At 70.3% G+C, this 57,339-nt stretch carries 49 protein-coding genes and 5 tRNA genes (1 of these 54 only partly in view); 18 read left to right on the top strand and 36 right to left on the bottom strand.

Features of this window, described 5'->3' with window-relative positions; translation table 11 throughout:
* Positions 1-3,021 carry the 3' portion of a tetratricopeptide repeat protein gene (locus tag OHU89_RS34945; protein WP_405648942.1) on the top strand. The gene continues 357 nt to the left of window position 1, outside the view, so the window shows 3,021 of its 3,378 coding nt (coding positions 358-3,378); its start codon lies off the left edge, out of view; its stop codon occupies positions 3,019-3,021.
* A 3-nt stretch (positions 3,022-3,024) separates the two neighbouring features.
* Here the strand turns inward: OHU89_RS34945 and OHU89_RS34940 are convergent, their stop codons facing one another.
* Complete coding sequence (locus OHU89_RS34940) at positions 3,025-4,914, bottom strand: DAK2 domain-containing protein (protein WP_405648941.1); 1,890 nt, start codon at positions 4,912-4,914, stop codon at positions 3,025-3,027.
* A gap of 259 nt (positions 4,915-5,173) precedes the next feature.
* Between OHU89_RS34940 and rpmB the strand changes: the two genes are divergently transcribed.
* Positions 5,174-5,359 (top strand): 50S ribosomal protein L28, encoded by a 186-nt coding sequence (rpmB, locus tag OHU89_RS34935; RefSeq protein ID WP_003973430.1) that lies wholly within the window; start codon positions 5,174-5,176, stop codon positions 5,357-5,359.
* A gap of 115 nt (positions 5,360-5,474) precedes the next feature.
* On the opposite strand, the gene thiD is transcribed toward rpmB, so the two are convergent.
* Positions 5,475-6,293 (bottom strand): bifunctional hydroxymethylpyrimidine kinase/phosphomethylpyrimidine kinase, encoded by an 819-nt coding sequence (gene thiD, locus OHU89_RS34930; RefSeq protein WP_405648940.1) that lies wholly within the window; start codon positions 6,291-6,293, stop codon positions 5,475-5,477.
* Positions 6,290-7,255, bottom strand: a complete 966-nt coding sequence (locus OHU89_RS34925; protein ID WP_266887579.1) for a thiamine-phosphate kinase — start codon at positions 7,253-7,255, stop codon at positions 6,290-6,292. The genes thiD and OHU89_RS34925 overlap by 4 nt, the downstream gene beginning before the upstream one ends.
* Positions 7,256-7,461: 206 nt before the next feature.
* On the opposite strand from OHU89_RS34925, the gene OHU89_RS34920 reads away from it, so the two are divergent.
* On the top strand, positions 7,462-7,695 hold the full coding sequence (locus tag OHU89_RS34920; protein WP_020121007.1) for an Lrp/AsnC family transcriptional regulator: 234 nt from the start codon (positions 7,462-7,464) through the stop codon (positions 7,693-7,695).
* 20 nt (positions 7,696-7,715) lie between these two features.
* On the top strand, positions 7,716-8,219 hold the full coding sequence (locus tag OHU89_RS34915) for a DUF3515 domain-containing protein (protein WP_405648939.1): 504 nt from the start codon (positions 7,716-7,718) through the stop codon (positions 8,217-8,219).
* 25 nt (positions 8,220-8,244) lie between these two features.
* Here OHU89_RS34915 and OHU89_RS34910 read toward each other — a convergent pair whose 3' ends face one another.
* The 3 genes from OHU89_RS34910 to OHU89_RS34900 are packed head-to-tail and all read right to left on the bottom strand — an operon-like array spanning position 8,245 to position 11,245.
* Positions 8,245-9,402, bottom strand: coding sequence for a D-alanine--D-alanine ligase family protein (locus tag OHU89_RS34910; RefSeq protein WP_405648938.1), 1,158 nt, complete (start codon positions 9,400-9,402; stop codon positions 8,245-8,247).
* A 59-nt stretch (positions 9,403-9,461) separates the two neighbouring features.
* Positions 9,462-10,472 carry an NAD(P)H-dependent glycerol-3-phosphate dehydrogenase gene (locus tag OHU89_RS34905; protein ID WP_405648937.1) on the bottom strand — a complete coding sequence of 337 codons (1,011 nt, stop codon included), beginning with the start codon at positions 10,470-10,472 and terminating at the stop codon, positions 9,462-9,464.
* On the bottom strand, positions 10,469-11,245 hold the full coding sequence (locus OHU89_RS34900) for a lysophospholipid acyltransferase family protein (RefSeq protein ID WP_405648936.1): 777 nt from the start codon (positions 11,243-11,245) through the stop codon (positions 10,469-10,471). Before OHU89_RS34900 ends, OHU89_RS34905 begins: the two co-directional genes overlap by 4 nt.
* A gap of 154 nt (positions 11,246-11,399) precedes the next feature.
* Here OHU89_RS34900 and cofC point away from each other — a divergent pair, with 154 nt between their 5' ends.
* Together cofC and OHU89_RS34890 are read left to right on the top strand one after the other, a co-directional pair.
* Positions 11,400-12,038, top strand: a complete 639-nt coding sequence (cofC, locus tag OHU89_RS34895) for a 2-phospho-L-lactate guanylyltransferase (protein ID WP_405648935.1) — start codon at positions 11,400-11,402, stop codon at positions 12,036-12,038.
* Positions 12,039-12,132: 94 nt separating this feature from the next.
* Positions 12,133-12,336, top strand: a complete 204-nt coding sequence (locus tag OHU89_RS34890; RefSeq protein WP_405648934.1) for a hypothetical protein — start codon at positions 12,133-12,135, stop codon at positions 12,334-12,336.
* A gap of 75 nt (positions 12,337-12,411) precedes the next feature.
* On the opposite strand, the gene OHU89_RS34885 is transcribed toward OHU89_RS34890, so the two are convergent.
* The 4 genes from OHU89_RS34885 to leuC all read right to left on the bottom strand — a co-directional run bounded on the left by OHU89_RS34885 (position 12,412) and on the right by leuC (position 15,722).
* On the bottom strand, positions 12,412-13,065 hold the full coding sequence (locus tag OHU89_RS34885; protein WP_405648932.1) for an HU family DNA-binding protein: 654 nt from the start codon (positions 13,063-13,065) through the stop codon (positions 12,412-12,414).
* 137 nt (positions 13,066-13,202) lie between these two features.
* A complete protein-coding gene (locus OHU89_RS34880) occupies positions 13,203-13,433 on the bottom strand; it encodes a hypothetical protein (RefSeq protein ID WP_046258874.1) in 231 nt (76 codons plus the stop codon).
* A gap of 265 nt (positions 13,434-13,698) precedes the next feature.
* On the bottom strand, positions 13,699-14,292 hold the full coding sequence (leuD, locus tag OHU89_RS34875) for a 3-isopropylmalate dehydratase small subunit (RefSeq protein ID WP_266887598.1): 594 nt from the start codon (positions 14,290-14,292) through the stop codon (positions 13,699-13,701).
* A 5-nt stretch (positions 14,293-14,297) separates the two neighbouring features.
* The gene (leuC, locus tag OHU89_RS34870; protein ID WP_266887600.1) at positions 14,298-15,722 is read right to left on the bottom strand and encodes a 3-isopropylmalate dehydratase large subunit; all 1,425 of its coding nucleotides are present in this window, start codon (positions 15,720-15,722) and stop codon (positions 14,298-14,300) included.
* Between the two features lie 192 nt (positions 15,723-15,914).
* Here leuC and ndgR point away from each other — a divergent pair, with 192 nt between their 5' ends.
* Entirely contained in the window at positions 15,915-16,631 is a 717-nt protein-coding gene (ndgR, locus tag OHU89_RS34865) for an IclR family transcriptional regulator NdgR (protein ID WP_007384919.1), read from the top strand.
* 74 nt (positions 16,632-16,705) lie between these two features.
* On the opposite strand, the gene OHU89_RS34860 is transcribed toward ndgR, so the two are convergent.
* Positions 16,706-17,230: a DUF4188 domain-containing protein gene (locus OHU89_RS34860; RefSeq protein ID WP_365402598.1), complete on the bottom strand. Its 525-nt coding sequence runs from the start codon at positions 17,228-17,230 to the stop codon at positions 16,706-16,708.
* Positions 17,231-17,320: 90 nt separating this feature from the next.
* On the opposite strand from OHU89_RS34860, the gene OHU89_RS34855 reads away from it, so the two are divergent.
* Positions 17,321-17,965, top strand: coding sequence for a MerR family transcriptional regulator (locus OHU89_RS34855; protein WP_405648931.1), 645 nt, complete (start codon positions 17,321-17,323; stop codon positions 17,963-17,965).
* Between the two features lie 53 nt (positions 17,966-18,018).
* Here the strand turns inward: OHU89_RS34855 and OHU89_RS34850 are convergent.
* The 9 genes from OHU89_RS34850 to OHU89_RS34810 form a co-directional block, all read right to left on the bottom strand.
* Positions 18,019-18,091: transfer RNA gene (locus OHU89_RS34850), tRNA-Glu, on the bottom strand.
* A gap of 31 nt (positions 18,092-18,122) precedes the next feature.
* Positions 18,123-18,194: transfer RNA gene (locus OHU89_RS34845), tRNA-Gln, on the bottom strand.
* A 20-nt stretch (positions 18,195-18,214) separates the two neighbouring features.
* Positions 18,215-18,287, bottom strand: a tRNA-Glu gene (locus OHU89_RS34840).
* Positions 18,288-18,349: 62 nt separating this feature from the next.
* Positions 18,350-18,422: transfer RNA gene (locus OHU89_RS34835), tRNA-Glu, on the bottom strand.
* 40 nt (positions 18,423-18,462) lie between these two features.
* Positions 18,463-18,534, bottom strand: a tRNA-Gln gene (locus tag OHU89_RS34830).
* A 91-nt stretch (positions 18,535-18,625) separates the two neighbouring features.
* Entirely contained in the window at positions 18,626-19,357 is a 732-nt protein-coding gene (locus OHU89_RS34825) for an HAD family hydrolase (RefSeq protein ID WP_405648930.1), read from the bottom strand.
* 94 nt (positions 19,358-19,451) lie between these two features.
* Positions 19,452-20,936 (bottom strand): glutamate--tRNA ligase, encoded by a 1,485-nt coding sequence (gene gltX, locus OHU89_RS34820; protein WP_405648929.1) that lies wholly within the window; start codon positions 20,934-20,936, stop codon positions 19,452-19,454.
* Positions 20,920-21,696: a fumarylacetoacetate hydrolase family protein gene (locus tag OHU89_RS34815; RefSeq protein WP_266887611.1), complete on the bottom strand. Its 777-nt coding sequence runs from the start codon at positions 21,694-21,696 to the stop codon at positions 20,920-20,922. The genes gltX and OHU89_RS34815 overlap by 17 nt, the downstream gene beginning before the upstream one ends.
* Positions 21,697-21,811: 115 nt before the next feature.
* The gene (locus tag OHU89_RS34810; protein ID WP_405648928.1) at positions 21,812-22,006 is read right to left on the bottom strand and encodes a hypothetical protein; all 195 of its coding nucleotides are present in this window, start codon (positions 22,004-22,006) and stop codon (positions 21,812-21,814) included.
* 583 nt (positions 22,007-22,589) lie between these two features.
* Here OHU89_RS34810 and OHU89_RS34805 point away from each other — a divergent pair.
* From OHU89_RS34805 to OHU89_RS34770, 8 genes are all read left to right on the top strand, one after another.
* On the top strand, positions 22,590-26,426 hold the full coding sequence (locus OHU89_RS34805; protein WP_405648927.1) for a nitrate- and nitrite sensing domain-containing protein: 3,837 nt from the start codon (positions 22,590-22,592) through the stop codon (positions 26,424-26,426).
* 9 nt (positions 26,427-26,435) lie between these two features.
* Positions 26,436-26,849 (top strand): roadblock/LC7 domain-containing protein, encoded by a 414-nt coding sequence (locus OHU89_RS34800; protein WP_046258885.1) that lies wholly within the window; start codon positions 26,436-26,438, stop codon positions 26,847-26,849.
* A 111-nt stretch (positions 26,850-26,960) separates the two neighbouring features.
* The gene (locus OHU89_RS34795; protein WP_164334572.1) at positions 26,961-27,356 is read left to right on the top strand and encodes a DUF742 domain-containing protein; all 396 of its coding nucleotides are present in this window, start codon (positions 26,961-26,963) and stop codon (positions 27,354-27,356) included.
* Positions 27,337-27,912, top strand: a complete 576-nt coding sequence (locus OHU89_RS34790) for an ATP/GTP-binding protein (RefSeq protein ID WP_046258886.1) — start codon at positions 27,337-27,339, stop codon at positions 27,910-27,912. The genes OHU89_RS34795 and OHU89_RS34790 overlap by 20 nt, the downstream gene beginning before the upstream one ends.
* Before the next feature lie 379 nt (positions 27,913-28,291).
* Entirely contained in the window at positions 28,292-31,564 is a 3,273-nt protein-coding gene (locus OHU89_RS34785) for a nitrate- and nitrite sensing domain-containing protein (protein ID WP_405648925.1), read from the top strand.
* Between the two features lie 10 nt (positions 31,565-31,574).
* Positions 31,575-31,988, top strand: coding sequence for a roadblock/LC7 domain-containing protein (locus tag OHU89_RS34780; protein WP_005479603.1), 414 nt, complete (start codon positions 31,575-31,577; stop codon positions 31,986-31,988).
* A 97-nt stretch (positions 31,989-32,085) separates the two neighbouring features.
* Entirely contained in the window at positions 32,086-32,664 is a 579-nt protein-coding gene (locus OHU89_RS34775; protein WP_266887622.1) for a DUF742 domain-containing protein, read from the top strand.
* A complete protein-coding gene (locus OHU89_RS34770) occupies positions 32,645-33,226 on the top strand; it encodes an ATP/GTP-binding protein (RefSeq protein ID WP_026248371.1) in 582 nt (193 codons plus the stop codon). The genes OHU89_RS34775 and OHU89_RS34770 overlap by 20 nt, the downstream gene beginning before the upstream one ends.
* Positions 33,227-33,399: 173 nt before the next feature.
* Here the strand turns inward: OHU89_RS34770 and OHU89_RS34765 are convergent, their stop codons facing one another.
* From OHU89_RS34765 to OHU89_RS34755, 3 genes are all read right to left on the bottom strand, one after another.
* Positions 33,400-33,585 carry an acyl-CoA carboxylase subunit epsilon gene (locus OHU89_RS34765; RefSeq protein ID WP_405648922.1) on the bottom strand — a complete coding sequence of 62 codons (186 nt, stop codon included), beginning with the start codon at positions 33,583-33,585 and terminating at the stop codon, positions 33,400-33,402.
* 57 nt (positions 33,586-33,642) lie between these two features.
* Positions 33,643-35,226, bottom strand: a complete 1,584-nt coding sequence (locus tag OHU89_RS34760) for an acyl-CoA carboxylase subunit beta (RefSeq protein ID WP_405648920.1) — start codon at positions 35,224-35,226, stop codon at positions 33,643-33,645.
* Between the two features lie 154 nt (positions 35,227-35,380).
* Positions 35,381-37,726 (bottom strand): polysaccharide lyase 8 family protein, encoded by a 2,346-nt coding sequence (locus OHU89_RS34755; protein ID WP_405648918.1) that lies wholly within the window; start codon positions 37,724-37,726, stop codon positions 35,381-35,383.
* A gap of 135 nt (positions 37,727-37,861) precedes the next feature.
* Here OHU89_RS34755 and OHU89_RS34750 point away from each other — a divergent pair, with 135 nt between their 5' ends.
* A complete protein-coding gene (locus OHU89_RS34750; protein ID WP_266887630.1) occupies positions 37,862-38,416 on the top strand; it encodes a YceI family protein in 555 nt (184 codons plus the stop codon).
* Between the two features lie 58 nt (positions 38,417-38,474).
* On the opposite strand, the gene OHU89_RS34745 is transcribed toward OHU89_RS34750, so the two are convergent.
* The gene (locus tag OHU89_RS34745) at positions 38,475-39,056 is read right to left on the bottom strand and encodes a YdeI family protein (RefSeq protein WP_405648916.1); all 582 of its coding nucleotides are present in this window, start codon (positions 39,054-39,056) and stop codon (positions 38,475-38,477) included.
* Positions 39,057-39,267: 211 nt separating this feature from the next.
* On the opposite strand from OHU89_RS34745, the gene OHU89_RS34740 reads away from it, so the two are divergent.
* The gene (locus tag OHU89_RS34740) at positions 39,268-40,050 is read left to right on the top strand and encodes a serine protease (RefSeq protein WP_266887634.1); all 783 of its coding nucleotides are present in this window, start codon (positions 39,268-39,270) and stop codon (positions 40,048-40,050) included.
* Between the two features lie 316 nt (positions 40,051-40,366).
* On the opposite strand, the gene OHU89_RS34735 is transcribed toward OHU89_RS34740, so the two are convergent.
* From OHU89_RS34735 to OHU89_RS34680, 12 genes are all read right to left on the bottom strand, one after another.
* Positions 40,367-41,719 (bottom strand): hypothetical protein, encoded by a 1,353-nt coding sequence (locus OHU89_RS34735; RefSeq protein WP_405648913.1) that lies wholly within the window; start codon positions 41,717-41,719, stop codon positions 40,367-40,369.
* A gap of 64 nt (positions 41,720-41,783) precedes the next feature.
* Complete coding sequence (locus OHU89_RS34730; RefSeq protein WP_405648911.1) at positions 41,784-44,831, bottom strand: glycoside hydrolase family 3 N-terminal domain-containing protein; 3,048 nt, start codon at positions 44,829-44,831, stop codon at positions 41,784-41,786.
* Positions 44,832-45,030: 199 nt separating this feature from the next.
* Positions 45,031-46,635 carry a citramalate synthase gene (cimA, locus tag OHU89_RS34725; protein WP_405648909.1) on the bottom strand — a complete coding sequence of 535 codons (1,605 nt, stop codon included), beginning with the start codon at positions 46,633-46,635 and terminating at the stop codon, positions 45,031-45,033.
* Positions 46,636-46,951: 316 nt separating this feature from the next.
* Positions 46,952-48,235 carry a TolB family protein gene (locus OHU89_RS34720; RefSeq protein ID WP_405648907.1) on the bottom strand — a complete coding sequence of 428 codons (1,284 nt, stop codon included), beginning with the start codon at positions 48,233-48,235 and terminating at the stop codon, positions 46,952-46,954.
* Positions 48,232-50,283: a hypothetical protein gene (locus OHU89_RS34715; protein WP_405648905.1), complete on the bottom strand. Its 2,052-nt coding sequence runs from the start codon at positions 50,281-50,283 to the stop codon at positions 48,232-48,234. Before OHU89_RS34715 ends, OHU89_RS34720 begins: the two co-directional genes overlap by 4 nt.
* Complete coding sequence (locus OHU89_RS34710) at positions 50,283-51,332, bottom strand: protein TolB (RefSeq protein ID WP_405648903.1); 1,050 nt, start codon at positions 51,330-51,332, stop codon at positions 50,283-50,285. The genes OHU89_RS34715 and OHU89_RS34710 overlap by 1 nt, the downstream gene beginning before the upstream one ends.
* Positions 51,333-51,454: 122 nt before the next feature.
* On the bottom strand, positions 51,455-52,060 hold the full coding sequence (locus tag OHU89_RS34705; RefSeq protein ID WP_405648901.1) for a TetR/AcrR family transcriptional regulator: 606 nt from the start codon (positions 52,058-52,060) through the stop codon (positions 51,455-51,457).
* Positions 52,057-52,557, bottom strand: coding sequence for a hypothetical protein (locus tag OHU89_RS34700; RefSeq protein ID WP_405648899.1), 501 nt, complete (start codon positions 52,555-52,557; stop codon positions 52,057-52,059). Before OHU89_RS34700 ends, OHU89_RS34705 begins: the two co-directional genes overlap by 4 nt.
* Before the next feature lie 9 nt (positions 52,558-52,566).
* Positions 52,567-53,592, bottom strand: coding sequence for an agmatine/peptidylarginine deiminase (locus tag OHU89_RS34695; RefSeq protein WP_405648897.1), 1,026 nt, complete (start codon positions 53,590-53,592; stop codon positions 52,567-52,569).
* A gap of 17 nt (positions 53,593-53,609) precedes the next feature.
* A complete protein-coding gene (locus OHU89_RS34690) occupies positions 53,610-55,322 on the bottom strand; it encodes an urease subunit alpha (RefSeq protein ID WP_405648895.1) in 1,713 nt (570 codons plus the stop codon).
* Entirely contained in the window at positions 55,319-56,014 is a 696-nt protein-coding gene (gene ureA / locus OHU89_RS34685) for an urease subunit gamma (RefSeq protein ID WP_405648893.1), read from the bottom strand. The genes OHU89_RS34690 and ureA overlap by 4 nt, the downstream gene beginning before the upstream one ends.
* Before the next feature lie 200 nt (positions 56,015-56,214).
* Complete coding sequence (locus OHU89_RS34680) at positions 56,215-57,303, bottom strand: branched-chain amino acid aminotransferase (RefSeq protein ID WP_405648891.1); 1,089 nt, start codon at positions 57,301-57,303, stop codon at positions 56,215-56,217.
* Positions 57,304-57,339 lie beyond the last annotated feature (36 nt).

The following is a 57,339-nucleotide window of genomic DNA, read 5'->3' as shown; positions in this document are numbered from 1 at the left end:
GAGATGGAGCACCGCTACCGGCTCGCCGGTCACTCCGAACGAGCCGTGCGCAGCGCCGAGTTCAACGTCGCCGCGCACATCGGGGACCTGCCGCGCGCGGAGCGGGCGTACGCCGCGTGGCTCGTCGCCGACCGGGACCGCATGGCCGACTGCCACGCGTGCGAGCTGCACGGGCAGGGCTGGTGGCAGAGCGAGCGGAGCCGGGACGCGGAGGCGCTCGAGCTGTGGGCGCCGGTCCTGGAGGGCGAGCTCAGTTGCGCGCACGAGCCGCACACCTCCCTCGCGGCCTCCCTGCTGCCCCTGCTGCGCCTCGGCCGCGTCGACGAGGCGCGCGCGAACCATCTGCGGGGCTTCCGGCTCGTACGGGCCATGGAGAGCATGCGCGGTGCCTACGCGGACCACGTCGAGTTCTGTGCCCTGAGCGGCAACGAGGCGCGCGGTCTGGAGCTGCTCGCGGAGCGGCCCGCGTACTTCACGGACACCGGGCATCCGCGCAGCGGGCTGGAGTTCCTGAGCGTGGTGGCGCTGCTCATGGACCGGCTGACCGGGCTGGGCCTCGGCGACCGTCAGGTGCCGGGACCGGCCGGCCGTTCGTGGACGGCCCGCGAACTCGCCACGCACGCGCGTGCGGAGGCCCTCGACCTGGCCGGCCGCTTCGACGCGCGCAACGGCACGGCACACGTCAGCGAGCGGGCACGCGCGCGTATGGCACAGGAGCCGCTGGTGGAGCGATTGCCGCTGGGGGTGCGGTCGGTAAGGACGGCCGCCCCGGTGGTCGCGTCCCCCGTGGTCGCGCCGGAGGCCGCGGAGCCGGATCTGGCGGCTCTGATCGCCGAGGCGCGGCGGCTGTCGGACGGTCTGCTGCCGAACGCCGTCGAGGCATGGGTGGCGGTCTCGCGGGCGGCGCAGGACGTCGAACTGGACCCGCGCGACCGGGCGGAGATCGCCGACCATCAGGCCATGGACCTCGGCCCCGAGGGCATCGAGCTGTTCGAGCGTGCCGCCGAGCTGTACACGGAGGCGGGCGATCCTGGCGAGGCGCTGGCCGCACGCGCGCGTGGGGCGTTCGTCCGCTCACTCGCGGGCGACATGGCCGCGGCGCTCACGGCGATCGCCGGCCCGTACGACGAGATCCTCGCGCTCTACGCCGAGGACGGCACCGGCGTACGCCAGACGGCGTCGGTGCTGATGGCGCGGGCGCGGATCCTGATGCGGCGGGTGCAGGAGGCCGGGGAGGCGCCGGAGGGGAACGGCGACGGGATGCCGGGCGAGCAGGCGGGCACCGACGGGGTGAGTCCCGTCGGGGAGGACCCTGCCGGGGACGGGGCGCCGACATCGGCCGAGACTCCCGTGGACGGCCCTGTCAGGGACGGCCTCCCGTCGAGTGGCGCCCTTGGTGGCGCTGCCCGCCAGGGTGAGATGCCGGGCGACGGTTCGGCGGACGGCGGGGTTTCGGGCGACGACTCGACGGCAGCGGGGGCCCCGAACGGCGCCGCGACGGCTGCCAGGGGCTCGGACGGCGACCCGAAGACTGCCGAGGTCCCGAACAGCGACCCGACAACAGCCACGGCCCCAGAAGACAACCCGACGCCAACCACGGCCCCGGGCGGCAACCTGACAGCAGCCGGGGTCTCGGGCGGTAACCCGACAGCAGCCGAGGTCTCAGGCCGCCGTCCCTCCATGGCCTCCCTCCAAGCCGACGCCGACGCCGCCGTACGGGAGGTGCTCGCGCTCGTCGACGGGCGGGCCGGGGACGATGTGCAGCTCGGGTCGCGGGCCGCCGAGGCGTGGGCGATGTTCGCGGAGCTGGCCGTCGGCGCCGGGGAGCTGAGGACCGGGGCGGACCTGTTCCGGCATGCCGCGGAGGGGTTCGTGGCGGCCGGGCTGCCGTGGTTCGCCGTGGAGTCCGAGGCCCGGCTGGCGCAGCTCGCCCACCATATGGGCGACGTCGCGGAGGCGGAGCGGGCACTGCGGGCCGCGTTGGAGCACGGCGGGCCGTATCTGGAGGCGGTCGGACGGGCCCAGCTGCACCTCCAGCTCGCCGAGGTGCTTGGCGGCAGAGGGCTGGTCGAGGAGGCCGCCGAGCATGCCCTGGAGGCGGCGCACTGGGCCGACGGGGCCGGTGAGGGGCCGGCGCTGGGCGCGTGGGCGCGGCAGCTGCTCGGCGGGTTCCTGCTGCGGCAGGGACGGTGGGCCGAGGCCGCGGAGGTGCTGGAGTCGACGCTGCCCGACCTGGCCGCCGAGACGCATGGCGACGGCGCGGTCGTCCAGGTGCAGTGGTGGCTCGGCGACTGTCTGAGCGAGCTCGGCGAGCACCGCGCGGCGGCCGAACGGCGGCTGCAGGCGGCCGAGATCGCCAGGCTCTGGCCCGAGCAGCACGACCACGCGACGCTCGCCCATCTCGCCGGCGAGTCCCTCGGCCAGGCCGGGCTGTCCGCCGAGGCGGACCAGGCCTACACCCGCGCGGGTGAGCTGTGGCGCTCGCTCGGCGACGTCCACGGCCTGGTCCGTTCCCTGCGCGCCCGCGCGTGGCTCGCGCTGGGCACGGAGGACGGACAGGGCGACGCCCGGGAGCTGATGGCGGCCGCGGTCCGGGAGTGCGAGGAGGCGCTGGGTGCGGACGCCGCCGACGAGGAGGCCCGGCAGCGGCTCGTCGCCGAGCTCGGGCACACGCACCGGCAGTTCGGCGACCTGCTCGCCCGTTCCGCCGCCGAGGACGACGATGACGACTCCATCCGGGCCGCGATGGAGGACGCCCTGTCCCAGGTGACGGAGGCCATCGTGGTGTTCGCCTCGCTCGGCGACGACGCCCTGCACAGCCGTACCGGCGCCGAGCTCGCCGCGGGCTGGCTGGAGGCCGACCTGAGCCGCCCCGACCGGGCGGCGGCACGCGCGCGTGCGGTGCTGGCGGCGTACCAGGCATACGAGGCGCACGAGGCGTACGACGGGAGCGATGCCGACGAGACGGCGCCGGCCCGGCGGGCGGAGGCGCAGCAGATGCTCGACGTCCTGGAGGACTAGCGGCTACTCGACACCGATGAGCAGCAGGGCGCCTTGGCGTCCGCCCCGGTAGACCACCGTGTCGACGCCGAGGTGTCCCTCACGCACGCGTGCTTCGAGGTGGTCGGCGATGGACTCGGGTGCCTCGTCGCCGAGGACGAGGGTGACGAGTTCGCCGCCCGCCGAGAGCATGCGGTCCAGGACGGTCTCGGCGGCGGCGGTGACATCCGAGCCGATGACGGACACGTCGCCGTCGATGAGGCCGAGGACGTCGCCGGCCTGGCAGATGCCGGCCATGGTCCAGGACTGGCGCTCGGCGACGGCGACCTCGGCGTAGCGGGTCGCGCCGGCCGCCGAGGTCATCGACACGACGTCCTCGTCGAAGCGGCGCTCGGGCTCGTGCACGGCGAGCGCCGCGATGCCCTGGACGGCGGAGCGGGTCGGGATGAGGGCGACGCGGATGCCCTCCGCGCGGGCCTGCTCGGCCGCTGCGGCGGCGGTGTGGCGCAGGTCGGCGTCGTTGGGCAGCAGGACGACCTCGCGCGCGTGGGCCCGTCGTACGGCTTCGACCATCTCCCCGCTGGCGGGCGGCTCTCCGGGACGCGCGAGCACGGTGGTCGCGCCGGCCTCCATGTACAGCCCTGCCAGTCCCTCGCCGGGCACGACGGCGACGACGGCCCGCTGCACCCGCTCCCGCGGCGGCCACTCACCGCCCCGCGTGTGCACGTCCCCGAGCCCGAAGTGCGTGATCCGGATCCGGTACGGCCGCCCGGCCTCGACTCCCGCCTCCACCGCGGCGCCCGCGTCGTCGACGTGCACATGGACGTTCCACAGCCCGTCGCCGCCCACCACGACGAGCGAGTCCCCGAGACCGTCGAGCCGCATCCGCAGCCGGTCCACGGCGTCGTCCTCGGCCTCCAGGAGATAGATCACCTCGAAGGCGGGCCCGCCCCGTTCAAGGGGGCTGTCGGCGCACTCGTCGACGTCACCGGGGCCTACCGCCCCCGCCGTATGGGCATCGGCCCGAGCCGCTGAGCCCGAGTCGAAGGCCGCCTCGCCCCCGCCGAGGGACAGGGAGCCTCCGCGCGGATCGCCGTAGCCCGCAGAAGTGCCATCGCCAGGTGCCGCGACACCGTCGGCCGTCTCCGCGCCACCGGCGTCCACGCGCGCGTGGACAGTCCCTGAGCCCTCGTGGCCCACCCGCGCGAGCCGCCCGGGGACCGCCCCCGGCGCCTCCCCCGTGAACGTCTCCACCAACGCCCCGAGCACCACCACCAGTCCCCGTCCCCCGGCGTCGACCACCCCGGCGCGCTCCAGCACGGGCAGCTGGCCCGGAGTCGCCGCGAGAGCCTCCCGTGCCCCCTCGTAGGCGGCCCGCGCGACCACCCCGCAGCCGCCGTCGGTCGTCTCGGCCGCGTCGGCCGCCGCCGAGGCGACCGAGAGGACCGTTCCCTCGACGGGGTGAGCCACGGCCTGGCGGGCGGAGTCGGCGGCGTGCCGGAAGGCGAGCCGCAGGCCGGCCCCGTCGGTGTGAACCGTCTCACTGTCGGCGGCGAGCACCTGGGCCATGCCGCGCAGCAGCTGCGCGAGGATCGTGCCGGAGTTGCCCCGGGCGCCTATGAGGGCGCCGTGCGCCATCGCGCGCGCCGCGTCGGCCGGCGACGGCTTCCCAGCACCCCGCGCGCCGCTCAGGTGGCGTCCGGGTCCGACCTCGTGGCCCTCGAACACGGCCTCGACGGCCGCGACGGCGGACTCCATGGTCAGGTACAGGTTCGTGCCGGTGTCCCCGTCGGCGACGGGGTAGACATTGATCGCGTCGATCTCCTCGCGCGCCCGCCCCAGCGCCGTCAGCGCGAGGCCGCACCAGGTGCGTACCGCGAGAGCATCGAAGAATGTCTGCGGCACCTGCGCCACCTGCGCCTCCCTGAGCTGCCCGGATGTGGACGCAGCGTAGACCCCGGAGAGGTGTCCGCCGGAAGAGGGCCTGGAGCAGGCCCATGACCAGCCATGGTAGTTTCGTTCTACTGGCGCAGTCGTTGTATGCTGCTCCGGTTGCCCGATCCTGATCGGGCCATTTCCCCCGGCAGCGCCACTCAGATCTCTGATCCTACGATCTCGATCCCGGCACGCCGGGATCTATCCGTAAGTGCATCTGAAGTCTTTGGAGTGACCCGTGGCTGCCAACTGCGACGTCTGCGGCAAGGGGCCGGGCTTCGGCAACAACATCTCGCACTCGCACCGCCGTACGTCCCGTCGCTGGAACCCGAACATCCAGCGCGTCCGTACCGTGGTCAGCGGGACGCCGAAGCGCGTGAACGCTTGCACCTCGTGCATCAAGGCCGGCAAGGTCTCGCGCTGACGCACAGTTAAGCGCGCGGCCACTGCTGGTTCGCTGTAAGTAGCCGGTCCACCGTCAGGTGGGTCGGCTTCTTGCTGTGCCCGAGAAGCGCCCGACGGGCAGAAGGCCACGGCCGTCAGGCGGAGGCAGTGCCCGGCCCTGCCGGAGACCTGAGGGCCCACCCGTGATCCACGGGCCCGATGCCCCCGCCCAGCGCGAACCCGCTCCGGATCGCCCCGGTGACGTACTCCTTGGCCGCCGCCACCGCCTCCGGCACCGACTGCCCCTTGGCGAGGTGCGAGGCGATCGCCGAGGCGAGCGTGCAGCCCGTGCCGTGCGTGTGCCGGTTGTCGTAGCGGGGCGAGCGCAGCCAGTGCTCCTGCGAGCCGTCGGTGAGCAGATCGACGGCGTCGCCGGTGAGATGGCCGCCCTTGATGAGGGCCCACTTCGGCCCGTACGACAGGACGGCGGCCGCGGCCCGGCGCAGGTCCTCCTCGGTCTCCACCCGCACGCCGGTGAGTTGCGCCACCTCGTCGAGGTTCGGTGTCGCCACCGTGGCCACCGGCAGCAGCTTCGTGCGTACGGAGTCCAGCGCGGACGCGGCCAGCAGCGAGTCGCCGTGCTTGGAGATGCCGACCGGGTCGACGACGGCCGGGGCGTCCGTGCCGCCGATCAATTCGGCCACCGCCTCGACGAGTTCCGCCGAGGCCAGCATGCCGGTCTTCACGGCCTGTACGCCGATGTCGTCGACGACACTGCGGTACTGGGCCCGCACGGCCGCCACCGGCAGCTCCCAAGCCCCCTGCACGCCGAGGGAGTTCTGCGCGGTGACGGCCGTGACGACGCTCATGCCGTGCACGCCGAGCGCGAGCATCGTCTTCAGGTCGGCCTGGATCCCGGCGCCTCCGCCGGAGTCGGAGCCCGCGACCGTCAGCACCCTCGGCGGTGCGCTCACGACTCGATGTCCCCGAAGTGGTCCCAGCCGCCCTTGCTGGTCCAAGGCGCCCCGTCGACGGTCACCTGGGGCAGCGCCGAGGGGTTGAGGACCTCGCCGATGACCTTCCAGCGGGCCGGCAGCTTCACGTCCGGCGGGAAGGTCGCCACGATCGCGTGGTCCTCTCCCCCGGTGAGCACCCACTGCATGGGGTCGACGCCGACGGCCTGCCCGATGTCGTTCATCTGGGACGGGATGTCGATCGCGCCGGAACGGATGTCGATACGGACCTTGCTGGCCTCGGCGATGTGCCCGAGGTCGGCGATCAGCCCGTCGCTCACGTCGCACATCGCGGTCGCGCCGAGCCCGGCTGCCGCGGGGCCCGCGTGGTACGGCGGTTCGGGGCGCCGGTGCGCCTCCACGAAGGCGCGCGGCGAGCGGAAGCCGCGGGAGAGCACCGCGAACCCGGCCGCGGACCAGCCCAGCCAGCCGGTCACCGCGACGAGGTCGCCGGGCTGTGCGCCGCCGCGCGTCACGGGCTCCTGGTTGCGCAGATCGCCGAGCGCGGTGATGGAGACCATGATCGTGTCTCCTCGTACGACATCCCCGCCCACGACCGACGCGCCCGCCACCTGGCACTCGTCCCGCAGCCCGTCCATCAGCTCGCTCGCCCAGGTGACCGGGAGTTCGGCCGGTACGACCAGACCGAGCAGGAGAGCCGTCGGTACGGCGCCCATGGCGGCGATGTCCGCGAGGTTCTGTGCGGCGGCCTTGCGGCCCACGTCGTAGGCCGTGGACCAGTCGCGGCGGAAGTGCCGTCCCTCGAGGAGGATGTCGGTGCTGGCCACGACCCGGCGGTCGGGAGCGGCCACCACCGCGGCGTCGTCGCCGGGGCCGACCCGGACCGCCGGGGTGGTGGTGAGACGGGAGGTGAGCTCCCTGATGAGCCCGAACTCCCCGAGCTCACCAACAGTGCCCTTCATTGCCCTTTCGCCCCTTCTGTCCCTTGTTGTGCCCGGTCGCGCGTGACCAGTGTCCTCGATACGGTCGAAGAGACCGTCAACTTCTGTCATTGCCTGCCCCCGGCGCGGAGGCCGCCTGCCCCGCAGGTCTCCCCGCGGCGAGCGGCGACGCGATACCGTGGCGTTCCTTTTCCCCACATGATCCTCGTGGCCGCCCTGGAGGTTCCGTGGTACAGGCGTACATCCTGATCCAGACGGAGGTCGGCAAAGCGTCGACCGTCGCCGAGACGATCAGCAAGATTCCTGGGGTGATCCAGGCCGAGGACGTGACAGGACCCTATGACGTGATCGTGCGGGCGCAGGCCGACACCGTGGACGACCTGGGCCGCTTGGTGGTCGCGAAGGTCCAGCAAGTGGACGGCATCACTCGCACCCTGACCTGCCCGGTCGTCCATCTGTAGCCCCCGTCTACCCTTGGCCGGTGAACTTCTTCCGTCATCGGCACCGCACTGTCCTCGGGCTGCCCGCCCTGGCCCTGCTGATCGTCACCACAGGGTGCTCCTCAGCAGACGACAGTGACTCGGTGACGGTTCCCAGCCCCACGGCGAAGGTCGCGAAGCTGTGCCGAAACCTGGACAGTGTCCTGCCGGACAAGGTCGACGGTCTCGACCGGCATGATCCCGAGCCCGCGTCCGCGCTGACGGCGGGCTGGGGAAGCCCGGCGATCATACTGCGCTGCGGTGTCGTCCGGCCGCCGAAGATGGTCGACCCCAAGGTCGCGACCGGAAGCGACCCCAAGGCGATAGCGGGCGAGGTGAACGGCGTCGAGTGGCTCATGGAGAAGCAGGACGACGGATCGACCCGCTTCACCACGGCCAACCGCCAGGCGTACGTCGAGGTGACGGTGCCCGAGGGGCGGAACACCGCGGGGATGCTGACCGACATGGCTTCGTCGGTCAAGAAAGCGATCCCCTTCGGGAAGTGAGCCCCACGGCTTCCCGGAGGGGCTGCTAACGCAGGCCCGTGGAACGCCGGAGCGCCGCCTGGATCAGGAGGTCCACCAGCTCCGGGTAGCTGATCCCGGTCGCCTGCCACATCTGCGGGTACATCGAGATCGGGGTGAAGCCCGGCATCGTGTTGATCTCGTTGATGACGAACTCCCCGTCCTCCGTGAGGAAGAAGTCCGCGCGCACCAGGCCCTCGCAGGACGCCGCGTCGAAGGCCGCCACGGCGAGGCGCTGGACCTCCGCCGTCTCCTCGGGGGTCAGCGGGGCCGGGACGATGCCCGGGGTGGAGTCGATGTACTTGGCCTCGAAGTCGTAGTACGCGTGCGCGTCCGGCGGCGGGATCTCCGCGGGGACCGAGGCCCGCGGGCCATCCTCGAACTCCAGGACACCGCACTCGATCTCACGGCCGCGCAGCGCCGCCTCGACGAGGATCTTCGGGTCGTGCCGCTGGGCCTCGGCGATCGCCTCGTCCAGCCCGGACAGGTCGTCGACCTTGGTGATGCCGATCGACGAACCCGCACGCGCGGGCTTCACGAACAGCGGCCAGCCGTGCTCGCCGGCCAGGTCGACGATCTTCTTGCGGGCGGCCGACTCGTCCTGCTCCCACTCACGGGGCCGAATCACCACGTACGGGCCGACCTTGAGCCCGAAGGAGGTGAACACCCGCTTCATGTACTCCTTGTCCTGGCCGACGGCCGAGGCGAGCACGCCCGAGCCGACGTACGGGACACCGGAGAGCTCGAGCAGGCCCTGGAGGGTGCCGTCCTCGCCGTAGGGGCCGTGCAGGACGGGGAAGACGACGTCGACCTCGCCGAGTGCCTTGGGCACCGATCCCGGCTCGCTGTAGACGACTTCACGGTTCGCGGGGTCGACGGGGAGCACCACGCCGCCCTCCGGCGACTCGGCGAGCTCCTCGATGTCCGGCGTACGGCGGTCGGTGATCGCCATGCGTTCCGGTTCGTCGGCGATGAGGGCCCAACGCCCGTCCCTGGTGATGCCGATCGGCAGGACCTCGTACTTGGTCCGGTCGATGGCCTTGAGGACGGCGCCGCCGGTGACCACGGAGATCCCGTGTTCGGAGCTGCGCCCGCCGGACACGACGGCCACGCGCGGCTTGCGAGGCGGCTGCTCGGGGCTCTGGGAGAGGTTCTCGGTGCTCATATCGCGTTGAGAGTACCCGTTGGTAGAGCCCCGATACAGCGTGACTCAGGGGGCGTCGCTCAGCGTCGTTCGGGCTTCGCGCTGCGCGACATCAGCTCCTTGACGGCGACCACCGGAGGCTTGCCCTCGTGCACGATGGCGACGACCGTCTCGGTGATCGGCATGTCGACGCCATGCCTGCGCGCCAGATCCAGCACGGACTCACAGGACTTGACGCCCTCGGCGGTCTGCTTGGTGACCGCGATGGTCTCCTGCAGGGTCATGCCCTTGCCGAGGTTGGTGCCGAAGGTGTGGTTGCGGGACAGCGGCGAGGAGCAGGTCGCCACCAGGTCGCCCAGACCGGCGAGTCCGGAGAACGTCAGCGGGTCGGCGCCCATCGCCAGCCCCAGGCGCATCGTCTCGGCGAGACCGCGCGTGATGAGCGAGCCCTTGGTGTTGTCGCCGAGCCCCATGCCGTCCGCGATGCCGACGGCGAGCCCGATGACGTTCTTGACGGCACCGCCCAGCTCGCAACCGACCACGTCCGTCTCGGTGTACGGCCTGAAGTACGGCGTGTGGCAGGCCGACTGGAGCCGCCGGGCCACCGTCTCGTCCGCGCACGCGACCACCGCGGCGGCCGGCATGCGGGCCGCGATCTCGCGGGCGAGGTTGGGTCCGGTGACTACGGCGATGCGGTTCGGGCCGACCTTGGCGACATCCTCGATGACCTCGCTCATCCGCATGGCGGAGCCGAGTTCGACGCCCTTCATGAGGGAGACGAGGACCGTGTCGGGCGCGAGCAGCGGCACCCACTCGGCGAGGTTGCCGCGCAACGTCTGTGAGGGGACGGCGAGTACGGTGAAGTCGGCGTCGCGCGCGGCCTCGGCGGCGTCCGTCGTCGCCCGTAGATTTTCCGGGAGTTCGACGCCGGGCAGGTAGTCCGGGTTGGTGTGCGTGGAGTTGACCGCTTCCGCGAGTTCGGCGCGGCGGCCCCACAGGGTGACCTCGCAGCCCGCGTCGGCCAGCACCATGCCGAAGGCGGTGCCCCACGATCCGGTGCCGAAGACGGCCGCCTTGACCGGCTTGCTCACGTGCTCTGCCCCTCTTCCTGCTCGACCTTCGGCTGAGTCTGCGCGGAGGTGCTGCGCCGCTGCTCGATCCGCTCCTGGCGCGGGTCGTAGGGTGACTCGGGCGCCCTCTCGCCGCGGATCTCCTCCAGTTGGCGGGTGACCGCGGCCATGATGACCTCGGTCGCCTCCTTCAGGAGTTCCGGGCTCATCTCCTTGTCGTAGAAGCGCGAGAGGTCCACGGGGGGACCCGCGAGGACGTGCGAGGTCTTGCGGGGACGGAGGTTGAGCTTCTTGGCGTACGGCGGCAGCAGTTCGTTGGCGCCCCACTGCGCGACCGGGATCACCGGGCACTTGGTCTGCAGGGCCACGCGCGCGGCGCCGGTCTTGCCGGTCATGGGCCACTGGGCGGGGTCCCGGGTGATGGTGCCCTCGGGATAGAAGGCCACGCACTCACCGCGTTCCACGGCATCGATCGCGGCCCGGAAGGCGCTCAGCGCGTCGGTGGTCTCGCGATAGACGGGGATCTGTCCGGTGCCGCGCATGAAGGCACCGATGAAACCCTTCTTGAAAAGACCGCTCTTCGCGAGGAATCGCGGAACGCGGCCGGTGTTGTACTGAAAGTGTGCGTAGGCGAAGGGATCGACGTGCGAATTGTGGTTCACCGCGGTGATAAATCCGCCGTCGGCCGGAATGTTCTCCATTCCGCGCCAGTCCCGGTTGATCAGAACCACCAGAGGCGGTTTGGCGATCACCGCTGCGAGGCGGTACCAGAAGCCGATTCTGCGGCGGGGCACGCGGACACCTTCCTCTAGGGCCTGAGGGCCGGACAAGTGTCGCCCCAGGCCGCCCGTCTGTCGAGAACACCGTACGCCTAGCGGCGACGGCCGCCAGATGGCCCAGGTGACGGCTGAGTGACAATGCTCGCGACAAGAGAGGGACGGAACGCCCGTGCAGTGGATCTTGGTCATACCCCTGAAGCCCCTGGCGCGCGCCAAGAGCAGGCTCTCGGACACCGCCACCGACGAGTTGCGTCCGGGCCTGGCTCTCGCCTTCGCCCAGGACACGGTGGCAGCCGCGCTGGCCAGCCCTGCCGTCGGGGATGTGGCGGTCGTCACGGACGACGCCCTGGCGACGCGGGAGCTGATCGCCCTGGGCGCCCGGGTCATCCCCGACGAGCCGCGCGCGGGCCTGAACGCGGCGTTGGCGCACGGGGCCGCGACCGTACGCGCTCGGCACCCCGAAAGCGCCGTGGCAGCCCTGAATGCCGATCTGCCGGCACTGCGCCCGCTGGAATTGGCCCGGGTACTGGATGCGGCCGCCGAATTCCCCCGTGCTTTTCTCCCGGATGCGGCAGCAATCGGTACGACACTGCTGGCCGCGGGGAAGGGCCACGAATTGCGTCCCGCTTTCGGCACTGATTCCAGGGCCCGCCATCGCGCGTCAGGGGCGGTGGAGCTGTGTCTCACCGAGGTGGATTCCGTACGCCAGGACGTGGACACCGGCGAGGACCTGCGTGTGGCACTGACGCTGGGAGTGGGGCCGCGGACGGCGACTGTGTCGGCGGGGCTGTTGATTCCCGACCTCTAGGGGCGCGGGGCCGTATCGATATACGGCTCCGCCGCGTGGGCGCGACCAGCCACAACGAGCCCGCACCCGACAACGAACCACTACCCTGACGACCATGCACGCCACCGCTTACACGTACGACGCCGAAACCCGCACCGGCAGCGTGCTGCTGGACGACGGCACCCCCGTCCCCTTCGACGCCCCGGCGTTCGACGCGGGCGGGCTGAGGCTGCTGCGGCCCGGACAGCGGGTGCGGATCGAACTGGAGGGCACGAAGGACACCGCCCGCATCACCCTGGTGACCTTGCAGACCTTCTGAGAAAGCCCTTCCGAACACGCCGCGGGCCGGACTCCGACACGGAGTCCGGCCCGGCGCGTGAGTACCCCTGTGCCCCTACCTCTTGCGGGCGGTGGTCTTCTTGGCGGTGGTCGTGCGAGCCGTCGACTTCTTGGCGGGGGCCTTCTTGGCCGTCGCCTTCTTCGCCGGGGCCTTCTTGGCCGTCGCCTTCTTGGCGGCGGTCTTCTTCGCAGCGGTGGTCTTGGCGGCGCCCGTGGTCTTCTTGGCCGTCGTCTTCTTCGCCGTGGCCTTCTTCGCGGTCGCCGTGGTCTTCTTGGCGGCCGTCTTCTTCGCCGTGGTCTTCTTCGCGGCGGCCGTCGCCTTCTTCGCCGGGGCGGCCTTCTTCGCGGCGGCCTTCTTGACCGTCGCCGAAGCCCCGCCGGTCAGGCTGCCCTTGGGCGCCTTCTTGACCGCGACGTCGTTCTTCGGGAGCTTCTTCGTGCCGCTCACCAGGTCCTTGAAGCCCTGGCCCGCACGGAAGCGCGGAACGGAGGTCTTCTTGACCCGAACCCGCTCGCCCGTCTGGGGGTTGCGGGCGTAACGAGCCGGGCGGTCGACCTTCTCGAACGAACCGAAGCCGGTGACCGAGACCCGGTCCCCCGCCACGGTCGCGCGGACGATGGCGTCCAGGACCGCGTCGACCGCGTCGGCGGCCTGCTGACGGCCACCAACCTTGTCGGCAATCGCTTCTACGAGCTGCGCCTTGTTCACGTCTTCCCCTTCGGAGACATTGCCCGAACGAAACTGTTCAGGCTTTTTCGCACGTTAGGCAGATATATACCGCAAATCAAACACGAAACGGGCTTATCACCCTTGTGCCGCAACGGGTTCGACTGTCTCGGACTTGTTCAGCGTTCCTCTTCGGGGAATCGACCCGCGTCGAGGTCCGCCGTGAAGGCCTCCAGACGCCTTGCCGCATCGGCGAGATCGTGCTTGGCCGCGGCCGTAATGACCAGCAGCTTCCGGGTCAGCGCCATCCGTACGCCCTCCGGGACTTGCAGTGCACGCACTCTTGTGTGCGCTTCCTTGAGTTGGTCCGCGACTGCCGCATAGAGCTTGAGTTGGCCGTCGTGTTCCATGCACAGATTGTGCCATCTGGGGCGAGTTGTCGCCTGCTCAGGGTGCAACTGCCGCCTCAAACGGCCTTCCGGGCGCTTGCGGAAGCCGCGGCTGTACAAGTCGCGTACCCCGACAACACCCCTCCTAACGTGGGAAGTTGAGGACAGTCACGAGCGCGTGCAGGGCCGTTCGGGTGCGGACACAGCCGTACCCCCGATCGGGCTGATCGGGGGTACGGCGGGGGTGTTGCGGTGGCCGAAAGTCGACCTGTTGGACGGCTCCGGATCAGACCTCGATCGTCCGCGGCTTGTACGAGGGCCGCTTGGCCTCGTAGGTGGCGATGTCTTCCTCGTTCTGGAGGGTGATGGAGATGTCGTCCAGCCCGTTCAGCAGCCGCCAGCGGGAGTTCTCGTCCAGCTCGAAGCTCGCGGTGATGCCCTCGGCGCGCACCTCGCGGGCCTCCAGGTCGACCGTGACCTCGGTCTGGGGGTCGTTCTCCGTGAGCTCCTGGAGCGCATCCACGATCTTCTGCTCCAGAACCACCGTGAGCAGGCCGTTCTTGAGCGAGTTGCCGCGGAAGATGTCGGCGAACCGGGAGGAGATGACGGCCTTGAAGCCGTAGTTCTGCAGCGCCCACACGGCGTGCTCACGGGAGGAGCCGGTGCCGAAGTCGGGGCCGGCGACCAGAACGGTCGCGCCCTCGCGCTCGGGCTGGTTGAGGATGAATTTCTCGTCCTTGCGCCAGGCCTCGAACAGACCGTCCTCGAACCCGTCCCTGGTCACCTTCTTGAGCCAGTGAGCAGGGATGATCTGGTCGGTGTCGACGTTGGAGCGGCGCAGCGGGACGGCCCGGCCGGTGTGCGTGGTGAATGCTTCCATGACTCTCAGACTCCAGCGGGCACAGGGGCGTCGGACAGGTCGGCGGGCGAGGCCAGGTGGCCCAGCACGGCGGTCGCGGCGGCGACCTGCGGCGAGACCAGGTGCGTACGGCCACCCTTGCCCTGCCGGCCCTCGAAGTTGCGGTTGGAGGTGGACGCTGAGCGCTCACCCGGGGCCAGCTGGTCCGGGTTCATGCCCAGACACATCGAGCAGCCCGCGTGCCGCCATTCGGCGCCGGCGTCCTTGAAGACGACGTCCAGGCCCTCGGAGACGGCCTGCAGACCGACCCGCGCGGAGCCGGGGACGACCAGCATCCGTACGCCGTCGGCGACTTTGCGGCCCTTGACGAGCTCGGCGGCGGCGCGCAGGTCCTCGATGCGGCCGTTGGTGCACGAACCTACGAAGACGGTGTCCACCTTGATGGAGCGCAGCGGCTGTCCGGCCTCCAACCCCATGTATTCCAGGGCCTTTTCGGCGGCGTGGCGCTCCGAAGCGTCTTCGTACGAAGCAGGATCGGGGACGTCCGCCGAAAGCGGCGCGCCCTGGCCGGGGTTGGTGCCCCAGGTGACGAACGGCGACAGCTCGTCGGCCTTGATGACGACCTCGGCGTCGAACTCCGCGTCCTCGTCCGACTTCAGCGTCTTCCAGTACGCGACGGCCGCGTCCCAGTCCTCGCCCTTGGGGGCGTGCACACGGCCCTCGAGGTAGTCGAAGGTGGTCTGGTCGGGGGCGATCATGCCCGCGCGGGCGCCGGCCTCGATCGACATGTTGCAGATGGTCATCCGGGCCTCCATCGAGAGCTTCTCGATGGCGGAGCCGCGGTACTCCAGGACATAGCCCTGGCCGCCGCCGGTGCCGATCCGCGCGATGATCGCCAGGATCAGGTCCTTGGCGGTGACGCCGTCGGGCAGTTCGCCGTCGACCGTGATGGCCATGGTCTTCGGGCGGACCAGCGGCAGCGTCTGGGTGGCCAGCACATGCTCCACCTGGGAGGTGCCGATGCCGAACGCCAGACCGCCGAAGGCGCCGTGCGTGGAGGTGTGGGAGTCGCCGCAGACGACCGTCATGCCGGGCTGGGTCAGACCCAGCTGCGGGCCCACGACGTGGACGACACCCTGCTCGACGTCGCCCAGCGAGTGCAGGCGCACACCGAAATCGGCGGCGTTCTTGCGCAGCGTCTCCAGCTGGACCCGGGAGACCGGGTCGGCGATGGGCTTGTCGATGTCGAGGGTCGGGGTGTTGTGATCCTCGGTGGCGATGGTCAGGTCGAGCCTGCGCACCGGGCGACCGCTCTTGCGAAGGCCGTCGAAGGCCTGCGGGCTGGTCACTTCGTGCAGCAGGTGCAGATCGATGAAGAGGAGGTCGGGCTCGCCCTCGGCGCGCCGGACGACATGGTCGTCCCAGACCTTCTCCGCGAGTGTCCTACCCATCGCTTTCCCTCCGGCCGGCAAATGGTGCGCCGGCCCAACTAGAGATCTTCAGGAAGCGGCGCCCGCACCCCCTGGTTTCCCGGGCAGCCGCCACCAGGCCCGTTGGTCCGCGGGCCGCTGTGTATCCAAGGGTTGCGCGTCTCACGAAAAAAGGAACTTGCGTTTCACAGAGTGAGACGTGAGTATCGTTTCATGGACAACAGTAGCGGCGTCGGCGTTCTGGACAAGGCAGCCCTTGTCCTCAGCGCCCTGGAGTCCGGTCCGGCCACCCTCGCAGGTCTTGTGGCGGCCACCGGACTGGCACGACCCACGGCCCACCGGCTGGCCGTGGCCTTGGAACACCACCGTATGGTGGCGCGCGACATGCAGGGTCGTTTCATTCTCGGCCCCCGGCTGGCGGAGCTGGCCGCGGCCGCGGGCGAGGACCGCCTTCTCGCCACCGCGGGCCCGGTGCTCACGCATCTCCGTGACATCACGGGCGAGAGCGCGCAGCTCTACCGCCGCCAGGGCGACATGCGCATCTGCGTCGCCGCGGCCGAGCGGCTGTCCGGACTTCGGGACACCGTCCCGGTCGGCTCGACGCTCACGATGAAGGCCGGCTCCTCGGCCCAGATCCTGATGGCCTGGGAGGAGCCCGAGCGCCTCCACCGCGGCCTGCAGGGCGCCCGTTTCACGGCCACCGCACTCTCCGGCGTACGACGCCGAGGCTGGGCCCAGTCCATCGGTGAGCGCGAGCCGGGCGTGGCGTCCGTCTCCGCGCCCGTACGCGGTCCCTCCAACCGTGTCGTGGCCGCCGTCTCGGTCTCCGGCCCCATCGAGCGCCTGACGCGCCACCCGGGCCGTATGCACGCCCAGGCGGTCATCGACGCCGCCGCCCGCCTCTCCGAGGCCCTGCGCCGCACCGGCTGACGAACCCGGGACACCACAGCGGGAAGGACCTGCCCCAACGCCGCGGCAAGCCCTCCCCGTCCCCCGATCCCCCGTCACTTGGCCTCTTCAGCCACCTTCGCCTTCGCCGACCGGTGCGCGAAGCGGTCCTTGCCGGTACGCCCCCGCCGCTCCAGCGGCACCTGGCCGTGTGCCGCCGCGAGTCCGAAGGCAGGCATGTCGGCGTAGATCGACTCGTACGATCCCTCGGGCACGACATAGGTCTCGTGCCACAGCCCGACGTGCTGCCTGGCCTTCCCCGCCTTCTCCTTGCGGTTGATGATCGCCCACGCCCGGCGGTGGAACATGTCCGGTGCCTGCGCGTAGGCGTAGAGCTTCTCCTTGGACTCCCAGTACTGGACGACGTAGTACGTCCGCGGGTTGGCCGTCAGCAGGACATGGCTGAGCAGTCCCCGCTCGGGCGCCCTCCCCAGCTCGCGCAGCATCCGCGGCATGGCCAGGAGCACCGGGAACCAGTGGTGCACGGCCCAGAAGTGGTTGATGCGCATGCCGATCAGCAGGACGACCACATCGCCCTCGGTGTCGGCGGTGGTGCGACCCGGTACCGGCTTGGCGAACATGACGAGCCCCCGTTTTCCCCTGTCGGATAGCGGCACTATCCTCCTGAGTGATGCTTGGATAGTGACACTCGCCAATGAAGGGCGCAAGACATGCGGCTGGCCGAACTGAGCGAGCGCAGTGGGGTGTCCACGGCGACGATCAAGTACTACCTGCGCGAAGGGCTGTTGGCCCCCGGCAGCCAGATCAACACGACGACGGCCGAGTACGACGAGGAGCACCTGCGCCGGCTGAAGCTGATCCGCGCGATGATCCAGGTCGGCCGGGTGCCGGTGGCCACGGTCCGGGAGGTGCTGGGGCATGTCGACGACGAGTCGCTGCCCCGCGCGATGCGGCTGGGCGCGGCGGTGTGGGCCATGCCGCAGGTGCCGGAGCCGGCCGCGGACGACGAGTTCGTGCAGGGCGCGCGGGTCGCGATGGAGGAGCTGCTCCGGACGCTGGGGTGGTCCAACGCCCAGGCCATGACGACGATCTCGCCCTCTTTCCGCTCCCTCGTGGTGGCGACGGCCGCCCTGCGCCGCCTCGGCTACGACTGGGACCCCGAAACTCTCGTGCCCTACGCCCGGCTCATGCACCAAGTGGCCGAACTGGACATGGAGTTCATGGAGTCGCATGTCTCGGAGGCCGAGAAGGCGGAGGTCGCGGTGCTGGGTGTGGTGCTCGTCGAGCCGATGCTCCAGGCGCTGCACCGGCTGGCGCAGGAGGAGGAGTCGACGCGGAGGTACGGCTACGAGTAGGGCGCCGGGAACGGCGAAGGCCCCCCACCGAAGTGGAGGGCCTTCACTCTGCGTACCCCCGACCGGATTCGAACCGGCGCTACCGCCTTGAGAGGGCGGCGTGCTAGGCCGCTACACAACGGGGGCCCTAGCGATCCTGCGTTTCCGCAGTTCCGAGCTGGTCTACCTGGACTCGAACCAAGAATGACGGTACCAGAAACCGTAGTGTTGCCAATTACACCATAGACCAATATGGTTTAAAGCTTTTCGTACCCCCGACCGGATTCGAACCGGCGCTACCGCCTTGAGAGGGCGGCGTGCTAGGCCGCTACACAACGGGGGCCCTAGCGATCCTGCATCGAGATCGGCGGGAGCTACCCTGACCATCCTCGCGGGAAGGATCTGTACCCCCGACCGGATTCGAACCGGCGCTACTGCCTTGAGAGGGCAGCGTGCTAGGCCGCTACACAACGGGGGCTTTGCGGAATCGATCTCCGCCTGCAGATGAGCTCTGCGAGCTGGCCTACCTGGACTCGAACCAAGACTAACTGAACCAGAATCAGTCGTGCTGCCAATTACACCATAGGCCACTGGAACGCAAGCCCCGAAGGGGATCTTGTTCTAGTTTGCTCCGTCGGTCCCGGCCCTTTCGGCCCGCTCTCCGGCGGCGCAGGAAGAACATTACCCGAAGGTGGACGGGGCTCCAAAACGGGTATCCGCGCCGAGGAGCGCGGGGAGTTCGGCGAGGGTGGCGATCCGGTGGGGGCCCACGGGTGCGGTGCCGGTCGCGTACACACCGTCGCGGTCGATCCAGAAGGAACGCAGGCCGGCCTCGACGGCACCGCGTCCGTCGATCTCCGGATGGTCACCGACGTAGGCCACCTGCTCCGGGGCGAGTTCCAGGGCCTCGCATGCCGCGTGGAAGGCACCGGCCTGCGGCTTGGAGACGCCGAGTTCGGCCGCACAGAGGACGGCCTCGAAGCGGTCGTACACGCCGAGGGCGCGCAGTTTGCGGTCCTGGACGTGGATGCTGGAGTTGGAGAGCACCGCGTGCCGGTGGCTGGCGGCGAGGGCGTCCAAGACGGGCAGGACGTCCGGGAAGAGGGCCCAGACCGTCTCGTAGTGCGCGACGTACCGCTGGAACCAGGCGTCGGCCTCCGCGTCGCTCAGCGCCTCGCCCAGGAAGGCCCGCACCCGGTCCCGGCGCTGTCCCTGGAAGTCGACCTCCCCCGCCGAGAACCGCGCCCACTGGACGTCGGTGATCTCCCGCCAGCTCACGATGGCCTGCTCGGCGCTCTCGTACGCCTCCAACAGCCCCTCGGCCGCGAGGTGCAGGCGCATTCCGGCGCGGTCGGCACCGGTGTAGTCGAAGAGGGTGTCGTCCACGTCCCAGACCACGGCGCGAATGCTCATGATCCGACCGTAACCCGGGAGTTGCCGCCCTGTCCGGGGTACGGCGAAGGGGCGGCACCCGGTGACCCGGTGCCGCCCCTCACGTGCGCGTGCGTCACGCCGTCAGCTTCACCAGGGCCGCGTCGACGCGGGCCAGGGTCGTCTCCTTGCCCAGCACTTCCAGGGACTCGAAGAGGGGCAGGCCGACCGTGCGGCCGGTGACGGCGACCCGGACCGGGGCCTGGGCCTTGCCGAGCTTGAGGCCGTGGGCCTCGCCCGCCGCCAGGACGGCCTCCTTGAGGGACTCGGCGGACGTCCAGTCCGCCGACTCCAGCTTCGCGCGAGCCGTGCGGAGCAGGGCGTCGGAGCCGTCCTTCATCGCCTTGGTCCAGGACGGCTCGTCGAAGACCGGCTCCGCCAGGAACAGGAAGTCGACGTTGTCCGTGATCTCCGAGAGGACCTTCAGACGGGTCTGGGCGTGCGGGGCGATCGCGTGCCACTTCGACTCGTCGAAGTCCTCCGGCGCCCAGGGGGCGAACGGGGCCCGCAGCCAGGGGGCGCAGCGCTCGGTGAAGTCCTTCACGTCCAGCAGGCGGATGTGGTCGCCGTTGATCGACTCGCACTTCTTGAGGTCGAAGCGGGCCGGGTTGGGCTGGACGTCCGCGATGTCGAAGGCCGCGACCATCTCGTCCATCGTGAAGATGTCCTGGTCGGCCGAGAGCGACCAGCCGAGGAGGGAGAGGTAGTTGAGCAGCCCCTCGGGCAGGAAGCCGCGCTCGCGGTACAGGTTGAGCGAGGACTCCGGGTCGCGCTTGGAGAGCTTCTTGTTGCCCTCGCCCATCACGTACGGCAGGTGGCCGAAGGACGGGGTCTGCTTGGCGATGCCCAGCTCGGTCAGCGCCTTGTACAGGGCGATCTGGCGCGGGGTGGAGGAGAGCAGGTCCTCGCCGCGCAGGACGTGGGTGATCTCCATCAGGGCGTCGTCGACCGGGTTCACGAGCGTGTAGAGGGGTGCCCCGTTGGCTCGGACGATCCCGTAGTCCGGCACGTTCTCCGGGGTGAACGTCAGCTCGCCGCGGACCAGGTCCGTGAAGGTGATCGTCTCGTCGGGCATGCGGAAGCGGACGATGGGCGCACGGCCCTGCGCCTTGTACTCCTGGACCTGCGCCTCGGTCAGCTCGCGGCAGTGGCCGTCGTAGCCGGAGGGCTTGCCGGCGGCGCGGGCGGCCTCGCGGCGGGTGTCCAGCTCCTCCTGGGAGCAGTAGCAGCGGTAGGCGTGACCGGCGTCCAGGAGCTTGCCCGCGACCTCCTTGTAGAGGTCCATGCGCTGCGACTGGCGGTACGGCGCGTGCGGGCCGCCGATCTCGGGGCCCTCGTCCCAGTCGAAGCCCAGCCAGCGCATCGAGTCGAGCAGCTGGTCGTAGGACTCCTCGGAGTCACGGGCCGCGTCGGTGTCCTCGATGCGGAAGACGAGCGTGCCCTGGTGGTGCTTGGCGAACGCCCAGTTGAACAGGGCGGTGCGGACCAGGCCCACATGGGGGTTACCGGTGGGCGAGGGGCAGAAACGTACGCGGACGGGTGCGCTAGCCACGCTTGACAACCTTGTTGGTGAGAGTGCCGATGCCTTCGATGGTGACGGCGACCTCGTCGCCGACGGTGAGCGGCCCGACGCCTGCCGGGGTGCCCGTGAGGATCACGTCGCCGGGGAGCAGCGTCATGGCCTCGGAGATGTTGACGATCAGATCCTCGATCGGGTGGATCATCTCGCTGGTGCGGCCGAGCTGGCGCTGTTGGCCGTTGACCGTGAGCTGGATCGTGAGATCGGCGGGGTCGAGGTCCGTCTCCACCCAGGGGCCCAGCGGGCAGGAGGTGTCGAAGCCCTTGGCCCGGGCCCACTGCTTCTCGCGCTTCTGGACGTCGCGGGCGGTGATGTCGTTGGCGCAGGTGTAGCCGAGGATGACGTCCTTGACGCGGTCGCGCGGGACCTCGCGGCACATACGGCCGATGACCACGGCCAGCTCGGCCTCGTGGTGGAGGTCCTCGGAAAAGGACGGGTACTGGATCTCGTCGCCGGAGCCGATCACCGAGGTGGACGGCTTGAAGAAGGCGAACGGGGCGTCGGGCACCTCGTTGCCCAGTTCCCGCGCGTGCTCGGCGTAGTTGCGGCCGTAGGCCACGACCTTGTTGGGGAGCACCGGCGGCAGCAGCCGGACCTTGCTCAGCGGGACCTTCGTACCGGAGAGCTCGAAGTCCGCGAACGGGATGCCCTTGATGATGTCGAGGACGAGCTCGTCAGGCTTGTCGCCCTCGACCGCGCCGAAGGCGACGTTCCCGTCGATGGAGAATCTGGCGATGCGCACGGGATCCTTGCGCCCCTCACTTGAGCCGTCTGGAGTCTGACGCTCCAGGCTAACGCGGCAAAGGGCCGGCGCCTCGCGCATTACGCGGGCGCCCCGACGGTCGTACGAGCGTGATCTACTCGGCGGTGGCGGGGACCGGGACGTCCATCAGGATCGTGCGGCGCGGGTTGGCGGTCTGGGCCGGGAGGTCGACGGAGTGCTCCGGGAGCTCCGGGAGCTCCGGGGTCTGCAGGTCGTCGGCGTCCTCGAGGTGCGCCAGCGTCGTGCGCCGCGGGTTGGCTATGTTGCGGAACATCATCGTCGTCTTCACGGTTGTACGAGACCTTGTCGTCTTAGGGCGCCGGACGGGCGCGGGTTGTCAAAGTGTTACGTCATGTAAAGCGTCAGGCTAAACATGCGATTCCCCTCCGAAGGCGTGAAGACCCCATGATCCGCATGTGAGTTTGCTCACGGGGTGAGACGCAAAGCGGTCAATTCAGGCCTGCAATCCACCCCAACGAAACGGACATTGACCCCCTGAAGCCACCATTCCGCTCCTGATCATGGCGACTGGGACACCCTTGTCCCACAAGGGATCCGTTCGGGTACGTCCACTTTTGAGTGGATCACTTTCTACGTCTCGTAACCCGTCCCTCACGTGGTGTCACGGAAGTCACAGCCTGGCCTACGGCCCTTGTTGGAGATCCTGCACTGTGCTGGAATCTCACGAACCGCCGCAGGAACGAGCCGGCGCACAGGGGGCGCACCGCGCGCCGGGTGGCGGCGAGTAAGGGGGAGCCAGCGCCGGTCACTCACGACCATCGGGGGGCGTAATTCAGGGCGCCCCCCAGTACGCCGACACCGTGTCCTTCCGTTCACGCGGAGGGGTGCCTGGTCCAGAGGTTGCGACGCTAGTGCAGGGACGTTTCAAGAGGGATGGCAGCGCTTCGGCGGAGCCGGAGCCGCACGGCGGGACTGGCCCGAAAGGCGGCTCCGCGCCCCAGCACGCCCAGAACCCGGGCCAGGCGGCCACGTCCGGCGACGGGGGCGAGCGCTCCGGTCGACCCGGCGCGGCGTCCTCCGGACCCGCGAACCCAGCCGCCCCGACGGTGAAGGCGCCGAAGGGCCCGACCGGCCCCGGCTCGCGAATAGCGCTGCGCAACTGGCGTATCTCCACGCGCCTGGTGTCGCTGCTCGCGCTGCCCGTGGTCGCGGCCACCTCGCTGGGCGCCCTGCGCATCAGCGACAACATGGACGACATCCAGCAGCTCGAGAACATGAAGCTGCTGACGGACATGACCAAGCAGGCGACCGCGCTGGCCGACGCGCTCCAGAAGGAACGCGACCTGTCCGCCGGTCCGCTGGCGCACGGCTCCAGCGCGACCGAGTACACGATCAAGGGTCTGCGCGACAAGACGGACCGCGCCCTCGAGGACTTCGTCGACTCCTCTGAGGAGATCGACGCCGAGGGCGGCAGCCTCCAGGGCGTCCGCGACAACGTGGTGCTCCTGGTCAGCAACCTGCGCGGTATCGAGAAGATCCGCAACACCGCGTACGAGCAGAAGGACAACTCCACCCAGACGGTGGAGGCCTACCACCGCCTCGTGACGCAGCTGCTCGACCTCTCGCGCGACATGGCGCAGGCGACCAGCAACCCCGAGATGATCCAGCGCACGCGTGCCCTGGCGGCCTTCTCCGCCGCCAAGGAGTACTCCTCCGTGCAGCGCGCGGTCCTCGCGGCGGCCCTGCCTGCGAACAAGACGACGTTCGGCGACCTCTCCGAGAACGACCGGCTCTACGGCCAGTCGGCTCTCACCAACGAAGAGGCCGACATCAAGAGCTTCCAGGTCATCTACGGCAAGACCAGCGCCGTGGAGCTCATGGATCCCATCAGCGACAACAACTCGACCATCCAGTCCGCCGACACCTACGCCAGCCGTGCCCTGAACGCCCAGGACGGTCTGGAGAACCTGGACAAGCGGTCCTACCAGGACTGGGTGGACGACAGCTCCTCCAAGATCGACCAGATGGGCAAGATCGAGCACACGCTGCTCGAGGAGATGGAGCAGAAGGCCCGCGAGCTGCGCAACGAGTCGGAGCAGGAAGCGATCATCTCCGGTGCGCTGATCCTGCTCGTGCTCGGCATCTCGCTCGTCGGCGCCTTCGTCGTGGCCCGGTCCATGATCCGCTCGCTGCGCCGGCTGGAGGAGACCGCCACCAAGGTCGCCACGGACCGGCTGCCCGAGCTGGTCAAGGCGCTGTCCGAGTCCGACCCGCAGGACGTCGACACGTCCGTGGAGTCGGTCGGTGTGCACTCCCGGGACGAGATCGGCAAGGTGGCCGCGGCCTTCGACGACGTGCACCGCGAGGCGGTCCGCCTCGCCGCCGAGCAGGCCCTTCTCCGGGGCAACGTCAACGCGATGTTCACCAACCTCTCGCGCCGCTCCCAGGGTCTTATCCAGCGCCAGCTGTCGCTGATCTCCGAGCTCGAGTCCCGTGAGGCCGACCCGGACCAGCTGTCCTCGCTGTTCAAGCTGGACCACCTCGCGACCCGTATGCGCCGTAACGGTGAAAACCTTCTGGTTCTCGCCGGTGAAGAGCCCGGCCGCCGCTGGACCCGCCCGGTCCCGCTGGTCGACGTGCTGCGCGCCGCCGCCTCCGAGGTGGAGCAGTACGAGCGCATCGAGCTGGCCTCGGTGCCGACCACCGAAGTCGCCGGCCGCGTGGTCAACGACCTCGTGCACCTCCTCGCCGAGCTGCTCGAGAACGCGACCTCCTTCTCCTCGCCGCAGACCAAGGTCAAGGTCACCGGTCACGCGCTGCCCGACGGCCGCGTGCTGATCGAGATTCACGACACCGGCATCGGCCTCTCCCCCGAGGACCTCGCCGCGATCAACGAGCGGCTCGCCTCGCCGCCCACCGTGGACGTCTCGGTCTCCCGACGCATGGGTCTGTTCGTGGTCGGCCGGCTGTCGCAGCGTCACGGCATCCGCATCCAGCTGCGCCCGTCCGATTCCGGTGGTACGACCGCGCTGGTCATGCTGCCCGTCGATGTCGCCCAGGGCGGCAAGAAGCCGCAGCCCAAGCCCGGTCAGGGTGCCGGTGGCGCCCCGTCCGCCGCACAGGCGGCCGCCGGTGTGGCCGCGGCCCGTCGTGGCCCCGGTCAGCAGGGCGGCTCTCTCGGTGCGGGTGCGGCCTTCGGTGGCGGTGCCCTCGGTGCCGGCGCTCAGCCCGGTGGCCGGCTCAATGCCGGTCAGGGGCCGCGGGCCGCGCTGCCGGGCACGGGCAACAGTGGTCGTCCGGGTGCGCCGGGTGGCGCGCGCGGACCTCAGGCTCCCTCGGCTCCTCCGCAGGGCCGGCCTTCCCCGGCCGGTGCGGGCGCCGGGTTCGGCGGTCAGGCGCCGGGTGCTCCGCAGGGTCTGCAGGCCGCGGGTACCACCGCGCCGCAGGACGCCTTCGGTGGCGGCCGTGGTCCCGTACCGCCGCAGCAGTCCGCTCCCGCGGGCAACTCGGGCAACGAGCAGCAGGGCCGTCGCCGTGGGCGTCAGCTCCCGGGCCGTGGCGGTCCGCGGGCCGAGCTGCCCGGCGGCAACCCGCAGCAGCCCCGGACGCCCAGCTGGAGCGACGAGAACGCGCAGCCGCAGATCTCGCACACCTCGCTCGACACCCCGCGCGGCCATGACGAGCAGGACGCCGCGCAGACGTCCCGTATGCCGCGGATCGACGACCGGCACGGCCCGGGCGCGACCACGGAGATGCCCGCGATCCCCCGGTCCGACAGCCGCCAGGGGCCCGGCGCCACCTCCGAGTTCGCCCGCCCGGACTTCGACGCCCCGCAGAACACCGGTCAGTTCGCCCGCTCCGAGTACGACGCCCCGCAGAACACCGGTCAGTTCGCCCGCTCCGAGTACGACGCCCCGCAGAACACGGGCCAGTTCGCCCGCCCCGGTACCGAGGCTCCGCAGAGCGGCACGGGTTCGTTCGTCCGCCCGGACGTCTTCGGCGCCCCGGGGCAGACCAGCCCCTCGGCGACGGGCCAGTTCACGACTCCGCAGGGGTACGACAACGGCTCCACGGGCCAGTTCCCGATGCCGGGCCAGGACAGCAGCTCCACCGGCCAGCACGCCCTGCCGGGTCACCAGAACCCGCAGCACACCGGCCAGTTCGAGCGACCGCAGACGAACGGCGGACGTGGTCCGGCCGACTTCGGCGCCCCGCGTCCCCCGGTCCCGCCACGTCCGCAGCGTCCCGCCCGTCAGGAGCCCGAGGCGCTGCCTCCGGCGACGAGCGCCGGCGACGGACGGACGCCGCTGTACGACACCCTGGAGACCAACTGGTTCCATGGTCAGCAGGGCGGCCAGCAGGATCAGCAGGGCAGCGCTCCGGCCCCGCAGCAGCCGCAGACTCCCGCGGCACCCCAGTCCCCCGCATCCGCTCCCCAGCGGACCGCGGCCAACGCCTCCTGGCGCAGCTCGCCGAACGACGACCTCGTCCGGCAGGCCGAGCGGGTCAGGCAGCCGGCCGCGGGCGGGGTCACCACCTCCGGCCTCCCGCGCCGGGTGCCCCGGGCGAACCTCGTCCCGGGCACGGCTCAGCAGCAACAGCACCAATCCGGTCCGGCAGTCTCGCGTGCGCCTGATGACGTACGCGGCCGTCTGACCAATCTCCGTCGGGGTATCCAGCAAGGTCGTCAGGCCGGCACCGGCCAGACGGGCAGCTTCCCGAGCCCCACTCACCAGCAGGAGCGTTAGTTGAGCCCGATGAGCCAGGCGGCACAGAACTTGAACTGGTTGATCACCAACTTCGTGGACAACACCCCCGGGGTGTCCCACACCGTCGTCGTGTCCGCCGACGGACTCCTTCTGGCGATGTCCGAGGGTTTCCCGCGTGACCGCGCCGACCAGCTTGCGGCCGTCGCGTCGGGTCTCACCTCGCTGACGGCCGGGGCCTCCCGGATCTTCGAGGGCGGCAACGTGGCACAGACGGTCGTCGAGATGGAGCGGGGTTTCCTGTTCCTGATGTCCGTCTCGGACGGCTCGTCCCTGGCCGTGCTCGCGCACCCCGACTGCGACATCGGCCTGGTGGGCTACGAGATGGCCTTGCTCGTCGACCGCGCGGGGGCGGTCCTCACGCCTGATCTCCGCGCCGAACTACAGGGCAGTCTGCTTCACTGACCGGCCCCGGATCCACCTGTCTCACCAAATCACCGTCCGGCCGCCACAATCCCCCCACCGGCCATGTCAGACGGCTTGACTGACCGACTTGCTGTCCCGTCCGGAGGATTCATGACCCCGCCCACCGCCTCTCATGATCCGTACGCGGAGCCGTACGAGGATGAGGGCGACCAGCCGCTGGTACGTCCGTACGCGATGACCGGCGGCCGGACCCGGCCGCGCTACCAGCTCGCCATTGAGGCCCTGATCAGCACCACGGCCGACCCGGCGGCACTGATGGGCCTGCTCCCCGAGCACCAGCGCATCTGCCACCTGTGCCGTGAGGTGAAGTCGGTGGCCGAGGTGTCGGCGCTGCTCAACATGCCGCTCGGTGTGGCCCGCATTCTCGTCGCGGACCTCGCCGAGGCGGGTCTCGTCGCCATCCACCAGCCGGGCGGCGACGAGAGCACCGGCGCTCCGGACGTGACACTGCTCGAAAGGGTGCTCAGTGGACTTCGCAAGCTCTGACGGAGGCCGGGCGACCACCTCCGCGAAGATCGTGGTGGCCGGCGGCTTCGGCGTCGGCAAGACCACGTTCGTGGGCGCCGTCTCCGAGATCAACCCGCTGCGCACCGAGGCCGTCATGACCTCGGCGAGCGCGGGGATCGACGACCTCACGCACACCGGGGGCAAGACGACCACCACGGTCGCCATGGACTTCGGACGCATCACCCTGGACCAGGACCTGATCCTGTACCTCTTCGGTACGCCGGGCCAGGACCGCTTCTGGTTCATGTGGGACGACCTGGTGCGCGGCGCCATCGGCGCGATCGTGCTGGTGGACACCCGCCGTCTCGCCGACTGCTTCCCCGCGGTCGACTACTTCGAGAACTCGGGTCTCCCCTTCGTCGTCGCGCTCAACGGCTTCGAGGGGCACCAGCCCTACGCACCCGAGGAGGTGCGCGAGGCGCTGCAGATCGGTCCGGACACCCCGATCATCACGACGGACGCCCGCCACCGCTCGGATGCGAAGAGTGCCCTGATCACACTGGTCGAGCACGCTTTGATGGCACGGCTGCGGTAGCACTCAAATCGTCCGTGTCCTACGGAAGTTGTCGTAGACGCCCCGGAGCCGGCTGTGTCCTTTGACACGGTCGGCCCTGGTGTTCATAACGTTTCGGCAGAGGAATCGGGTGGTACGGCCACGCGTCGTTGTCAACCGGTCTCACTGCGCTCACAAAAGCCCCGTCATTTGACGGGGCTCGCTCTTTATGACCGTTTTATCTAGGGCTTACATCACTCGGAATCCTCGCCCTCCCATGTTTGGAGGACCGTAGGCCGACATGCTGGAATGCCTGAACTGCCCAATAGTCAAAGACGTACTCACTAGTCGATGGCGCACTGGGCTCTGAGAGACTGCGGCACAACGTTGGTGCCGACCCCGCCGGAAGGTTGTTGGTCGAGTGAGGCGAAGCAAGAACGGTCCCGAGCCGTCGGCCCGGGGCAACTTCACCCCGCCGCCGCGCGGAGCGGCGCCCGCCCCTGTGCCAGGTTCGGAACCGACGGCAGCGCCGGCTCCGAGCGGCAGCCGTCTCTCCCCGCGCAACTGGCGCGTGCCGACGCGGCTGAACGCGATCCTGCTCATACCCGTGCTGGTCGGCCTCGTCATGGGCGGCTTCCAGGTGAAGAGCTCGATCGACACCTGGCAGCAGGCCGAGGACGCGGAGAAGACCGCACGTCTGGTCCGGGCCGCCCTGACCTACGGCGACGCCCTCTACACCGAGCGCGACTCCACCGCCGCCCCGCTGCTCCAGGGCCTGGGCGAGGACGACAAGACGGTCGTCGCCGCCCGCAAGGCCACTGACACCGCCGCCGACGCCTTCGACGAGGCCGCGCAGAACATGCCGCAGACGGCGGGCCTCCAGCGCCGCCTCGACATCTTCCGCAAGGTCGAGCCGAAGCTCCAGAATCTGCGTGCGACGGCGTACACCGCCAAGCGCACCGGTGTGCAGACCGAAGAGGGCTACGTCGAGGTCGCGCACCCCTTGATGGAGTTCTCCAACGAGCTCGGTCTCGGCACCGGAAACATCACCAGCTACGGCCGTACCGTCTACGCGATCGCGCTGACCAAGGCCTCGCTGTCGCTCGAGCGCTCCATCGGCATGCACCTGCTGATCAAGCCGGGCACCGATCCCAAGAGCTTCGCCTCCCAGCGCACCGCGCTCACCTCGTACGCCTACCTCGAGGGCATCGCCATCGAGGAGTACATCGGTGGTGGCACCGAGGCCGACGCCCAGAAGCTGGACACCCTGCAGAAGCAGGCCCTGGCCGACGGCGCGACGGCGGCCAAGGAAGCCAAGCAGAAGAACTCCGCCTATGTGCCGCCGCCGTCCGACCCGGTCGACATGGTCCGGGCCATCGGCGGTCTGACCTCCACGGACAAGTCCGAGCGTGACGTGCTCGCCACGAAGGGCATCACCGCCGAGAACTGGTGGGCGGTCAACACCCTCAAGTACAACGTCTACCGGACGATCGAGTCCGACATGGCCGACAAGGCCGTGGACGAGGCCGCCAGCATCGCCGACGACGCCCAGCGCGACGCCTTCATCACCGGTGCCGCCGTCGTGGTCGCCCTGCTCGCCGCGTTCATCCTGGCCGGCATGGTGGCCCGCCAGATGTCCCGCTCGATGCGCCAGCTGCGCAACGCCGCCTTCGGTATCGCCGAGCAGCGCCTGCCGATGCTGGTCGACCAGCTCTCCCGCACCGACCCCGGCCGGGTCGACACCCGGGTCACGCCGATCCCGATCACCACGACCGACGAGATCGGCGAAGTCGCCCGCGCCTTCGACCAGGTCCACCGCGAGGCCGTCCGGCTCGCCGCCGAGCAGGCCCTCCTGCGGGGCAACATCAACGCGATCTTCACCAACCTGTCGCGCCGCAACCAGTCCCTGATCGAGGGCCAGCTGACCCTCATCACCGAGCTGGAGAACAACGAGGCCGACCCGGACCAGCTGGAGAACCTCTTCCGCCTGGACCACCTCGCGACCCGTATGCGCCGCAACGGCGAGAACCTCCTGGTCCTCGCCGGCGAGGAGCCCGGCCGCCGCTGGGACCAGCCGGTCCCGCTGGTCGACGTGCTCCGCGCCGCCTCCTCCGAGGTGGAGCAGTACGAGCGCATCGAGCTCTCGGGCGTCCCGGAGGCCGAGATCCACGGCCGCGCCGTGACCGACCTCGTGCACCTGCTCGCCGAGCTCCTGGAGAACGCCACCACGTTCTCCTCCCCGCAGACCAAGGTCCGCGTGACCGCGACCCGTCTCCCCGACGGCCGCGTGATGATCGAGATCCACGACAAGGGCATCGGCCTCACCGCCGAGGACTTCGCGGACATCAACCACAAGCTGGCCAACCCGCCGACCGTGGACGCCGCGATCTCGCAGCGCATGGGTCTGTTCGTGGTCGGCCGGCTGTCCGACCGGCACGGCATCCGCGTCCAGCTGCGTCCCTCGGGCGAGCAGGCCGGTACGACCTCGCTGGTCATGCTGCCGGACGCGATCACCCACGGTGGTGGTGGCGAGCAGCAGCAGCCGTCCCAGGACGAGTTCACCGTCTCGCAGATCATCCCGGAGCAGAGCTTCGGCGGCGAGAACTTCAACAACGGCCTGCCGATGCGCACGGCCGCCGAGCTCGGCTTCGACGACAGCCGCTACACCGAGGTCCCGGACGACATACGCGAGCTGGACCCCGTGGGCCGCTCCCTCATGCGTGAGGAGCGCCGCGCGGCCCTGGAGGCCCAGCACGGCCAGCCGTCCCTGGAGGGCGCGAACCCGTCGTACGCCGACGAGTTCGACGCGCAGCAGGCCGCCTACGAAAACGGCCACGGCGGCTTCCAGCAGCCCTCCGGCTACGAGGAGCAGCAGCAGTCGCCCTACGCCGAGCCGCAGCAGCGCGCCGCGTACGAGGAGCCGCAGCAGGCGTCGTACGACGAGCAGTACTACGCGCCGAACGGCGGTGTGCCGCAGAGCGACGCCTTCTCGCCGAACGGCGGCTACCCCGAGCCCACGTATGCGGAGCCTGCCCAGGCGGACACGTCGGTACCGGAATCCATCCCGGCCTTCGAGGAGCGCCGCTACCAGGACGACTGGCCGCAGCAGGACGGGTACCAGAACGGGTACCAGGGCCAGTACGCTCCCGAAGCGGAACCCGTGCAGGCCGCTGACGTCGGTGAGCGCGACCACGTAGGCTTCGACCGTCCGGGTCCGGCCCCGTCGGCCGCTCACGACCTGACCGAGGCGGGGCTTCCCCGCCGCGGATCCGGCGGGGGCGGAGCGAACGGCACGGCCCGTGCGAACGGAACGAACGGCACGGGCAGCACGACCGACATGTTCGGCTCGCGGCACGTGGCCCAGGAACCGCCGGCCTCCGCACCGGAGAGCAACGGCAACGGTGACTGGCGCTCGGCCAACGACGAGCGCTGGCAGCAGGCTTCGGCGCTCAAGAAGCCCAAGGCGGGCGGGGTCACCTCCTCCGGTCTGCCGAGGCGGGTGCCCAAGGCCAACCTGGTCGAGGGAGCCGCCGAGACCACCCCCCAGGGCGGCCCACAGGTCTCCCGCGCTCCCGAGGACGTCCGGGGCAGGTTGAGCAACCTGCGCCGCGGTGTCGAGCGGGGTCGCAGCGCAAGCAGTGAAACGAACGGTCAGGGCTTCGGTCCTGACAGCACCTACAACCAGGAGCGTTAGTGTGAGCCCGATGAGCCAGGCGGCACAGAACCTGAACTGGTTGATCACCAACTTCGTGGACAACACCCCCGGGGTGTCCCACACGGTGGTGGTCTCCGCCGACGGACTCCTTCTGGCGATGTCCGAGGGTTTTCCGCGTGACCGCGCCGACCAGCTTGCGGCCGTCGCCTCCGGTCTGACCTCACTGACCGCCGGTGCCTCGCGCATCTTCGAGGGCGGCAGCGTGAACCAGACGGTTGTGGAGATGGAGCGGGGATTCCTCTTCATCATGTCCGTCTCCGACGGATCCTCGCTCGCAGTTCTCGCACATCCCGAGGCGGACATCGGTCTCATCGGGTACGAGATGGCACTCCTGGTGGACCGTGCAGGTACGGTCCTGACGCCCGATCTTCGGGCCGAGCTCCAAGGGAGCCTTCTCAACTAACAGACAGACGGTGCGTTTTGGCGTCCCGAGGCCATAAGGTTTCGGGACGCGGCTCCACAGTGATGCGGTGCCCGGCACAGTCGGAGGAGGAGAGAAAGTGGCAACACCCCCAGGCGGTTCATCGTCCGGTAATTGGTCGTACGGCCCTGGCCAGGGTCAGAACGACGGTTCCCAGAACCCGAACCGTTACAACTTCCCCTCCGCACCGAGCCATCGGCAGCCGTACGCGCCCCAGGGCCCCGGGCCCTCGCCGTACGACCAGCCTTCGGCACCGCGTATCCAGCCTGTGCAGCCGCAGCGACGCGCTCCTGAGCCGGCGCCCGCAGGGGCGACGAACAACCCCTTGGTGCGCCCGTACGCCATGACCGGCGGCCGGACGCGCCCGCGCTACCAGCTCGCCATCGAGGCACTGGTGCACACCACCGCGCAGCCGCACCAGATGCAGGGCCAGTTGCCCGAGCATCAGCGGATCTGCAACCTCTGCCGAGAGATCAAGTCGGTAGCCGAAGTCTCGGCTCTGCTCACGATCCCTCTCGGCGTGGCCAGGATCCTCGTCGCCGACTTGGCGGAGGCGGGCCTGGTCGCCATTCATCAGCCCGGCGGCGACGAGAACGCCGGCGGCCAGCCAGACGTGACACTGCTCGAAAGGGTGCTCAGTGGACTTCGCAAGCTCTAGCGGCGGTCCTTCCCGCTCCACCACCTCGGCGAAGATCGTGGTGGCGGGTGGCTTCGGCGTGGGCAAGACCACGTTCGTCGGGGCCGTTTCGGAGATCAACCCGCTGCGCACCGAGGCCGTCATGACGTCCGCTTCCGCGGGCATCGACGACCTCACCCACACCGGTGACAAGACCACCACCACGGTGGCCATGGACTTCGGCCGTATCACCCTGGACCAGGACCTGATCCTGTACCTCTTCGGTACGCCCGGTCAGGACCGCTTCTGGTTCATGTGGGACGACCTGGTGCGCGGCGCCATCGGCGCGATCGTCCTCGTTGACACGAGGCGCCTTGCCGACTGTTTCCCGGCTGTCGACTACTTCGAGAACTCGGGGCTTCCTTTTGTGATCGCCCTGAACGGGTTCGACGGAAACCAGCCGTACAACCCGGACGAGGTCCGGGAGGCGCTGCAGATCGGCCCGGACACCCCGATCATCACGACCGATGCGCGCCACCGTGCGGACGCGAAGTCGGCGCTGATCACTCTCGTGGAGCATGCGTTGATGGCTCGCCTGCGGTAAGTGGTTCTGTTTGCGGCTGCTGGGCTGCCACGGACGGTTGTACGCCGTCTGCGGCAGCCCAGTGGCTTGTCGCGCCCACGCGGCGGAGCCGCACATCGATACAGCCCCGCGCCCCTTCGGGACACGTCTGAGGGCCCCTCTCAATGAGAGGGGCCCTCAGACGTACGACGAGCTCAGTGCCAGCTGTGCGGGGCTCGGAAGCCGCCCTCGCGTTCCAGGCGGCGCCAGCCGGCCTTGGGGTGGGGGCGGTCCGGGGAAGCAGGCTGGGCGGCGGCGCGGGCCAGGAGGATCGCGGTGATCGCGGCGACTTCCTCGGGCTCGGCGTGGCCCTTCTCGACGCGGATGTCGGGAGTGTTCATGGGTGTCAGTCTCCGTGAGAGAGGTTTCCGCAGGGGTGCCGCGGAGGGTCCGCTGGGTTACTGCGGGGGGTTGCCGTGCTTACGGGACGGCAGGTCGGCGTGCTTGGACTGGAGCATCGCCAGGGACCTGATGAGGACCTCGCGGGTCTCCGCCGGGTCGATCACGTCGTCCACCAGGCCGCGCTCGGCCGCGTAGTACGGGTGCATGAGCTCGGACTTGTACTCCTTGACCATGCGGGCCCGCATGGCCTCGGGGTCCTCGGCGTCGGCGATCTGCCGGCGGAAGATGACGTTGGCGGCACCTTCGGCGCCCATCACGGCGATCTCGTTCGTCGGCCAGGCGTAGGTGAGGTCGGCACCGATGGACTGGCTGTCCATGACGATGTAGGCGCCTCCGTATGCCTTGCGCAGGATCAGCGAGATCCGCGGCACGGTCGCGTTGCAGTAGGCGTAGAGGAGCTTCGCGCCGTGGCGGATGATGCCGCCGTGCTCCTGGTCGACGCCCGGGAGGAACCCGGGGACGTCCAGGAAAGTGACAATCGGGATGTTAAAAGCATCACACATCTGGACGAAACGCGCAGCTTTTTCACTCGCCTCGATGTCCAGGACGCCCGCGAGGGACTGCGGCTGGTTCGCCACGATGCCGACGACCTGGCCGTCGAGCCGGGCCAGTGCGCAGATGATGTTCCGCGCCCAGCGCTCGTGGACCTCGAGGTAGTCGCCGTCGTCGACGATCTCCTCGATGACCTTGGCCATGTCGTACGGCCGGTTGCCGTCCGCGGGGACCAGGTCGAGCAGTACGTCGCCACGGCGGTCCGCGGCGTCCGTGGACTCCACGCGCGGCGGGTTCTCGCGGTTGTTCTGCGGCAGCATCGACAGGAGGTAGCGCACCTCCGCGATGCAGGTCTCCTCGTCGTCGTACGCGAAGTGGCAGACGCCCGACGTCTCGGCGTGCACGTCCGCGCCGCCCAGCCCGTTCTGCGTGATCTCCTCGCCCGTCACGGCCTTGACCACGTCCGGACCGGTGATGAACATCTGCGAGGTCTCGCGGACCATGAAGACGAAGTCCGTCAGCGCCGGCGAGTACGCCGCGCCACCCGCGCACGGGCCCAGCATCACGGAGATCTGCGGGATGACACCCGAAGCCTTCGTGTTGCGCTGGAAGATGCCGCCGTACCCGGCCAGCGCCGAAACGCCTTCCTGGATACGGGCGCCCGCGCCGTCGTTCAGCGACACCAGCGGCGCGCCGGCCGCGATGGCCATGTCCATGATCTTGTGGATCTTGGTGGCGTGGGCCTCGCCCAGCGCACCGCCGAAGATCCGGAAGTCGTGCGCGTACACGAAGACCGTGCGGCCCTCGACCGTGCCCCAGCCGGTGATGACACCGTCGGTGAACGGCTTCTTGGACTCCAGGCCGAACCCGGTCGCCCGGTGCCGGCGCAGCTGCTCGACCTCCTGGAAGGAACCCGCGTCGAGGAGCAGCTCGATGCGCTCCCGGGCGGTCAGCTTGCCCTTGGCATGCTGCGCCTCGGTCGCCTTGTCACTCGGTCCGGCCATCGCCTGCGCACGGATCTCGTGCAGCTCGGCCACTCGCCCCCGTGCGTCCGTCGGCTCACCCGGCGCGTCATCCAAAACGGTCATGTAGTGACCTTACGAAGTGCGACAAGGAAAGCGGGCCGTCGACTCCGTACAGTCTCCGGCCCGTTTTCCTGGTACCCCTGAACAGAACCTCGGAGCCATGCAGCCATTCCGACTGCTCAGGGGGCGTCCCGCTTGTAGAGATCACACAAAGCCATCAGCTGAGAGCCACCTCACATTCATGTGGGGCACATGCCCTCCCCGGGGTGATTCTGAGGCGCAGACGGCGGCCCTTGGCGAGGATCTCGACCGAGTCGTCGGCCCGGATCACCGCGCGGACCGGATGGTCCCAGCCGATCTCCACCGGCTTCCCCGTCCGCGGCGGCTCGCTCACGCAGAGGGTAGCGGTGCGGCCCCGGCGGCGTACCAGCACGCTCGCGCCCGCGGAGGCGGCGAGCGGGCCCGCCGTACCGGCCTGCCAGAAGGTGGCGGCCGTCAGGCCGAGGGAGGGGACGTGGACCGCCTGGCGGGTGCCGTCATTGGCGAGGACGTTCAGCCACCGGCGGTCGGCGGCGCGGGCCGCGACCCCATGGCGGGACGCACCCGGCATCAGGACATAGACGTATGACGCGTCCGTCGGGTCCGTGCCGTGGTCCAGCCAGAGGGTCTGCCAGCGGCGGGTGGCCCGCTCCGTCGTACTGGTGGTGTTGATGTCCGACCAGGCGCCGGTGCGGTCCTCGCGGAGGGTGCGCAGCTCGCCGTACGGCACCACCCAGCCGCCGTGGCCCTCCAGATGGGCCCAGCCACGCCCCCGTACGAAGGCCGGGGTGGCGCCCTCCCCCAGGTTGCGGTTGTCGACGACGGTCTCGACCGGTACGCCGTCGGCGCAGGTGATGCCGGCGCCCAGGCAGATCACCGCGTCGGCGACACAGAACCACGACTTACGGGCTTCCAGCGTCGAGCCGAGGCCCTTCAGATGCTGTCCGATCGCCGCGTACTCGCCGTCGGTGACACCGCCGACCCAGCGCGCGTCGGGCTTGGGCTCGCCCCATTCGCCGCCGGCCCTGTCGGGAAGGCGGCGCGTGGAGACGGTCGTGCCCGGAAGGCGGTACCAGTCGACGGTGGGCCAGTACCAGTCTGTGTACTGGTCGGCCCGGTCGGCCCGGTCGGTCCGGCCGCCGGTCCACCAGTAGAGCATTCCGGCTCCCGTGTGCCAGCCGCGCGGGTTCTCGCCGTTGCCGCACTCGTAGTACGCGATGCGGTCGCTCGCCATGGCGATGTTGGCGACGAAGCCGGGGCGGCGGTGGACGGCCCGGTCCATGGCGGCGAAGAGCCGGTGGCCGACGGGGTCGGGGCCGGCGGGCACGGGTGACTCGGCGACCGCATGCAGTCGGGCGAGGTCGGCCACTCCGAACTGACGTGCCGTCAGGATCGGCGAGACGGTGTCCCGTTCGATCCATCCCTTGATACGGCCGAACCAGCGCTCCCGCTCGGCCTCGCTCGCCCCGCCCGCGAGGAGGGCCGTCGCGGCGATGATGCCCTGGCCGTGGAAGTGGTCGCCGCGCAGCACATGCCGGTCGTCACTCTTGAGGTAACCCCGGCTGATGGCACGGCCGTTGACGCTGTCCATCATCAGACCGTCGTGGATCAGTGGCGCGTAGGCGTGCTCGACGGCGTCCAGGACGATCTGCCGGTTCGGGTCGGTCACGGCCCACTCGGAGCCGGCGAGCAGGGCGAAGAGACGGCCGAGGCCGTCGAGGAGGACCTGGCCGTAGGTGCCCGAGTAGGCGACCCAGGTGTGCTGGACGAACGAGCCGTCGGCATAGAGGCCGTCGCCCTGGACGACGTACGGGAAGACCGGTGAGAGCGCGTCCCGGGCGAGGGCGATCTTGGCGGGTGCCCGGCCGAGGATGCCGCGCAGGGCGACGGAGCGGCACAGGTCGACGCGGTTGGCGCCGGTGGACGTACCGGAGTAGTCGCTCAGCATCGCGTCGGGGACGAAGTGGTCGACGGCGGCGCAGGCGGCTTCCCGTCGGGCATCGGTGAGGTGGTCGTACAGCGTGGCGATGAGGTCCATGAGCAGACGGGGGCTGCCGATCTGCCATTCCCACCAATTGCCGTAGCGGGTGGTGGAGGGGTTGTAGATGGTGGCGGAGAGGTGGTCGAGGCCGCGGAGGACGTCCCCGAGGAGGGACTCGTCGCCGGTGGAGCCGGTGCCCGGTTGGACGTAGGCCTGGGCCATGGTCCACAGGCGGCCGTAGCTCTGGGTGATGCCGGACGGCGGGTCGTAGGGGTAGCCGGGCCACAGGGAGGTCGCGGTGGGGGTCATGGTCGCGCGGAAGCCGCGGGCGAGTACGCCGGTCTCGGCGAGGCGGGCCGCGTACGGCTCGGCGGTCGGGTCGTAGCCGGTGCCGAGGGCGATGTCGAGCCAGCGGAGGCGGAGGGTGCCGTAGGGGTCGGGGGCGGCGGCACGGGCGCCGGGGGCGGCCGTGGCGAGGAGCGCCGCGGTGAGTAAGGCGGCCCGGCGGGTGAGCCTGAGGGGACCTCTGGGATGCGGGTTCATGCCCTGGGCATCTACCACCTCAGCGTAATCACGCCAACACTTTGCGGATGATGTTGAAACTTGTACGGAATAGGTCTACGGTCGTTCTCGTTAGGTAATTCAACGTTCAACTTCCTCACACCTAAGGAGCACGCCATGGCGACCACCGACCTGACCGCCCTGACCGGCGACTACTCGATCGACACGGCCCACTCGACGATCGGCTTCACCGTCCGCCACGCCATGGTGACCAACGTGAAGGGGAAGTTCCTCGACTTCAGCGGCTCGCTGCACCTGGACGGCGGCGACCCGGCCGCGTCCTCGGCGTCGATCGACGTCAAGATGGACAGCATCGACACGGGCTCCGCGGACCGCGACGGCCACCTCAAGAGCGCGGACTTCTTCAAGACGGACGAGTTCCCGACGATGACCTTCCGCTCCACCAAGGCGGAGGCCCTCGGCGACGAGGACTACCGCATCACCGGTGACCTCACCATCCTCGGTACCACCAAGCCGCTCACCATCGACCTCGAGTTCAACGGCGCCGCGAAGGACCCCTTCGGCAACGAGCGTGTCGGCTTCGAGGGCAAGGCGACGATCCTGCGCTCCGAGTGGGGTCTGACCTGGAACGCGGCGCTGGAGACGGGTGGCGTGCTGGTCTCCGACAAGATCAAGCTGAACTTCGACATCTCGGCGATCAAGAACGCGTGACGCGTCTTTCGTGAGCATGCCCGCCCTCGTGTTCCTTGAGGGCGGGCGCTCGGCGTTCTCAGCCGTCGCGGCCGGACAGCTCCTCCAACCTGGCCACCGCCGAGGCGACCTGAGCCGCCCGGCTCTCCGGGGTGAGGGCCCGCAGCACACCGAGCATGACCTGGTACCGGTCCGTTTTCCCGAGCCCCTCGAAGGCCGCGCCGGCCCGCGGGCTGCGCTCCAGCGCGGCGGCCAGATCGTCCGGCACCCCGGCCTCCTTCTGGGAGAGGTACGCCGCCGCCCACCGTCCGTCCGCCTTCGCCGCGTCGATCTCCGCGAGGCCGGTGTCACGCATCCTGCCGTCGGCGATCAGTTCCTCGACCCGCCGGACGTTGACCATGGACCAGAGGCTGCCGGCGCGGCGCGGGGTGATCCTCTGGAGGAAGTGCGAGGCGTCGAATCCCTTGCGCTGACCGGTGATCCAGCCGTGACAGAGGGCCACGTCATTGACTTCGGCGGCGGTGACGGAGGGGATGCCCGAGCCCTTCTTGGCGACCTTCACCCAGAGGCCGGGGTGCGGGGCCGGGTGGGTGGTGAGCCAGGTGTCGAGGGCGGCGGCGGAGGCGAAGGTTTCCGGCATGGGGCGACCGTACGCTGCCATTAGGTCGGTTCCTGTCCTAGTCGGGCGCGGGGCCGGACTGGCCGGACTGGCCGAATCACACCCCTTGTGCGGCCTGTCACAGCGTTCTCATAATCCAGCAACAGATTTGACCTGCCCATGCCAGCGGATGGGTGTCCCTTTGCGTTCCCTCTTGGCATGCGCACGACATATCTGCGACTGAGTACTTCCACCCCCCACGGAAAGCAGAACGTTGAAGAGACTCCTCACGGCCCTCAAGAGATGCGTGGCCCTCGGCGCCGCCGCCCTCGCGATCGCCAGTCTTCAGCCCGTCTCGGCCGCGCAGGCCGCTCCCGCGCCCGTCGTCGGCGGGACCCGTGCCGCGCAGGGCGAGTTCCCGTTCATGGTCCGGCTCTCCATGGGCTGTGGCGGCGCGCTGTACACGCAGCAGATCGTGCTGACCGCCGCGCACTGTGTGAGCGGGACCGGTGCGAACACCTCCATCACCGCCACCGCCGGTGTCGTGGACCTGCAGTCCACCAGCGGGCGGGTCCAGGTCAGGTCGACGTACGTGTACCGGGCTCCCGGGTACAACGGCGACGGCAAGGACTGGGCGCTCATCAAGCTCGCCTCTCCGATCAATCTGCCGACGCTGAAGATCGCCACGACCACGCAGTACAACACCGGGACGTTCACCGTCGCCGGGTGGGGTGCGGCGAGTGAGGGTGGGTCCCAGCAGCGGTACATGCTCAAGGCCACCGTGCCGTTCGTGAGTGACGCGACGTGTCGTTCGTACAGCGGGTACAGCGGGCTCATCGCTGGCGAGGAGATCTGTGCGGGGTACGCCGCGGGTGGGGTCGACACCTGTCAGGGTGACTCCGGTGGGCCGATGTTCCGGCGGGACTCGAGCAACGCGTGGGTTCAGGTCGGCATCGTGAGCTGGGGTATCGGGTGTGCTCGGGCCAACGCGCCGGGTGTGTACTCCGAGGTGTCGACGTTCGCGTCGGCGATCGCGTCGGCTGCGGCCTCTCTCTGACGCGCGGGTTGTCTCGTACGAACTTCCGCGGGCTCGGCGTGTGGTGCGCCGGGCCCGTGTTCGTGGACGGGGGCTTCTTTCGCCCCCGCCGCCCCTACCCGTCCCATCCCCAGGGGCTCCGCCCCTTCGACCCCGCCGGGGCTCCGCCCCAGACCCCGATCGGCCCTCAAGGGGCCTCGTCCTCAAACGCCGGACGGGCTGAGAGTGCGTGGACCGGCGTCCAGGGGCACAGCACCTGCGGGCGGGTGCGTCGAGAGGTTCCGTCCCAGCGGGTGGGTGGCGGGACGGCGTGTCTTCGGCCTCGAACGCCGTGCGGTCAGAATCCTCCTCCCCCGCCGAAGTCGCCGCCTCCTCCGAAGTCGCCGCCGCCGAAGCCGCCCGAGAAGTCGTCGGAGTTGAAGTCCGCGCCCGAGATGTCGCCGCCTTCGTAGGTGCCGCCGAAGTCGCCGTAGCCGGAGCCGTAGTCGGCGGCGTAGGCCGGGGTGGCCATCATGCTGCCGAGCATGGTGCCGACGAGGAGGCCGGGGAGGAGGCCGCCGCCGAAGTAGCCGCCGGCCCAGGGGCCGTAGGCGGGGCCCGCGTCCCAGTAGGGGCGGCGGCCTTGGTCGGTGTCTACCTCGCGCATCACCGGGTCGCGGCCGTCGGCAAGACGGGTCGCGTCGGCCGCGCAGACCGGGACCTCGCGCGGGGCGCCGCTGGGCGGGGTCCAGGTCGCGTCCGTGGTCGACGGGCCGTGGCGAGGGTCGAAGAAGCAGGGCGGGCGGCGGTCCGGGAGTGGCCGGCTCTCCCTGCGGGCGGCCAGTCGTGCCAGTGAGAAACGGCCGTCCTCCAGGGCCTGGGTCACCGCGCGGACCTCCTCCGGGTGCTGCGCGGCCGCCATGAACGACTTCGCCTTCTCGTAGGCGTCGAGCGCGTGCTCGTAGTCCTCGCGCATGACGTCGTCCGCGCCCGGTTCGCCGGGGTGGAAGTCCAGGCGGTCCAGTTCCTCGCCGAAGGCGGTGATGTCCTCGTCCACCACGACCCGCAGCTTCTCCAGGGCGGCCCGCTGCTCCTCCGCGTGGCGGCGGCGGTTGCGGCGGACCAGCGCGTACGCACCCACGCCACCGGCCGCCAGCACGGCGCCGACCGTCACCAGCGCACCCGCCGGAACGCCTCCGCCGTCGGAGGACGAGCCCCAGCTCGCGGGCGCCGAGCCGCCCATGTTGGCCAGGGCCTGGTCCGCGAAGTCGTCGAGCTGGGTCTTCGCGTCACTCTCGCCCCCGACGCTCGCGACGAGGTTGCGCACAGCCGTCCTGGGCAGGACCGAGGAATCCGCGCCCGCGTCGAAGCGGTCGCCGACCCGCACCGCGTACAGGCCTGTCACGCCGGTCGCGGTACGCAGGTTCCGCAGGAGGTTCTCGGTCGGCTGGTCCGCGGGCAGGACCGCCACGAACAGGGCCTTGTCCGCGTCCTCGATCTGCTCGGCGAGCGCGGCGGCGTCCCCGGAGGACAGCTGCGCGGCGGCCGCCGGGTCGACGTACACCGGACTCTCGCGGAGCGCCTCGGCGATCCTGGAGACGCTCGTGGCGGCGGAGGCGGGCGCGGGGATCGCCCACAGTACGGTCAGGGCCGCGAGCACCAGGGCCGCGAGCAGCCCTGGGAGACTTCGGGTCCGTAGGACGGACTTCATACTTCGAAGCTACCCGAAGCCTCCCAAAACAGCCTCAGCCGAGACAGCCCCGGCCAAGACAGTCTCAGCCGGTCGCCCGATAGGCCTCCGTCAGTTTCGCCACCGCCGCCGCGTACCGCCCGGTGAGCAGCAGGTGGTCCGCATCGGCGAAGGGCTTCGCCGAAGCGGCCGTGATCTTCTTCTGCTGGACGATCAGCCGTGCCTTGGTCACGATCGCGCGGCCCGCCTCCTCGGCCCCGGCCTTCTCGGCCACCGCCGCCGCGACACCGAGTGCCTTCAGTGTCGTCGCGCCGCCCTCCGGCACCTTGGTCAGCGTCGTGAGGCCCCAGCCGTACGGGAACTGCGGGTCGTACGACGTGTCGCCGACGTTGATCGGCAGCTGGTCCTGCGACTTCGGCCAGGTGACGGGGAGTTGCCCGGTGAAGGCGCGCTTGCCGTAGAGGACGTCAGCGACGCCGTCGCCCTCCGTACCGGGCAGCCAGGAGGCCACCAGCGCGTCGATCTCGCCCAGCCGGTCGCCGATGAGCTGGGGGCGGCCGGAGACGATCAGCACCGCGCACTTCATGGCCGCGCAGACCTTGTCGACGGCTGCCTGGTCGGCGGGGCTCAGCTGCAGGTCATGACCGTTGCCGACGTCTCCGACGCCCTCGGCGTACGGGGTCTCGCCGACGACGACCACCCCGATGTCGTGGCCGGTCGTGGGGGCGGAGGCGTCCTTGGAGTACGTCAGCTGCGCGGAGTTCTTGCGCATGGCCTCCAGGATCGTCGTGCCGGGGGTGATGTCGCCGGACGCGCCCTGCCAGGTGACGGTCCAGCCGCCGCTCTGGTTGCCGATGTCATCGGCGTTGGAGCCGGCGACGTACACGTTCTGGGACTTCTTCAGCGGCAGCACGCCGTCGGCGTTCTTCAGCGGCAGCACGCCGTCGGCGTTCTTCAGCAGCACCTGCGACTCGGCGGCCGCCCTGCGTGCGACGGCCCGGTGCTCGCCGGAACCGATCTTCGAGGCGCCGCTGGTGTCGGCGTACGGCTTCTCGAAGAGACCGAGCCGGAACTTCTGCGTGAGGATGCGGGAGACCGCGTCGTCGATGCGCTGCCCGCTGACGCGTCCGGCCTGTGCCTCCTCCATGAGCGTCGTACGGAACTCCCTGAAGGCGTACGGGACCATGACCATGTCGACGCCGGCGTTGACCGACGTACGGACGTCGGACGCGCGGTCGCCGGGGATCTGGTCGATGCCGTCCCAGTCGCTGATCACGAAGCCGTCGAAGTCCATACGGCCCTTGAGCACGCCGTTGATCATGTCGGCGCGGGCGTGCATCTTGACCGGGCCCTGGCCGTCGCCGAGGACGTCGAGCGAGGAGTACGAGGGCATCACCGTGCCGACACCGCGGTCGACGGCGGTCTTGTACGGCGCCAGGTGGACGGCCTCCAGCTGCTGCCGGGTGACCTTGGTGACGCCCTGGTCGATGGTGTAGGTGCCGGTGGTGGAGGAGCCGTACTCGGTGCCGCCGTCGCCGACGAAGTGCTTGGCCGTGGCGAGGACCTTGTCGTTGTCCTTCAAGTCCTTGCCGTTCCGGGCTCCTTGGAGGCCCTGGATCACCGTCTCCAGGGAGTCGACGAGAGCCGGGTCCTCGCCGAAGGACTCGTAGGACCGGCCCCAGCGTTCGTCGCGGGTGACGCAGAGGCAGGGGGCGAAGTCCCAGGGGACGCCGGTGGCGCGGACCTCGGCGGCGGTCACCGCGCCGGTCTGCTGGGCGAGTTGGGGGTTCCTGGAGGCGCCGAGGCCGATGTTGTGGGGCATGACGGTGGCGCCGACCAGGTTGTTGTGGCCGTGGACGGCGTCGACGCCGTAGACGAGGGGGATCTGGAAGCGGGTTGCCTGGGCCCGGAGTTGGAAGCCGTCGATCATCTTCGCCCAGGCCTCGGGGGTGTTGGGCGTCGGGGTGGAGCCGCCGCCGGACAGGAGCGAGCCGAGGGCGTACGTGGCGACGTCCGCCCCGGTCCCCACGGCTCCGCGCTCGGCCTGGGTCATCTGGCCGGCCTTCTCCGCGAGCGACATACGGGAGAGGAGGTCGGCGACGCGCTGCTTCACCGGCAACTCGGCGTTCAGATACGGCAGTCCGTGCGCGTCGACGACGATCTGCGGGGTCTCGGCCGGGGGCTTGGCGCCGGTGACGGTGAGTGCGAGGGGGATGGTCTCGGCGGCCTCGGCCGACTTGTCCTTGAGCGTCGGGACCCGCACGGTCCGCGTGGCGCCGGAGACGGTGCCTGCCGGGAAGGTGATGGTCCCGCTGACCGGGGTGTAGTCCTTGCCGGGGTCGGCGGTGCCGGTCGCGGCCGTCTCGTAGGCGACGGTGACGGGTTCGTCGATCGGGGCGGAGCCGGTGGTGGCGACGGAGATCTTCACGGTCGCCGTACCGCCCTCGTCCGTCGGGTGGACGGCGGAGTCGGTGAGGACGGAGGCACGCAGTGACTGGTCGGCCTTGCCGTACAACTCGACGCCGTCCATGGCGAACCGGCCCTGGATGCCGACGGGGAGGGTGACGGCGTAGCCCCATGTCTCGGTGAGGCCGAGGATGTGGTCGATGCCGCCGACGGGCTGGTAGTCGGTGCGATAGGCGAAGTCGGTGAAGGGGATCTCGATCTGTTTCCAGCCGCTGAAGTCGTCGGTGAAGGACGTCGTCCACAGCTCGGAGGCCTCGCCGTTCGCGCCGCCGTCCTTGAGCTCGAAGGCGACCTTCTTGCCGTTGTTCCGGCCTTCCCACCAGAAGCGGATGCCCTTGTGGGCGGACCAGTCGTGGGCGGGCTCGGCGAAGGCGAAGTCGTGGGTGAAGCCGCCGTAGCCGCTGATGTCGTAGGTGCCGGACAGGACGCGGTCGCCCTCGGGGGCGTCGGCGCGGTCTTCGAGCGCGAGCGTGGGCGGGTCGTCATTGTCACTGCCCCAGGTGAAGATGCCCCCCGCGGGCGGGTTCGCGAAGGGCACCTCGCCCTCGAAACGGTCCACGGGGACCGGGGCGGGATCGTCGGCGGCCTGTGGCTGTGCCTGTGCGGACACCATCGGCAGCAGGGTTGTCAGCAGGGCGGCTGAGGCGAGCAGGGCGGTTCTTCGCATGGAGCTTCCCCCTTGGCTCTCGTTAGTCCACTCATGACTTACCTCACGCCGTGAGTTAACTGGTGGCACACAGACCCGTCAAGGCGTCACGTCAGCCATTCAGCCCCAACTGACGGTCCCGTCAGGCACGTTGCACCAGAGCCGGCCGGGAGCCTCGGCGAGTTCGAGGAGCTCGCCGAGGACTCCTGCTGAACGGCGGTTACTCGGCGGGCTCCACGCCGGCGCGCAGCAGGCCGTACGTGTACGCGTCCTCCAGCGCCTGCCAGGACGCCGCGATCACGTTCTCCGCGACTCCCACCGTGGACCACTCCCCCGCACCGTCGGACGTGGAGATCAGCACGCGGGTCGTGGACTGCGTGCCGTGGACGCCTTCCAGGATGCGGACCTTGTAGTCGACGAGGTCGAGCTTGGCGAGCTGGGGGTAGATCTTCTCCAGGGCGACCCGCAGTGCGCGGTCCAGGGCGTTGACGGGGCCGTTGCCCTCCGCCGTGGCGACGATGCGCTCACCCTTGGCGAAGAGCTTCACCGTGGCCTCGTTCGCGTGGCTGCCGTCGGGGCGGTCCTCGACGATCGCGCGCCAGGACTCGACCTGGAAGTACTTGAGGGGCTTGCCCTCGACCTCGGCGCGGAGCAGCAGCTCGAACGACGCGTCCGCCGCCTCGTACGTGTAGCCCTTGAGCTCGCGCTCCTTCACGCGCTCGACCACCCGGCCGACCACCTCGCGGTCGCCGCCGAGGTCCACGCCCAGTTCCTTGCCCTTGAGCTCGACCGAGGCACGGCCCGCCATGTCGGAGACCAGCATCCGCATCGTGTTGCCGACCTGCTCGGGGTCGATGTGCTGGTAGAGGTCAGGGTCGACCTTGATGGCCGAGGCGTGCAGGCCGGCCTTGTGGGCGAAGGCCGAGACGCCCACGTAGGGCTGGTGCGTCGAGGGGGTGAGGTTCACCACCTCGGCGATCGCGTGCGAGATCCTCGTCATCTCGCGCAGCTTGCCCTCCGGCAGCACCTTCTTGCCGTACTTCAGCTCCAGGGCCGCGACCACCGGGAACAGGTTGGCGTTGCCCACCCGCTCGCCGTAGCCGTTGGCCGTGCACTGGACGTGGGTCGCGCCCGCGTCGACCGCGGCCAGGGTGTTCGCGACCGCGCAGCCCGTGTCGTCCTGGGTGTGGATGCCGAGCCGGGCGCCGGTGTCGGCGAGGACCGTGGAGACGACCGCCTGGACCTGGGCGGGGAGCATGCCGCCGTTGGTGTCACAGAGGATGACCACCGAAGCGCCGGCTTCCGAGGCCGTCCGTACGACCGACTTGGCGTACTCCGGGTTCGCGCGGTAGCCGTCGAAGAAGTGCTCGCAGTCGACGAAGACCCGGCGGCCCTGTGCCGTCAGATACGACACCGTATCGCGGACCATCTCCAGGTTTTCGTCCAGCGTGGTGCGCAGGGCGAGTTCGACATGGCGGTCGTGGGACTTGGCGACCAGGGTGATCACCGGGGCGCCGGACGCCAGCAGCGCGTTGACCTGCGGGTCCTCCGCCGCCTTGGCACCGGCCCGGCGCGTCGCGCCGAAGGCGACCAGCTGGGCGTGCTTGAACTCGATCTCCTGCTGGGCGCGGGCGAAGAACTCGGTGTCCCGCGGGTTGGCGCCGGGCCAGCCGCCCTCGATGAAGCCCACGCCGAAGTCGTCCAGGTGCCGTGCGATGGCCAGCTTGTCCGCGACGGTGAGGTTGATGCCCTCCCGCTGGGCGCCGTCGCGCAGGGTGGTGTCGAAGACGTGGAACTGGTCGTCGAGCTCGCTGGTTGCGGTCATGGTCTCAAGGCTCCTGAGGATTGGATCTCGGTCTGTACCGGAATGACCGGCTCCACCGTCCCCACATGGTCCCTCGCGCTCTCGCCTCTGGCTGCGGATGGGCCAGAAAAGCGAAAAACCTCTCGCGGGTGCGAGAGGTCTGCGCGCGGGTCGAGGACGACGGTGTCCGCCCGTACCTGGTCGTACGTGGCGGTCACTGCGGACCGGCGCGCCTGCTGCCAATAATCATGGCGAACGAGAGCACGGGGGCAGTCTGGCACAACCCCCGCGCCTCGCTCACGGCTGTCTCAGGATGCGGTCCATCACTTCGGGTGGGTTACTTCAGGTGGCGTACGTAGACGTTGGTCGTGAAGTCGGTCTGGCCGGCGTCCTCGGGCACGAGGTCGTTGGCCCAGCTGCTGAAGGCGACCGTGCGGCCGTGCCGGTCGATCACCGGGAACTCCGCGGGTTCGGCGCTCGGACCTCCCTGCGCCGCGACACTGACGAGCACCGTGCGACCGGTGCGCAGATCGCGTACGTACACCTGCCGCGCGTCGTCCGAGGCCGGGGCGGCCGAGCCGAACGCGAGATGCCTGCTGTCGGCGCTGAGCTGGGGGTAGGCGGTGTAGGCGGCCGGGTCGGCGCCGTCGATCCGGGTCACCGACCCCGTCTTCAGGTCACGCACGAAGACGTTGTGGGTGCCGTTGGTGTCGTCCGGTGTCAGCTGCGAGTCCAGCGAGTTGAAGACCGCGTACCGGCCGTCCGCGCTGACCTGCGGGAACTCGGTCTGGCCGTCGGACACCTGGCCGTCGGGCGCCTTGTCGACCTGGAACAGTTCGCCGCTCGGCACATCACGGACGTAGGCGTCGCTCCAGTCGCCCCGGGTGGGCTGCGGGACGAAGAACTGGTAGCCGACCCGGCTGCCGTCCGCGCTGATGGACGGGCGGGTGGCGGCGGACTTCCAGGCGCCCTCGCCCGGCACCTGGCTGATGCGGACCCGCTCGCCGGTGACACGGTCGACGCGGTAGATCCGGCTGGACCGGTCGCCGTCCGGCGCCTCGTCGCTGTTGCGCAGGGCGACGAAGGCCACATAGCGGCCGTCGGCGCTGACAGCGGGGCCGGAGACGCCCGCGTAGCCGGGGGCGAAGGCGTCGGCGATCTGCTGGACGGCGCCGGTCTTCAGGTCCTTGATCCAGATGTGGTTGTCGTCGGTGTTGTAGGTGGGGTTGATGGTGTACGCGAGATACCGGCCGTTCGCGCTCAGGGAGACGTCCAGGACGTTGCCGTCCCCGGCGGTGCTCGCCAGGCGGGTGGTGCCGGTCCTCAGGTCGCGGACGAAAGCGTCGGCGGTACCGTCGGTGTCACCCGCGACCAGATTGTCGGCGGCGGAGCGGAAGGCCAGGTAGCGGCCGTTCGCGCTGATGCTCTGCCCGCTGGAGGACCCGTTGCCGTTGGTGCCGTCCGGGGCCACGCTCGCCTTCTCGGTGCGCGGGGCCGTGGGCGCGGCGCTCGCGGCCGGGCCGATCAGGGTCGCCGTGGCGGCGGCGACGGTGACGGCGAGCGCCAGGGCTCGCTTGGTGCTGTGCATGGTGGTTCCCCCGTAGTGGTTGCTGCTGGTCATTGCACTGTCCGCAGGAAGACGTCCGACACCCCGTTGGTGTCCCCTTCCACCAGATCGGGTGACGCCGACTCGAAGGCGACGACCGTGCCGTCGGCGTTGACGGAAGGGTGCCGGGCCGGGAGGTCGTTGCGGCCGCCCCAGCGGTCGACGCTGATCAACTGCCGCTTCCCGGTGGTGAGTTCCCGCAGGTATACGGCGCCGCGCGAGGTGTACGCCACGTGCGTGGCGTTCCCGGAGAGCGAGGGCTGGGTGCCCCTGATCCGGGTGGTCGTACCGGTGTCGAGGTCGCGGACGCGTACCTCGCCACCCTGTTGGAAGGCGACCTTGCGGCCGTCCGCGCTGATCGACGGGGCCGAGCCCGCGCCGAGCGTCGACAGGGCGCCGGTGTCCAGGTCGCGGACGTGGACCTCGCCGCCCTGCTCGAAGGCGATGTACCGGCCGTCGTAGTTGATGGACGGGTTGCCCGCCGGCTCGCCCGTGGGCGCGCTGACCACGTCGGTGGTGCCGCCGTTGAACTTGTAGCGGTAGAGGCGGGGTTGGGGCGACGGGTCGGCGTCGGTGGCGGGCAGTGTGGCGGCGTAGGTGACCCAAGCGCAGGTCGGGTCGACCTGGGGCTGTCCCATCCAGGTGAAACGGACGCCCTGGTAGGAGCCGATGCTGCTCAGTTTGCCGACCGAGCGGTTGCGGACATGGACCTGCGGACCGCCGTCGGTCTCGGACGGGGCCACATAGCCGACCATGCGTCCGCTGTAGCAGGGGGTGCCCTCGCGCGAGGGGCCCTGGGCGGTGGAGTCGACCTGGGAGAGGCCGCCGGCCGCGTTGACGAACACGTCGTCGTCCGAGGTGAAGGCGACGACCCTGCCCTCCCCCATCACCGGGTCGTACGAGGCCACGGGCCGCTGCTGTCCGTCCCTCGTCATGCTGATCCGCTCGGTGACGGAGGGCATCGGGGCCGGGTTCTTCCTCAGCGCGCCCGAGAAGACGAACACGTCGGACTCCCCGTTGGTGTCTCCCGGCACCAGGTGGGACGCCCTCGAACTGAACGCCACCGCACGCCCGTCGGCGACCAGCATGTCGTCCCCGCCCGAGGCGTCCGGCGTGAGGACGGCCCCGCGCAGCCCCGTCCGCAGGTCGCGCACCCGCACCCCGTCCTCGCCCGCGACGACGGCGTACCGACCGTTCGCGGTGACCGAGGAGGCGGTCCCCTCGGCCACGCGCCGCGCGTCGCCGGTACGGAGGTCGCGGCTGTAGACACCGTTGTCGGCGTTGAAGAGGACGTGGCGGCCGTCGGCGGTGATACGGACCAGGAAGGCGGCGCCGAAGCCCTTGTCGACCTGGGCCCGCTCGCCCGTCGCCCGGTCCTTGACGAAGAGGTCGTTCGGGTCCTCCGCCTCCACGTCACCGCGGACGGAGTACGCGACCTTCTCGCCGTCGCCGCTCACCGAGGCCCCCGGTTTGTCGCCCTCCTCGGCCGGTGAGATCAGCTCGTCGGTGCCGGTGACCGTGTCACGGACGTACAGCAGCCGGAAGTTCTCGTCGCCGTTGCGGTTGCCGATGGTGTACGCGATGTGCGTGCCGTCCGGGCTGATCGACTGCACGCGGCCCAACTCGTTGAAGCCGGGCGGGTCCTGCGGCCACAGCTTCTCCGCACGGCCGGTGGCGCTGTCGTACAGGTAGGGCGCGAGGAACCGGGTGCCCGCGGAGAAGGCGATACGGCTGCCGTCGGCGCTCGGCGCGGGCGAGCCGTACGTGTAGCCACTGCCGAGGTCGATCTTGGTGACCCCGCCGTCGTCCAGGTCCTTCACGAGCAGGCACCTGTCGAAGCGCGCGCAGCCGAAGCTCGGTGCGATGGAGGTGAACGCCACCTTGCGGCCGTCGGCGCTGATCGCGGCGTCCGTCGACTCCCCGTCGGCCTGGCTGCCGTCGGAGGCCGTGCTCACGCGCTCGGTACGCGACTCCCGGGGCCCGGCGTGTGCGGCGCCCACCGAGGTCCAGGCGAGACCGATCGCGACCGCCGTGCCCAGCACGGCTCTTGAGACGCGGGACATCAGCGCGACCTCCACTGGAAGACGTCGTACACACCGTTGGTGTCACCGGGGACGACATCCGTGTCCTCGGTGGCGTAGACGACCGAGCGGCCGTGGTCGGAGACCGACCGCTCGCCGGCGGAGCCGTGTCCGACGGGGGTCTCGCGTCCGCCGTGCAGGTTCCGCAGTGTCAGGTTCGACTGTCCGTCGCGCAGCAACAGCCGCTGCCCGTCGGGGCTGACGGCCAGGACGCGGACGCCGGGGAAGTGCTGGACGCGGCCGGTGCGCAGCTCTCGTACATACGAGCCGTCCGCCGAATCCATCGCCAGAACCCTGCCGTCGGCGCTCAGCTGGACCACCGTCGACGGCGTGCCGTCGTCGGCCTCGGTCTGCGTGCCGGCCGTGCGGTCGGCGACCCAGACGTCGCCGGTGCCGTTGTCCTGGTAGGCGACCTGGCGGCCGTCGCCGCTGATGGACGCGTTGTCCATGTCCCGGGCGGAGTCGGCGGGGCCCGCGCTGACGGTCTCGCGGGTGCCGGTCTCCCGGTCGTAGACGTCGATCCGGGTCGGGAACTGCGGGTGCCCGGACCATGTGTAGGCGATGTAGCGGCCGTCCGTGCTGATGTCCGGGGATCCCGCGCTGTCCTGGGCGTCGCCCCCTGCCCGGATTCTGGTGCCGGTGGTCATGTCGGTCAGGAAGACGTTCATCTTGCGAACGCCCCAGTCGGTGTACGTCGCCCAGCGGCCGTCGGTGCTGAGCCGAGGCGTGCTCAGCGCGGCCTCGATCTTGGTGACCTCGCCCGTTCTCAGGTCACGGATGTACGCGTAGGTGCCCGGGTGGGTGATCCCCTCGGGCACGAGGTTGGTCGCCGACGAACGGAACGCGACGAAGCGGCCGTTCGGTGTGGTCGTGGCGGCGCTGGAGGCGCCGTCGGCCTGGGTGCCGTCGGCGGCGGTGCTGACCCTGTGCACTCGGGGCGCGTGCGGCTCGGCACCGGCGGTCGTTCCGGTGAGCGCGAGCAGCAGCGCCGTACCTAAGGACACGCTGGACACACGTGCGGCTCTGGACATGTTCCCCCCTGTGTTCCCCGTGGACGCTCTCCCCCGGCCCCGCGCCGAGGGCTCCCCAAGAGGCAAACGCACCACGGACCACAGGGTCAATCGGCCTTATTGCGTACAACCCGGGCTCAGGGTCACGCGTCCGCGAGAAGGTTCTCGTCCAGGAACTCCCGTACGTGGCCGAGAATCTGCGCTCGGTCCGCGCCTCGCAGCCCGATCGCCACGTGGATGGAGAAGCCGTCGAGCAGCGCCCGCAGCCGGGCGGCGACGCGGTCCGGGTCGATCGGGCGGAACTCTCCCCTCGACACCCCTTCCGCCAGCAGTGCCACCAGGTCGCGGTGCCAGGCGCCCTCGATGGCGGCCTGTCGGTCGCGGGCGTCGGCGGGGGCGTTCTGCGAGCGGTTCCAGACCTCCAGCCAGAGGGTCCAGTGGGGGTCGCGATGGCCGTCGGGGACGTACAGGTCGACGTACGCATCGAGCCGTTCGCGCACGGTGGCGGTGCGGGTGAGGAGGCGGCCGCGCTCGGCGCCCAGCCGGCCCTCGCTCCACTCCAGCGTCCGGAGCAGCAGCTCGTCCTTGGAGTGGAAGTAGTACAGGAGGTGGCCGCTGCTCATCCCGACCTCGCGGCCGAGGGCCGCCATGGTGAGCTTCTCCAGGCCGAGTTCGGCGATCATCTCCATGGCGGCGGCGAGGACGTCCTCGCGGGGCGGGGCGGGGGTGCGGCGGCGGGCGGGGGTCATACGACGGCCTCCACGCGGACCGCATCCGGCAGGAAGTGCGTCTCGTAGGGGCCGTAGCACTCGGAGAACAGCGTCGCCACCGCCGTGCCGCACTCCGCGCAGACCTCGTTCGGCCCCTCGCGCCCGGGGCAGCCGCAGCACCCGACCTCCTCGACGGCGGGGTTGGCGGACAAGCGCCCACGGGCGTCCTCGGGGTGGACCACCCATGTGTCGCGCGGTCCGGCGGACATCAGGCACCCCGGTCCGTCGGGGTCTCCCATACACACGTTTCCCGGGTGGGCCGATCCGCACCACTCGGGGTCGGGATGCGGCACGTACGGCGCTCCGCACGGCTCCGGGTCCACCGCGTACGCCCCGCGCGGCAGGGTCGCCGGGGCGTGCCGGGAGCCGTCGGGGTTCTTGAGCCCGTCGTACTCCGGGCGGGGCGGCACTTCCGGCAGGAGCCGCAGCGGCTCGGTCAGGCGGCTTCCGCAGGCGGCACAGGTCAGCACGTTCACCCGTACGTTCTACCTGACCACCGCCGTCGGCTGCTGCTGGGTGATGCAGTGGATACCGCCCCCGCCCGCGAAGATGGTCCGCGCGTCCACCGGCGTCACCGTCCGCCCGGGGAAGAGGCGGCGGAAGATGCCGGCCGCGAGCTCGTCGTTCGGGTCGTCGAAGGCGCAGAGCACCACGCCGCCGTTGCAGAGGTAGTGGTTGATGTACGAGTAGTCGACCCACTCCCCGTCCTCGTCCTTGAGGACCGTGGGGGCGGGGATCTCGACGACCTCCAGGCGGCGGCCCTTCGCGTCCGTCTGTCCGCGCAGGATCTCGACGTACTCCCGCGAGCGGGCGTGGTCGGGGTGGTCCGGGTTCCGCTGGCTGTGGACGACCACGGTGCCGGGCCCGGCGAAGGCCGCGACGATGTCGACGTGCCCCTGGGTGCCGTACGTGCCGTAGTCCCCGGCGAGGCCGTGCGGGAGCCAGATCGCCTTGCCGGTGCCGAGCCGGGCGTGGATCTCGGCCTCGACCCGCTCGCGCGTCCAGCCGGGATTGCGCCCGGCGCCGAGCTGGACCGTCTCGGTGAGCAGGACCGTGCCCTCGCCGTCGACGTGGATCGCGCCGCCCTCGTTGACCAGTGTGCTGCTCCGCACCGGCACGCCTGCCAGGTCGGCGACATGGCGGGCGATCTTGGAGTCGTGCTCCCAGCTCGCCCAGTCCTGTGCCCCCCAGCCGTTGAACACCCAGTCCACGGCGGCCAGTCGACGGCCGTCGCTCACGAACGTGGGCCCGATGTCACGCATCCACGCGTCGTCGAGCTCGCGCTCCACCAGGTCGACGTCGGGTCCGAGCAGCTCGCGCGCGGACTCCCCCTGGCCCGTGCCGTGCACCATCGTCACCGGCTCGAAGCGGCGCACGGCACGGGCCACCGAGGCCCAGGCGGTGCGGGCCTCGGCGAGCTCCTCGTCGTCGGTGAAGGTCGCGTTGGGTCCGGGCCAGGCCATCCAGGTGCGCTCGTGCGGCTCCCACTCGGCGGGCATGCGGTAGGTCATCAGGTGCTCCAGGGGTCCTAGAGGAAGTACAGGCGGTTGAGGGAGACGGAGTCGGCCGGCTCGGAGCGCAGCGGCTCGCCGTCGAGGGTGACCAGGCCGGTGCGCTGGTCGACATCGACCGCTCCGGTACGGGAGTTGAGGCGCAGGTCGGCCGGTCCGATGCCGCGGGTGCCGCGGACGGCGACCCTGCGGCGGCGGGTCGGCATCTTGTCGTTGCCCTGGTCGAGCGCCGCCTGGGCGACGAAGGCGACCGAGATATCGGCGGGGGTGGCGCCGTACGCGCCGAACTGCGGCCCCAGCACCAGGGGTTCACAGGTGTCCGTCGCCGCGTTGGGGTCGCCCACCACGCCGTACGCCGGGAAGCCGGACTTCAGTACCAGCTGCGGTTTCGCGCCGAAGTACTCCGGGCGCCACAGCACGATGTCGGCCAGCTTGCCGACCTCGATGGAGCCGACCTCGTGCGAAAGGCCGTGCGCGATGGCCGGGTTGATCGTCAGCTTGGCCAGGTAGCGCAGGACGCGTTCGTTGTCGTGGTCGTCGTCGCGGGCGCCGAACTCGGCCTTCATCTTCCCGGCCATGGCGAAGGTACGGCGGACCGTCTCGCCCGCTCGCCCCATGCCCTGCGCGTCCGAGGACGTGATGCCGATCGCGCCCAGGTCGTGCAGTACGTCCTCGGCGCCCATGGTTCCGGCGCGGATGCGGTCGCGGGCCATGGCGGCGTCGCCGGGCAGGTCGGTCTTCAGGTCGTGGACGGAGACGATCATGCCGTAGTGCTCGGCGACCGCGTCCCGGCCGAAGGGCAGGGTGGGGTTGGTGGAGGAGCCGATGACGTTGGCGACACCCGCCATCTTCAGCACGTTCGGGACGTGTCCGCCGCCGCAGCCCTCGATGTGGAAGGCGTGGATGGTGCGCCCCTCCAGGACGCGCAGGGTGTCCTCGACGGACAGGCACTCGTTCAGCCCGTCGCTGTGCAGGGCGACTTGGACGTCGTGTTCCTCGGCGACCCGCAGCGCCGTGTCCAACGCCCGGGTGTGGGCGCCCATGTCCTCGTGCACCTTGAATCCGGACGCCCCGCCCTCGGCGAGAGCCTCGATGAGCGGCGCGTCGTGCGAGGACGAACCCCGGCCCAGGAAACCGATGTTGACCGGCCAGGCGTCGAAGGCGTTGAACGCGTGCCGCAGCGCCCAGGGCGAGTTGACGCCGACGCCCCACATCGGCCCGAACTCCTGCCCGATGACCGTGGTCACGCCGGAGGCCAGCGAGGCCTCCATGATGCGCGGCGACAGCAGATGGACGTGGGTGTCGACGGCCCCGGCGGTGGCGATGAGCCCCTCGCCGGACACGATGGACGTGCCGGTGCCCACGACTACGTCGACCCCGTCGAGGGTGTCGGGGTTCCCGGCCCGCCCGATGGAGCAGACACGGCCTTCGCGGATGCCGATGGAGACCTTGCGGATCCCCTGCACGGCATCGATCACGACGACGTTGCTGATGACGACGTCACAGGTCTCCCGCACGGCCGCGGCCTTGAGGTGCAGTCCGTCGCGGGCGGTCTTGCCGAAGCCGGCGAGGAACTCGTCGCCGTAGTGCTGGGAGTCGGCCTCGACGCGGATCGTCAGCCCGGAGTCGCCGAGCCGGATGCGGTCGCCGGCGCGGGGGCCGTGGGTGGCGGCGTACTCGTGAGGGGTGAGGCGGCGGGCCTCGGCGGGGTGCCCTCCGGGGCGGCTCATCGGTCGGCCTCCTCGGTGGGCACGCCCAGGTAGCCGCAGGCGGCGGCGCGGCGCAGGGCCTCCTCGCGGGCGCCTGGCGCGTCCAGCGGTCCGTCGACGAGTCCGGCGAAGCCGATGGCGACGCGGGCACCGCCGATCGGTGTCAGGCCGACCTCCAGCGACTCCCCCGGCCCGAACCGCACCGAGGAACCGGCGGGTACGGCGAGCCGTGTCCCGTAGGCCTCGGCGCGGTCGAAGTCGAGGCGCGGGTTGACCTCGAAGAAGTGGAAGTGGGAGGTGACGGAGACGGGGACGGTGGCGGTGTTGGTGACTGTCATCCGTACGACGGCCTCGGGCTCGGCGTGCTCGGGCCCGGGCAGCAGCGCGCCGGGAGCCTCGGGGCCGAGCCCGCCGCCGATCGGGTCGCTCACCACGGCCAGCCGGGAGCCGTCGTCGAAGACGGCCTCGACATGCACCTCGGTGACGACGTCCGCGACACCGGGCAGCACGTCCTCAGGACCGAGCACCGCGCGGGCCCGCTCGATCGCCTCGGCGAGCCGCGCCCCGTCCCGGGCTGCCTCGCACACGGTGTCCGCGATGAGCGCGGTGGCCTCCGGCACGTTGAGCCGCAGCCCTCGGGCGCGACGGGCACGGGCCAGCTCGGCGGCTCCGAAGAGCAGCAGCCGGTCGCGTTCGGTGGGGGTCAGCCGCATGTCGTTCCCTTCTCTTAGAGCGCCACTCTAATCAGGGATATCGACGAAAGGAACCCTGGGCTCCCGTCATGGCACGCATCACATTGAGTGTCGCTCAAATGACGGTCACGACATGCGCCACGACGGCGCCGCGGCCGGCGGACGGCATGCGAAAGGGCCGCCGCGGACACGGAGTCCGCAGCGGCCCTGATGGTCCGCGGCTAGCCCAGCTTGTGCATCCAGCCGTGCTTGTCCTCGGCCGTGCCGCGCTGGATGTCCAGCAGAGCCTGGCGCAGCTTCAGCGTGACCTCGCCCGGCTCGCCGCCCGACTGCTGCCACTCGGCGTTCGCGCGCTTCACCGTGCCGACCGGGGTGATCACGGCGGCCGTACCACAGGCGAAGACCTCGGTCAGGGTGCCGTTCTCGGCGTCGCGCTGCCACTGGTCGATGGAGACGCGGCCCTCCTCGGACTCGTAGCCGAGGTCGCGGGCGACGTCGAGAAGGGAGTCGCGCGTCACACCCTCCAGGATCGAGCCGGTCAGCGTCGGCGTGATGATCTTGTCGCCGTACACGAAGTACAGGTTCATGCCGCCGAGCTCCTCGACCCACTTGTGCTCGACCGCGTCGAGGTAGCAGACCTGGTCGCAGCCCTTGGCGGCCGCCTCGGCCTGGGCGAGGAGGGAGGCCGCGTAGTTGCCGCCCGTCTTCGCGTCGCCCATGCCGCCGGGGACGGCGCGGACGCGGTCCTCGGAGAGCCAGATGGAGACCGGCTTGACGCCGCCGGGGAAGTAGGCGCCGGCCGGGGAGGCGATGACCAGGAAGAGGTACTCGTTGGCGGGCTTGACGCCCAGGCCGACCTCGGTGGCGATCATGAAGGGGCGCAGGTAGAGGGACTCCTCGCCGCCGTGCGCCGGGACCCAGGCCCGGTCCTGCTGGACGAGGGCGTCGCAGGCCTCGATGAACGTCTCGACCGGCAGCTCGGGCATGCCGAGGCGGTGCGCGGAACGCTGGAAGCGCTCGGCGTTCTTCTCCGGGCGGAAGGTGGCGACGGTCCCGTCGGGCTGGCGGTACGCCTTGAGGCCCTCGAAGATCTCCTGCGCGTAGTGCAGGACCATCGTCGCCGGGTCGAGCTGGAGCGGGGCGTACGGCACGAGCTGGCCGTCGTGCCAGCCTCGGCCCTCGGTCCACTTGATGACGACCATGTGGTCGGTGAAGTGGCGGCCGAACCCGGGGTTCGCCAGGATCGCGGCGCGCTCGGCGTCGGAAAGTGGCGAGGCTGAGGGCTTGAGCTCGATCGTGGGCGTCGTCATGAGTGGTTGTCCTTCACCGGTTGTGTAGTGACGGGC

Source organism: Streptomyces sp. NBC_00019 (genome assembly GCF_045041015.1).
Lineage (GTDB): Bacteria > Actinomycetota > Actinomycetes > Streptomycetales > Streptomycetaceae > Streptomyces.
This window is presented reverse-complemented; position numbering and strand designations above follow the sequence as displayed.

What these genes read in the sequence shown, in the direction of transcription:
- OHU89_RS34695 (WP_405648897.1), bottom strand. Translation starts at nt 53,592, where the DNA reads ATGACCTACCGCATGCCCGCCGAGTGGGAGCCGCACGAGCGCACCTGG.
- OHU89_RS34720 (WP_405648907.1), bottom strand. Translation starts at nt 48,235, where the DNA reads ATGACCAGCAGCAACCACTACGGGGGAACCACCATGCACAGCACCAAG.
- OHU89_RS34800 (WP_046258885.1), top strand. Translation starts at nt 26,436, where the DNA reads ATGAGCCAGGCGGCACAGAACTTGAACTGGTTGATCACCAACTTCGTG.
- OHU89_RS34730 (WP_405648911.1), bottom strand. Translation starts at nt 44,831, where the DNA reads ATGCGAAGAACCGCCCTGCTCGCCTCAGCCGCCCTGCTGACAACCCTG.
- OHU89_RS34705 (WP_405648901.1), bottom strand. Translation starts at nt 52,060, where the DNA reads ATGACCCCCGCCCGCCGCCGCACCCCCGCCCCGCCCCGCGAGGACGTC.
- OHU89_RS34765 (WP_405648922.1), bottom strand. Translation starts at nt 33,585, where the DNA reads ATGAACACTCCCGACATCCGCGTCGAGAAGGGCCACGCCGAGCCCGAG.
- leuC (WP_266887600.1), bottom strand. Translation starts at nt 15,722, where the DNA reads ATGGGTAGGACACTCGCGGAGAAGGTCTGGGACGACCATGTCGTCCGG.
- OHU89_RS34780 (WP_005479603.1), top strand. Translation starts at nt 31,575, where the DNA reads ATGAGCCAGGCGGCACAGAACCTGAACTGGTTGATCACCAACTTCGTG.
- OHU89_RS34910 (WP_405648938.1), bottom strand. Translation starts at nt 9,402, where the DNA reads ATGAGCACCGAGAACCTCTCCCAGAGCCCCGAGCAGCCGCCTCGCAAG.
- OHU89_RS34925 (WP_266887579.1), bottom strand. Translation starts at nt 7,255, where the DNA reads ATGAAGGGCACTGTTGGTGAGCTCGGGGAGTTCGGGCTCATCAGGGAG.
- ureA (WP_405648893.1), bottom strand. Translation starts at nt 56,014, where the DNA reads ATGCGGCTGACCCCCACCGAACGCGACCGGCTGCTGCTCTTCGGAGCC.
- OHU89_RS34750 (WP_266887630.1), top strand. Translation starts at nt 37,862, where the DNA reads ATGGCGACCACCGACCTGACCGCCCTGACCGGCGACTACTCGATCGAC.
- OHU89_RS34755 (WP_405648918.1), bottom strand. Translation starts at nt 37,726, where the DNA reads ATGAACCCGCATCCCAGAGGTCCCCTCAGGCTCACCCGCCGGGCCGCC.
- ndgR (WP_007384919.1), top strand. Translation starts at nt 15,915, where the DNA reads ATGGACAACAGTAGCGGCGTCGGCGTTCTGGACAAGGCAGCCCTTGTC.
- OHU89_RS34745 (WP_405648916.1), bottom strand. Translation starts at nt 39,056, where the DNA reads ATGGCAGCGTACGGTCGCCCCATGCCGGAAACCTTCGCCTCCGCCGCC.
- OHU89_RS34860 (WP_365402598.1), bottom strand. Translation starts at nt 17,230, where the DNA reads ATGTTCGCCAAGCCGGTACCGGGTCGCACCACCGCCGACACCGAGGGC.
- OHU89_RS34890 (WP_405648934.1), top strand. Translation starts at nt 12,133, where the DNA reads ATGCACGCCACCGCTTACACGTACGACGCCGAAACCCGCACCGGCAGC.
- OHU89_RS34880 (WP_046258874.1), bottom strand. Translation starts at nt 13,433, where the DNA reads ATGGAACACGACGGCCAACTCAAGCTCTATGCGGCAGTCGCGGACCAA.
- leuD (WP_266887598.1), bottom strand. Translation starts at nt 14,292, where the DNA reads ATGGAAGCATTCACCACGCACACCGGCCGGGCCGTCCCGCTGCGCCGC.
- OHU89_RS34710 (WP_405648903.1), bottom strand. Translation starts at nt 51,332, where the DNA reads ATGTCCAGAGCCGCACGTGTGTCCAGCGTGTCCTTAGGTACGGCGCTG.
- OHU89_RS34825 (WP_405648930.1), bottom strand. Translation starts at nt 19,357, where the DNA reads ATGAGCATTCGCGCCGTGGTCTGGGACGTGGACGACACCCTCTTCGAC.
- OHU89_RS34715 (WP_405648905.1), bottom strand. Translation starts at nt 50,283, where the DNA reads ATGTCCCGCGTCTCAAGAGCCGTGCTGGGCACGGCGGTCGCGATCGGT.
- cimA (WP_405648909.1), bottom strand. Translation starts at nt 46,635, where the DNA reads ATGACCGCAACCAGCGAGCTCGACGACCAGTTCCACGTCTTCGACACC.
- OHU89_RS34855 (WP_405648931.1), top strand. Translation starts at nt 17,321, where the DNA reads ATGCGGCTGGCCGAACTGAGCGAGCGCAGTGGGGTGTCCACGGCGACG.
- OHU89_RS34690 (WP_405648895.1), bottom strand. Translation starts at nt 55,322, where the DNA reads ATGAGCCGCCCCGGAGGGCACCCCGCCGAGGCCCGCCGCCTCACCCCT.
- OHU89_RS34680 (WP_405648891.1), bottom strand. Translation starts at nt 57,303, where the DNA reads ATGACGACGCCCACGATCGAGCTCAAGCCCTCAGCCTCGCCACTTTCC.
- OHU89_RS34760 (WP_405648920.1), bottom strand. Translation starts at nt 35,226, where the DNA reads ATGACCGTTTTGGATGACGCGCCGGGTGAGCCGACGGACGCACGGGGG.
- OHU89_RS34795 (WP_164334572.1), top strand. Translation starts at nt 26,961, where the DNA reads ATGACCCCGCCCACCGCCTCTCATGATCCGTACGCGGAGCCGTACGAG.
- OHU89_RS34735 (WP_405648913.1), bottom strand. Translation starts at nt 41,719, where the DNA reads ATGAAGTCCGTCCTACGGACCCGAAGTCTCCCAGGGCTGCTCGCGGCC.